This is a genomic window from Mesorhizobium sp. M1C.F.Ca.ET.210.01.1.1, from assembly GCF_004791585.1.
Lineage (GTDB): Bacteria > Pseudomonadota > Alphaproteobacteria > Rhizobiales > Rhizobiaceae > Mesorhizobium.
In genome coordinates, this window is the sequence record NZ_SRUU01000015.1 from 1 (window position 1) to 56,810 (window position 56,810).

Here is a 56,810-nt window from a genome sequence, read left to right on the forward strand (position 1 = left end):
GTTCAGGTTGATGGTTTTACCGGTGGGAAGGGACCGGGCCATGCCACGGCCTGTCCGAAAGGACGACCAGGATCCACTCGGTCTCCTTCCCACTTCAACCATACACCGGAACCAACACACAGGATCCTGGGTCTGCGCGCGTCGCTTCGCTCCATGCTCGGCCCTGGGATGACGACCGAGACGTCATTGCCGATTGACAGCGGCGGCCCGTCCTTCCATACAAGCCGCGTTAATGTTCTCAGGGCGGGGTGAAAGTCCCCACCGGCGGTAAGAGCACTATGGTGCCTCAAGCCCGCGAGCGCTTTCCGGCAACGGAAAGGTCAGCAGATCCGGTGCGATTCCGGAGCCGACGGTTAAAGTCCGGATGGAAGAGAACGTACGCAGGACGGTCCGCTCGCGCGGACCGGTTTTTGCGTCGTGCGTCCTGATTCTGGTTCGAAACGGAAGGAAGGACCCATGAATCAGCATTTCCCCAAAAGCAGCGAAGTCCGCCGTGTCGCCGTCATCCGGGCGCGCTGGCACGCCGATATCGTCGACCAGTGCGTCACGACCTTCGAGGCGGAGCTTGCCGCACTCGGCGGCTTTGCCGTCGACATCTTCGACGTACCCGGTGCCTATGAAATCCCGCTGCACGCCAAGACGCTCGCCGAGACCGGCCGTTACGCCGCGATCCTCGGCACCGCTTTTGTGGTCAATGGCGGCATCTACCGGCACGATTTCGTCGCCAGCGCCGTCATCGACGGCATGATGACGGTGCAGCTTGCGACCGGCGTGCCGGTGCTGTCGGCCGTGCTCACGCCGCACAATTTTCACGATAGCGCCGAGCACCACCGCTTCTTCCACGAGCATTTTCAGGTGAAAGGCAAGGAAGCGGCGAAAGCCTGCGTCGAGATTCTTGTCGCGCGGGCGCGGATCGCCGCCTGAGCCCGACCGATGCGCCAGAACTAAACCGATTTGGATTTCAGGACCGCAACGAGAGTGGTTGCGGTCCATCGGAAATCCGGCCAGAAGCAACTGGTTGGGCCTAGCCTGACCATTGGTAAATCGCGCCTGCAACCAAATACAGGAGACCATTGAGTGGCTCGCATCACACTGAGACAATTGCTCGACCATGCCGCTGAACACGGCTATGGCGTGCCGGCCTTCAACATGAACAACATGGAACAGGGGCTCGCCATCATGGAGGCGGCCGAGGAGACCAAGTCGCCGGTCATCCTGCAGGCCAGCCGCGGCGCGCGCGCCTATGCCAATGACGTGGTGCTGGCCAAGCTGATCGACGCGCTGGTCGAGATCCACCCCGACATCCCGGTCTGCATGCATCTCGACCATGGCAACAACGAAGCGACCTGCGTCACCGCGATCCAGTACGGCTTCACCTCGGTGATGATGGACGGCTCGCTGAAGGAGGACGGCAAGTCGCCGGCCGACTACGCCTACAATTCCGGCATCACGCGCCGCGTCGTCGACATGGCGCATTGGGGCGGCGTTTCGGTGGAAGGCGAGATCGGCGTGCTCGGCTCGCTGGAAAGCGGCGGCGGCGAGCAGGAAGACGGCCACGGCGTCGAAGGCGCGATCAGCCACGACCAGTTGCTCACCGACCCGGTGCAGGCCGAGCAGTTCGTGCGCGACACGCATGTCGACGCGCTGGCGGTCGCCATGGGCACCAGCCACGGCGCGTATAAATTCTCGCGCAAGCCGGACGGCGCGGTGCTGGCGATGAACGTGATCGAGGAGATCCACCGCCGCCTGCCCAACATGCATCTGGTCATGCACGGCTCGTCCTCGGTGCCGGAGGAATTGCAGGAGATCATCAACAAATATGGCGGCCAGATGAAGCCGACCTGGGGCGTGCCGGTTGAGGAAATCCAGCGCGGTATCAAGCACGGCGTGCGCAAGATCAATATCGACACCGACAACCGCATGGCGCTGACCGGCGCGATCCGCAAGGTGCTGACCGAGAACCCTAGCGAGTTCGACCCGCGCAAATATCTGACGCCGGCCATGGCCGCGATGAAGAAGCTTTGCAAGGAGCGCTTCGAGCAGTTCGGCACCGCCGGCAACGCGCCGAAGATCAAGCCGATCCCGTTGTCGGACATGGCCAAGCGCTACAAGTCAGGCAGCCTCGATCCGAAATTCGGCTAGTTTTTCGACTCAATTCCGGACGGAAAGCCGCTTTCAGACTTTTCCTGGAATTGCTCTGAGCCATCATCTCCCGCGACCGGCTGAATGCCGGTCGCGGGTGTCTACTCGCCCGCCGCGCCGCCAGAACGCATTCGGCGGAACTTCATGCCAGCGGATCGGTTCCTGTTCCGACACCTCCCAGGCCCACCCTCAGGGAAGGGGCAGACCATGAGCAAGGATCGCGACAGGGAAGGCCGGGTCTTTTCCGGACGGGACGCGCGACAGGGCGAAATCATCCTGCGCACGCGTGCGCGCCGCATCATCTTCATTGCCGGGCTGGTCGGCATCGTCTTGCTGGCTTTGGTGCTGAGCATCGCGCTCCCGTGAAGGGACGGGCGGGCCACGGAACCATCGGTGGCCAAGCCTAGTTGAACGTTCCAGACGCAACGGAGGGCGCGCCTGGGCCGCCCTGATGGACGATGTTTGAGCCGCTTTGCTGCGACATGCCGCTTCATCCGACCTGGCCGGACCTCGTCGCGCGGCTGTTGCTGACGCTGCTAGCAGGCTTCCTCATCGGCTTGAACCGCGAGGCGCGCGGCCATTCCGCCGGGCTGCGCACGACCATTTTGGTCGGCCTTGCGGCTTGCGTTGCCATGGTCCAGGCCAACATGCTGCTCGACGTGACCGGCAAGGGCCCGGACTCCTTCGCGCGCATGGATGTGATGCGCTTCGCGCTCGGCGTGCTCACCGGCGTCGGCTTCATCGGCGGCGGCGCCATCCTGCGGCGCGGCGATCTCGTCACCGGCGTCACGACCGCAGCGACGATGTGGATCATGACGATGATCGGGCTGGCCTTCGGCGGCGGCCAGTTCGGCCTCGGCGCGATCGCAACGGTGCTCACCCTGGTGACACTGCAGGCCCTCAAATGGGTCGACCTCAAGATCCCGCGCGACCACAAGGCGGTCCTTTCGGTCTCATGGCCGAACAGCTCGCCGCCTGACCTCCAGGAAATGGTGCGGCCGCTCGGCTATAGCGCGCGCTTCGCCGGCATGGAGCACGACACCGACCGCAACCGCTTCGTTTTTTCCTTCAATATCCAGTGGACGCAGCCCGACGCGGTCGAGCCCTCGACGGACGTGCTGGCGCTCGTCGGCGAACACTGCTCGGTCGAACGCTTCGAGGTGATTGGCGAGAAGCCGTTCTGAGTGTCGATCGGCAGGCCTACTCGGCCGCGTTTGGCGTTTCGGCATCGGCGCGGATGAGCTTGATATCCGCTCCCGCCGCCCAGGCGCCGATGTCTTCGCGGCGCAGCGCCGCCGCCATCATGTCGGGGAAATGGTCCGGCGTGCAGGCAAAGACAGGGATACCCATTGCCGCGACCGAACCGGCCATGGAAGGGTCGTAGCCGGGCCGCCCCTGGTCGGTGAGGGCCAGAAGCACGATGACATTGACGCCCGAGCGGACAAGTGCTGCCAGCCTTTGCAGAAGCTCCCTGCCGTTGCCGCCTTCGTAGAGATCGGTGATCAGCACGAAATGCGCCTTGGTCGGCCGCTCGATGCGCTCGGCGCAATAGGCGACCGCCTGGTTGATGTCGGTGCCGCCGCCGAGCTGGACGCCGAACAGCACCTCCACCGGGTCGCTGAGTTCTTCCGTCAGGTCGACGATCGCCGTGTCGAAGCAGACGAGCTTGGTGCGCACGACCGGCAGCGATGCCATCACGGCGGCGAAGATCGAGGCGTAGATCACCGAGCTTGCCATCGACCCGGACTGGTCGACGCACAGCGTCACCTCGTCGAGGTCGACCAGCCGTCTCTGGCGGCGCACGAAACCGACCAGCTTTTCCGGCACGACGGTCTTGTGGTCCGGCTGATAGTGGCGAAGGTTCGCGGCGATGGTGCGTGGCCAATCGATGTCGCGCTGCCGCGGCCGGTTGGTGCGCCGCGACTTATCGAGCGCGCCGCGGATCGCCTCGGCAGTCTTCTGCTCAAGACGCTGCATCAGCTTGGCGACGATGTCGGAAATGATCGAACGAGCGATGTCCTTGGTCTTTTCCGGCATCGCCGAGCGCAGAGACACCAGATCGGCGACCAGATTGACGTCGGCCTCGATCGCCTTGAGGAATTCCGGCTCCATCAGCATCTGCTTCAGGTTCAGCCGCTCGAAGGCGTCCTTCTGCACGACCTGAACGACCTGCTCCGGAAAGAACGAGCGGATATCGCCCATCCATTGCGCGACGCGAGGCGCCGAGCGGCCGAGCCCGCCACGGCGCTTGCGCGGATCGCCGCCGGCCTCGCCACTGCCATCGCCGTAGAGTGCGTCGAGCGCCGCCGAAAGGCGCCGGTCCTCCGCCGACAGCGCAGGAGAAGACTGATCGTCGGCACCGATCGCCAGGCGCCAGCGGCGCTCACGCGTCCCCTCCGGCGGATCGAGATCCGGCCCGATCGTTCCATCATCCATGGCTGGGCTCTCCTGCAAGTAGCTTGCCGATGAGACCAAAATGCCTGCGCCAGGCCTCGCCGCCATCGGGTGCCGGCGTCAGTCCGGCAGGCAGACTCGCCCGGCGGCCAAGCACGGCCTCGATCAGTCGCCGGCGCTCCATGCTGTCGAGGTTGGAAAAGACCCGGCGCAGCAATGGCAGATGCGCGACGAAGGCTTCCTCGTCGAGCGAGGCCAGCCACGCATCGACGGCGGCGCGCAGGCCCTCGTCATAGATCAGCCTCTGGCCGGCGCCGCTGAAGAAACCTTCAAAGAAGGCGGCGGCATCGAGAACAGTCGTTCCTGGCGACAGGCGCTTCGCCAGCAGATCGGCCGTGGCTTCGGCGGAGAGCCGCCCTGCCTCGTAGAGCAGATGCGCCGCGCAGCCGGCCACGAGCGCCGTCGAGCGCGATGAATCGAGCACGGCCGCCAGCCCACCACGCCATGCCTCCAGAACATGCTCGTCGGCTTCTACCAGCTTTATCGCCGCGTCGGCCTTGCGCAGGGCGTCCGTCAGCGCCGCGGCAGCCTGCGCGTCGAGGTCGCGCGCCGCGTAGGGCAGCGCGATGGAACCTTCAATGATCAGGCGTTCCAGAAGGTCGGCGAGCCGCTCCGTCTCGGTCTTGCGCGCTTCGCCGTAGCGGATGATGTCGGCAAGCGGCGGCACCGAGGCCAGCAGCTCCAGGCATTCGCTGCTGTGCGCCGCCTTTTCCTCAAGCGCAGCGAGACCGGCCGCGGATGCCTCGCTCAGGGCGGCGGTGATGGCGCTCTGGACCAGCGTGGCCAAAGCATCGAGCGTCGTCGCGACGCCGATCATCTGGACCAGGCGGCCGTTGGCGGCCTTCTCGATGGTCGGTCCGTAGATCAGGTTCTCCACCAGGCGGACGGCATATTCGGGCTGCCAGGCCAGCATCCAGCGCTCGCGAAACGTGCCGCGGCTGCGACCGACGTCCGTCAACCTGCCCCAGTTCACGCTGAGCACGTTCAGCCGGTGAAGCAGCGTCGAGCGGAAGAGCCCGCTCTCGCTGCGCAGGTCGATGGAAAGTTCCCGCTCGAGCGCTTCCGGCTTCAGCCGGGCTGCTTTCTGGTTGCGCTGCAGGTCGTCGATCAGCGGCGCGAGCGGCGTGTCGGGCGGGATCTCGCCGACATCGGCGCCAAGCAGCAACTCCGCCTCGACCATCTTCCACAGCAGGGCCTCGCCGTTGAAGAGCGCCGCAATCGAGGCATCGCGCAGTTCCTCGAAGCCCGGCTTCGGCCGCTCGCGGATGGCGGCGAGCGCCCGCGCCAGACGCTCGGCCTCGATCAGCGAGGCGGTCGAGATCATGTGGCCTTTCGTTCTGAGAACCGAAGCGATCCGCGCGAGCCACAGGATGGAGGAGTCACCCTGCCCGCGCGTCTGCCACAGGTGCTTGCACCAGCCGGGCGCGACGACGCCGGCGCCATAGCCATAGCCCAGCGCCAGCCGCGGCCCCGTCCATGGCGCGAAGGTCATCATGGTCTTGCGCCGGGCCATTCCCTTGAGCAGCGCCTGGTCGCTCTTTTGCGTATGCGCTGCTTGTAGGGCCGGCACGTGCCAGGCGCCGCAGACGACGGCCAGCGGCCCGTCGAACTCCTTTCGCGCCGCGGCGATCTCGAGACGCATATGCGCCTCGCGCATCGCCTCGAACCTGCCGATCGAAGTCTCATCCTCCCGCAACGTTGTCATCGCGTCGGCGATCGCCGCGAAGATCGGGCCGGGCTCGGGATTCTGTTCGATGATGTCCGACCACCAGCTTTCGCCGTCCTCATAGCCGGCGGCGTGCGCCAAGGTGCCAATCGGATCATGGATCCGCGATGCCTCTTCGCCCTGCCCGTCCGTGGCCGCTGCTTCGACGGCATCGATGTCGGTCGAATTTTCGGACGCCTTCTCGGCCAGCCGTGCGGCCGACGGCAGGTCCATGAAGCGCAGCGCCGCCTTGTTGGCGACAGCCCAAAGCGCCGCCTGATACTCCGGCGAAAATTCGGCGAAGGGCCAGAAGCTCGTCGCGGCGGGATCGTCTTCCGGATAGCAAAGCAGCGCCACCGGCGGCTTCATCTCAGGGCTGGCGAGCAGCGGCAGCAGCGGCGAAGCATCCGCCGGCCCCTCGATCAGCACGGCGACCGGCTGCAATTCCCGCAACGCCTCGACCAGGCTCTCGGCGGAGCCCGACCCGTGATGGCGTATGCCGAAATAGCTGATGCCGCGCTCAGTCATGGCTCAGATGGCCGCATTGAGCGCCGCGTAATAGCCGGCATAGTCCGGCCGCTTCTTCAGCACCGTCTCCAGATATTCCTGCAGCACGACCTTGTCCTGGACCGGGTCCTTGACGATGGCGCCGACAAGGCTTGGCGCAAGCCCTTCGGCGTGGAGCTTGCCACCGTCGAACCACGCGGCCTGGCTGAGGCCGCTGATCATCGTGGCGATCGCCTCGGCGGTGGACAGCGAGCCCGACGGCGTCTTCAGCGTCACCTTGCCGTCGGCGGTCGCGCCGGAACGCAGCTCGCGGAAGATGGTGAGCACACGGGCGATCTCCTCGCTGACATTTTTCGGCACAGGCAGGTCCAACCCGCCGGCCATCTCGCCGACGCGCCGGGAGACGATGGAGACCTCTTCCGCCATATCCTCCGGCAGCGGCAGCACCACAACATTGAAACGCCGCTTCAGCGCCGAGGAGAGCTCGTTGACGCCCTTGTCGCGATTGTTGGCAGTGGCGATGATGTTGAAGCCGCGCTGGGCGTAGATCGAGGTGTTCAGCTCGGGCACCGGCATCATCTTTTCCGACAGCACGGTGATCAGCGTGTCCTGCACGTCCGAGCCCATGCGCGTCAGCTCTTCCAAGCGGCAGAGCTTGCCGTCCTGCATGGCGCGGTAGAGCGGCGTCGGCACCAGCGCCTCCTGGCTCGGGCCCTTGGCCAGCAGTTGGGCATAGTTCCAGCCGTAGCGGATCTGGTTCTCGTCGGTGCCGGCGGTGCATTGCACGATGAGCGTCGAGTTTCCCATGATGGCGCCGGCGAGATGTTCCGAGACCCAGGATTTCGCCGTTCCCGGAACGCCGAGCAGCAGCAGCGCCCGGTCGGTCGCAAGTGTTGCGACCGCGGTTTCCATCAGTTGCCGGCGGCCGACATATTTCGGCGTGATCAGCGTGCCGTCGTTGGCCTTGCCGCCCATCAGATAGGTGAGCACTGCTTTTGGCGACAGGCTCCAGCCGGCGGGCTTTTGCCGGTCGTCGCCCTGCGCGAGCGCCTGCAGTTCAGCGGCATAGACCTGCTCGGCCGGGAGGCGGATGGCTGCGTTCATGCGATCTTCTCCGGATTGATCAGCTGTTATCTCAGGGTGGATTTCCGGCCAGCGCCGCGTTGAGCCGCAGCAGGCCGAGCGATGGCGATGCGGGCGGCAGGCCGGCGGCGACGACCTCGCCAATCAATTTTTCCGCCGTCAAAGGATTGGCCAGAAAACCCATGGTTTCGAGATGTTGCTCGGCGCTTCGTTTCATGACGTCCTTGTCACCCGAGAAGGCGGACCGCAGCGCTGAAAGCGCCTTGCCTTTGGCGAGGTCGCCCCATTCCAGCCAGCCTGCTTCCGCACCTTCGACCAGGTTGAGCGCGGCCAGATTTTGCGCGTCATTCAGGATCTGCCTGATCAGGACACGCTTCCTGCCGCTGTCCAAACGCAACATGAGCTGGAGGACGAGAAGCGCCAGCTTGCCGCCAGCGGCGACAAGCAAATCTGCCAAACAGGCCACCGCAGCATCGCCGCCAGACACCGAGACCATTCGAACTAGAAACAGATCGGCATTGTCATCGACGCCGAACTGCCATGCGCCAATGAAATCGGCCTCTGTCTTGCCGAAGCGGGCGACGAGATCGCCGAAATAACAGGATGCGAACAGGTCGGCGCGACGTGCTTGCTGCGCAGGCGACTTGAGTTTTACCGGTGCGTAGGTGGTGCGGCGGCGTATGAAGCCGGCCTTGCCTTCCTCGATGAAAGCGGCGAGCTCAGCTGTCGGATCTTCCGACCCGCCATCAGCCGGATTGCCGTGCTCCCCCAACCTTGCCAGGAGCCGGCCAGCCATTTCGCGCACCTTGCCCGAACGATCGGCGGAGAGGCTTTTCAGGAACGGAACGTCAGCGGCCCCCAGGCCGAAGCGCAAGGGTTCGATGAGCGCAAGCCTGACCTCCGCAGACTCGCTTGCCCCTTTCGTCTCGATAAGGGTCCGCGCCAGGGCGGGCATGGTGCGCCGCAAGTCGACCAAAGCAGCACGGCGCGCGGCGGGATAGAAATCATCCCAGGTTTCTGCTGTCAGATGCTCGCGCCGGGACTGTTTTTCGCCCTCCGCGCCGGCCTGCCAGTCGATCCAGGGAGCGTAGACCTCCGGACTTTCCTGATATGACGCTGCAGGCATCCAATCCATCGGATGCAGCACGAAGCCGCGGCTGGCGACGAGCGTGGCCACACGGGTCTTGAGCCTCGCATCGGTTGCATATTTCAACGCGGCACGCAGCAACGGCCGCAGCCGTTCGGGGAGCATTGGCAAGGCCAGCACCGGCAGCGGCGGGCGCCGTTTCAAGGTTTTCGGCGCCGCCGGGCGGAGCGCGACATCGAGCGCCTGCGCGGCGATGGCCAGGAGCCGCCGCTCCTGCTCGTCGGGACTGGCAGCAGCGGCAACATCTTTCCATTCGGCGGGGGCCAGCTCGAATGCGGCGCCGCCCGAAACCCAGCCGTCGCGCAATCGTGCCAGCCCTGCCTGCTCCAGCTCGTTCATGACAGATCGAGCCTCCCGATGCTGCTTTGCGAGGCCAGAAGCTCGAGCCTGGCGCCGTTCCAGAGCGCCGCTGTCGCCGCAAGGTCGAGGCCGAGCAAAGTCTGGCTGACCGAGCCCGCGACAGGCAGGGCGATGCCATGCGGATCGCCGGCCGCCTGCCACCAAGCACCTTCCTTCTCGTCCAGCGCGATCGCGCCGGCCGGCAGGATGATGGGGCAATCGGACAGCCACGGCGCGCCGTCCTGGAAGGCGGTATAGGCGGCAAGCGGATCGCCGGCGGTGCCCTCGGGGAAGGCTGGCCACGCGCCAGGCGCCGCATCGCCCAGCCGCTCCGCGATCAGTGCCCGCAGCGGATTGCGCGACGGATAGAACACCAGCCTCGCCCTGAAGCGGTCTCCCGGCGCGAAGGCGCCGGATCGCCGCCCTGCCGAGGCTGGGAAGAAATCGAGCAGGACAGCAAAGCGCGGAGCGGAGCTTTTCAGATCGAGCAGCCATGTGGCGTGACTGACCAGACTATCGCGGCGCGTCTCGATCTTCTCTCCGAGCACCTCCCAATCGCTCTCGACCTGGACGGCATCAGGACTGGCGAGGATCTGGTCGCGAGTCTCCGATGTCGAGACGAGGCGCTTCAGCTCCGCATCGTCGGGCGCGGCCCGCCAGGCCTTGGCAAGCAGCACCAGCTTGCCGAGCTCGCGGATCGCGGCATCCGGCCGCTCTTCGCTGCGCAGCGCCATCAGCCGCGCCGGCAGCTCGTCGATACGCCCGGCAAGCGCGGTCGCCTTGAGGTCGACGAGCCGTGCCGCGATGCGGCGGCAGCGCTCGCTGCAGGCATCGACAAATCCGGCAAGGCCAAGCCGCAGTTGGTCGGCGATCCACTGGTCGAGCTCGTCGAGCGCGGCCGACACCGCGCTTCGCGTGTCCTCAGCCCGCCTGCGCTGCGCCGTCTCGCGGCGCTCGGCGGCCGCGGCGTCCTCGACCGGGGCGTTCTGCTCGGGCCGCGAGGCCTCGTCGATGCTTTTGCCTTCCGCGCGTGCTGGTGCTTGCGCCGGCGGCTGCCCCGGCTTGCGGCGCCGGCCAAGCCAGTCGTTCACCCAGTCCGGCGTCTGGTCGACAAGCGCGAAGCTGGCCGGCGCCGTGGCGCCGATCCACATCAGCGCCAGTATGTGCTTGCAGGGGAATTTTCGCGACGGACAGGTGCATTTGTAGCCATGGTCGCCGGTGTCGAACATGACCCGGTAGGGATTCGACCCGGAACCCTGGCATTCGCCCCAGATCAGCCCCAGTTGCTCATTCGTCTCGAGACGCGGCCAGTTCGAGCGCTTGGTCAGCTTGGCGGCGGCGCCAAGCGAGGCCTGGTCGGGGGCTAAAGCCTCGATTGTTTTCAAATCCAGCTGCAAGCCGCCCCCTCATGTCTCCCGAAGCATGATGTCGCGACGATTGATAGCCGTTTGCGGCGCGCTGGTGTAGCTCCCGCCGCCGCAAAGTTTACCGGCTCGATAAACGCGCGCTTACATTCCGCGCAAAAATTCGATGACCATCGCCGCCGTCCAGGTGAAGCGGCCGCCGCCGAGCGGTTCACCAGTGAGCGGGTCGTAATATTCGGCGAAGCCGCTTTCGGTGATCAGATCGATGCTGGAGCGGGTGATGCGGTTGGCGACCTCGGTGTGACCGGCAGCGAGAAGGCCGTCGGCGATCATATAGTTGACGACCAGCCAGACCGGGCCGCGCCAGTAGCGCTTGGCGTCGAAGCGCGGGTCGCCAGGATCGTGCGAGGGCACGATGTGGCGCGCCTTGCCGGCGAGGCGCTCGACGCTTGCCGCGATCGCGGCGGCGCGCGCCTCCGGCACGGCGGCGAAGGCCGGCAGGATGCCGCCGACGGAGGCACTGTCGACGAGCTTGCCGGTGATGCGGTCGAGGCCGAGATATTGGCCCTGCGCCTCGCTCCACAGGCGCTCCATCGCGGCAATGCCCTTTTCGGCGCGGGCGCGGTTGGCGGCGGCGATCCCGGTCTCGCCCAGTGCCTCGGCAAGATCGGCAAGATCGGCTGCGGCACGGATCAGGATGGCGTTGAAGCCAGGGTCGACAATCTGGAACGGCGAGGCGTCGTGCAGCTTGGCATTGTCCCAGCCGAGCCCGCGGAAATGCTGCACCAGCCAGAGATAGCGGTCGTATTGCGCCTGGGTCGGTCGATGCGCCGGATCGGCGTGCAGGATATCGCGTCGCGTGTAGGGCTCGACACCTTCGGTCGGCACGCGCTCGAAGGCATCGTCCCAGTCGATGGAGTTGTCGCGGCCGGACTCCCAGGGATGGATGATCGCAACCAGCCCCTCCCTCTTGGGGTCGCGGTTCTCGTAGAACCAGCGGTGCCAGGCGTCGATCTTCGGCAGCAGCCTGCGAGCCCGCTCTGCCGCCAGCTTGCTGTCGCTCGCGCGGTCGAACAGGCGGCGCACGGCAAAGCCGGCGACGGCGGGTTGGGTGATGCCGGAGGTCGCGGTCCGGCGGCCGGTGCGCCAGACCTCCGGTCCAGGAAAGTAGCCATCGTTCCAGACATGGAAGACGATGTGCGGCACCATGCCGTCGGGCCATTGATGCGCGAACAGCGTCTCGATCTCGGTCCAGGCGCGCGCCTCGTCATAGTGAGCGAGACCGAGCGCGGTCAGGCAGGAATCCCAATTCCACTGGAACGGGTAGAGCCCCTTCGTCGGGATGGTGTAGTCGCCGTGGTCGTTTTCCTTCAGCACCTCGACGGCGCGGGCGATGATGTCTTGGGCGGCAGAGGCGGTCATGGCGGATCGAGGTCTTTCAGAGGGCATTGGTGGTTTCGGGATCGAACCAGCGGATGCGGTCAGGCTTGGGGGCGAGCCGCAGGCGGTCGCCGACGGCAACGGCGGCACCGGAGTCCAGCACGGCGCGGAACAGGCCGCCTTCGACATCGCAAGTGACCAGCGTGTGCGGCCCGAGCGGCTCGATGACGCGAACTGTGGCCTGCAGTCCTTTGTCGCCCGCCTCGACGTCCTCGGGGCGGATGGCGAATTCGATCTTCTGTCGATCCGATTTCGGGCCGGGCAGCGTCAGCCCGGCCACGCTCCAGCTGCCGTTCGCGGCTTTGGACGCGGGCAGGAAGTTCATCGGCGGGTTGCCGATGAAGGAGCCGACGAAACGAGCGGCCGGATTGCGGTAGACCTCGACAGGTGAGGCCGCCTGGACGATGCGGCCCTGATGCATGACGGCGATGCGGTCGGCAAGGCTCATCGCCTCGACCTGGTCATGGGTGACGTAGATTGTCGTGGTCTTCGATGCGGCAAGCACGCCCTTGAGTTCGGCGCGCATCTCCAATCGAAGAAGAGCGTCGAGGTTCGATAGCGGCTCGTCCATCAGGATGACGTCCGGCTCCATGGCGAGTGCGCGAGCAACCGCGACGCGCTGGCGCTGGCCGCCGGACAGCTGGCCGGAATAGCGCTTCAGAAGCTGCTCGATATGCATCAGCTCGGCGGTGCGGTTGACGCGCCGCTCGACCTCTTGCTGCGGCAGCTTCTTCATGCGCAGGCCGAAGGCGATGTTCTCGAACACGGTCAGATGCGGGAAGACGGCATAGTTCTGGAACACCATGGCGATGCCGCGGTCGCGCGGCGGCAGATGGTCGACGCGGCGACCGCCGATCCAGACTTCGCCCTGGCTGGGCGTCTCCAGCCCGGCAACGATCCTGAGCAGCGTGGTCTTGCCGCAGCCGGAGGCGCCGAGCAGCACCATGAATTCCTGGTCGGCGATGCTGAGGTCGACCTGATGCAGCGCGGTGAAGCCGCCGAAGCGCTTGGCCACTCCCTTGATGGCGATTTCAGCCATGAGCGTTCTCCGTCTCGCGCGTCATCGGTTGGCGATCCCCCACATGGCGAACAGATATTTCCGGACGGCGAAGATGAAGATCAGCGCCGGCACGACCAGGGCCGCGCCGCCAGCGAATTTGAGGTAGAGCGGCGACTCGCCGAGGCTCTGCAGCAGGAAGGCGGTCAGCGTGCGGTTCTCGATGGTGAGCACGGCGGCGGCGAACACCTCGTTCCAGGAAATGGTGAAGGCGAACACCGCCGAGGCGGCGATACCGGGCAAGGCCAACGGCAGGATGACCTTGCGAAAGGCCTGCCAGCGGGTGCAGCCGAGCGTCCAGGCCGCCTCTTCCAACTCGACCGGGATGCCCGAGAACAGCGAGAAGGTGATCAGCACGGCAAAGGGCAGCGCCAGCGTGGTATGCACCAGCGCCAGGCCGAGCGCGGTATCGTCGAGGCCGGTGCGGATGAACATCACCGCCAGCGGCAGCGCCAAGAGCGGCAGCGGGAAGGCGCGCGTCATCAGCACCAGGAAGCGGAAGGTTCCCTTGCCCGGGAAATCGAAGCGCGACAGCGCGTAGCCGGCCGGCGCGCCGAAGCCGATGGACAGGATCATCGTCAGTGTGGCGACGAGCACCGAGTTCCACAGCGCACTGGCAACGCCGGCGAAGTTGATGAAGAAGGACAGGCTGCCGATATCGAAGGACGGGAAGAAGCGCTTGGGAAAGGCAGTGACCTCTTCCGGCGACGACAGCGCGTTGACGATCAGGAGATAGATCGGCAGCAGCACCCAGACGCAGAGCAGGATAGCGGCGGCGACGAGCAGCCAGTCTCCGGCCTTGCGGGTGTCAGCGGTGGCGGCGACCGGCGCCTCGGCGACGGCGCTCATAGGCGCGCCTCCTTCATATCCGTGCCTCCTTGGGCACGCGCAGTACTCTCAAGAAGAACAGCGTGAACCCGATCGAGATGGCGAGGATGAGCAGCGCCGAGGCGGCGGCGACGTTGCGATCCTGCAGCGTGAATTGCCAGTTGTAGGTCTCGCCCATCAGCACCGGCAGATTGGTTCCGCCAAGGGCCGCGACGACGGCGAAGACCTCGAAGGCGAGAATGACGCGCAGGATGATCGCCGTCTGCAGCGAGGGGCGGAGCAGCGGCAGGGTGATGCGCAAGAACCGCTTCCACGGGCCGGCCCCGAAGACCTCCGCGGCCTCGTAATATTCCCTGGGGATCAGCCCCATGCCGGCGACGAGAATGACCATCATGATCGCCGTAGCGCGCCAGATCTCGGCCAAAGCGACGGCAATGAAGATGGTGAGCTTGCTCTGGTAGCCAAGGAACATGACCGGCCGGTCGACGATGCCAAGGCTGGAGAGCAGCGTGTTGAGGAAACCGGACTGGTCGAAGATGGCGAGCCAGATAAGGCCGGCGGCAAGGTCGGAAATGCCGAGCGGAATGGCAAAGATATAAAGTGCGCCGCTGCGCCCGGTCTCCAGCCGCGACACGATGCTTGCCATCAAGAGCGCCATGGCGAGCTGGATCGGCACGACGATGGCGGCAAGCAGCAACGTGTTGCGTACGGTGGCCGGAAACTTCCAGCTACCAGCCATGGTGCGGAAATTGTCGAGCGTGAAGGCGCCGTCGCGGGTCACCGCTTCGAAAGCGACGAGCACGAACGGATAGAGGAAGAAGACGCCTAGGAACAAAGTTGCCGGCATCAGCAGCAGATAGGGCAGAGCCTTGCCGTTCATCGTAGCGTCCTTGTTTGCTGGTCTGGGCGCCCGGAGCGCAACAAACTCCGGGCGCCCCCTCGGGAGGATCCTATTCGACCGGGCAGGCGCCCTCTGACGGCTTGTCCGGCGCCCAGCACGGCGCCTTGGCCTGGTCGATGATCGCCTTGAGCACCGCTGCCTGCTCTTCCAGCACGCCATGCACGTCCTCGCCGCCGAGCACGATGCGCTCGAAGCTGTCGCTGTAAACCTGGTTGAACTTGCCGCCGAGATCGCCGAGCCCCATCGGCGGCAGCGCCGGCAGCGCATCGGGCGCGCCCGTCATGGCGGCGATCACCGGCGCGAAGGCCTTCACCGAGGCCGGCACGTCGTCGGGCAGCTTGACGTCGACGACGGGAAAGAAATTGGTCGCCTTCAGCGTCGCGATCTGCGTTTCCGGCTTCAGCATATAGGCGACCAGCGCCTTGGCCTTGCCGACATCGGGCGAGGTCTTGGGGATGGCGACGCCGGCCACCACCGGCATGAAGCCACGGCCGGCGGGACCGGCCGGCGCCGGGAAGGCGACGAAATCGTCGGGCTTCTGGTTGAAGGCGCCGGCGAGGCGCGCGACGTGGTCGAAGGCGACCCAGACCTCACCCGACAGCAGCGGCTCCTGCATGAAGGCGTAGTTGGTCGAGTTCGGATTGGTGTACTGCCACAGCTCCTTGAACTTGTTCCAGGCGGTCTCGGCCTCCGGTGAACGGAACTTGGTCACCATCGAGCCGGTGTAGGACGGATAGAGAAAACCTTCGAAGAAGCGGTGCTTCAGCCCCTTCGGACCGGCCGGCAAGCCGAATTTCGGCGAGCCGGTCTTTTCGGCGATCGTCTTCGACCATTCGATGAGCTGGTCGTAGGTGATGGTGTTGAGATCGACACCCGGCGGCAGATATTGCAGCGCCTGCTTGTTGGCGGCCATCAGGAAGGTCGCCTGCATCCAAGGCATGTATTTCTGTTCGCCGGTGCCGAGCATGCCGAGCTTCTTGTAGGCCTCGTTGACCTTGACCCCTCCGACGTCGACGGCGGAGAGATCGACAAGGCTGGCGCCGACGGTGGAGAAGTCGCCATGCAGGCCGCCGAGCAGGCCGATGGCGCCGGAGCCGGCCTGCAATTCGGCCTGCAGGCGGGTGAGCCAGGGGCCGTCCTCGGCGACCTGATAGTCGACCGGGCCGTCGAACCCCTTCAGCACCTGGTCGCGCATCTTCTGCGTCTCCTCGACCGGCCGCGCCTGCGTCGACCAGAACAGCACCTGCTGGGCGTGGGCGCCCCCAGCGGCCAGCGCCAGCGCCAGCGCCGCGCCCGCCAGTTTCCTCAATGCGTTGATCATGCTCTTCCTCCCTGGATATGCGCCGTCACGCCGGCGTCAGTTTCTTGCCCGCGGCGCGGGTCCATGGCTCGCCCTCGGCACCAGCGTCGGCCGGATCAGCCGGGTCAGCGGCTCCGCCGGCCTGTCGGCGATGACGGTGAGCAGCATGTCGGCGATCTCGCGCGCGCACTGGCGGATCGAGGCGTCGAAGGTGGTGAGGCCGGGCGGCGCATAGGCCGAGGCGACGACATTGTCGAAGCCGATGATGGAGAGGTCACGCGGCACGCTGAGACCGGCGCGTGACGCCTCCTCCATCACCGTCAGCGCCAGTTCGTCGAACAGGGCGATAACCGCAGTCGGCCGATTGGGCGCCTGCAGCATGCGGTTGACGGCCTGGATGCGGGCGCCGCGATCGAAGCGCGGGGCGGTCGCCACGTCGAGCCGCACCGAAGGGTCGCCGCGACGGGCGATCGCCGCGGCGAGACCGTCCTGCCGCAAATGCCGGAACGTCATCGGCTCGGAAATCGTCACCAGGCCGAAATGGCGGTGGCCGAGATCGTAGAGCATGTCGAAGGCCTCGCCGAAGGCATGGGCGCCGTCGGTGTCGAGCCAGTTGTAAGCAAAGTCGCTGTCGAGCAGCCGGCCGTGGGCAACGAAGGGAAAGCCGCGCCGGCGCAGATAGGCGAGGCGTTCGTCGACCTCGGCGATACGGGTGATGACGACGCCGTCGGCCCGGCCGGATTCGACGACATGGCGCAATACCGCCAGCTCGGCCTGGTCCTGCGCTGCCGTGGCGAGGATGAGGTCGGCGCCATGCGCCACCAGCCCCTCGCCGAGCCCGGTGATGAACTCGCCGAGGAAGGAATCGACCAGATTGGGGCCGCGGATCGGCAGCACCAGGCCAACGAAACCACTGCGGCCGGAAACCAGCGTGCGCGCCGCAGTGTTGGGCACATAGCCAGCCTGGCGCGCCGCCTGGGCGACGCGTTCGCGTGTCTTCAGCGCGATCTGCTGATGGCCGGCAAGCGCCCGTGACACTGTCGTGATCGACAGGCCGAGGCTGGAGGCAAGCTCCTTCAGCGTGGTTACACGGGCCGACAATCGTTCCTCCCCGAACGCGATGTTGAAACGTTTGTAATCGCCTTTTGCAGAATTGCAAACGTTTTAAATTTTTGCGGATGATCCGTTGCCCGCGGCGTGCAGAGCGGCCGAGCTACCACTTCCGAAGGAACAAGCGATGCCGGAGCAGCTCTCGGAATGAGTTGCCGCTCTCAAGATAGCGAGCGCGGCATAGCGATGCGCGAAGGCGTGGATGTCGCTCCTAGATCGATCGTGATGCAGCCGTGGCAACCGCCAACTGAGCATCGAAAGCGCGTTTGAAGGCGGGGCGCGCTTCGCCGCGGGCGACATAGGCTGCGAGGTTCGGAAACTCGTCCAGCAGGCCCGACCTGTTCAACCTGCGCAGCACCGTCACCATCATAACGTCCCCGGCGCTGAAGTCGTGGTCGAGCCAATCGTTATCGCCAAGACGAGCCGAGAGTTGGCGCAGCCTGTCGCGGATGCGATCATGGACCATGGGCAGACGCTGCTCGTGCCAGCTCTCATTGCCCTCCTGAAAGAGCGCCACTTGCAGGTCGATAATCGGCGGCTCCACCGTATTGACCGCGCAGAACATCCAGCTGATCGCCCGCGCCCGGGCGTTCGCATCGTCCGGCAGCAAACCGGCGTAGTGTTCTGCGATATGCAAGACGATGGCGCCAGACTCGAATAGAGCGAGCCCGCCCTCCTCAAAGGTGGGGATCTGCCCGAATGGATGAACCGCGAGATGGGCGGGTTGCTTCATCTCTTCAAACGAAACGAGGCGGACTTCGTAAGGCTGGCCAGCTTCCTCAAGTGCCCAGCGCACACGCATGTCGCGTGCCTGTCCCCTGCCGCCGTCGGGCGAGCGTTCAAAGGCGGTGATGGTGAGGGTCATCGGCGGGCTCCGGGTGCATGGTTGGCGAGTGTGACACGCATGATTGCGACGACCTTCCGGCCATCCAGTTTCTGCGCTTTCCACCCAAATGACGAACGAGCGGCGCGGCTCCCGACAACGCGCCTCGTCTTTCTTTTGGGGCCTCATGCCGTCAAGATGAACTTGCCGGGCTGATCGCCGGATTCTGTTGGGCGGTAAGGTTGGCGATTGCACATTAGCCAGGAACGATGCAGCCTAGCCCTGAGGCGCGAAAGCAACTTCCCGGGGCGGGACCATGCTGGAAGGACAAGCGGCACAGCAACTGGTGCAGAAGTCATGACACGCGCTCAGTTGGCCGGCGTCATCCTGGGCTTGTCGCTGGTAGCGGCGCTTACCATTGTCCGGGCGCGCGACCCGCAGCCGTTGAAACTGGCCCGCGAAGCGACGTTCGACCAATATCAGAGGCTGGCACCGCGCCGCTTCGAGTCGATGCCCGTGCGCGTGATCGACATCGACGAGGCCTCACTACAGCAGTTCGGGCAGTGGCCGTGGCCCAGGGACCGCATGGCGACTCTGGTCGAGAAACTGACGGAGCTTGGTGCGGCAGCCATCGCATTCGACATCCTTTTCTCCGAGCCCGATCGTCTGTCGCCCCGCACTGTTGTCCGCGACGTGCCAGGCATCGATCCTGCCCTGCTCGACCGCCTGCCCGACAACGACGATATCTTCGCCCGGTCGATCGACGGCAAGCCAGTTGTCCTGGGTTACGGCATCTCCAACGAAGGGAACTATCGGCCGCGAATGAAGGCTGGCATCGCCTTTACGGGCGAGAGCCCGGTCGATGCTCCTCCCCATATCAGGGTAGCCACACCGCTGCGGCCGCAGCTTGAGGCCAATGCCGCCGGCATCGGACATATCAGCCTCAATCCGGGCAGATCGACCGCGGTGGTGAGGACAGCTCCACTCTTTCTGACTGATGGCCAGCAGCTTTATCCGGGTCTTGCCCTCGAAGCCATGAGGGTGGCGCAGGGTGCCTCCACCTACGTCATTGCCGGCGCGCCGGACCGGCAGGGCATAATGACCTCCGTCAAGATCGGCGACTTCGTTATCCCGGTGACCTCGGCCGGCGAACTCTGGCTCTATGTCAGTCCCGACAGGGCGGAACGGTATGTTTCGGTTAAGGACGTGCTCGCACCCGGCGGCGTCTCGCCCGAAACAAGGGCCGCGATCGAGGGCAGCATCGTGTTTGTCGGTACTTCCGCCCCTGGGCTGCAGGACATTCGTGTCACGGCGCTCGGTGAGAACGTGCCGGGCGTCTCGCTCCACGCGCAGATGGTGGAACAGGTACTGTCCGGCCACTACCTGTCGCGGCCCGACTGGGCAAACGGGCTGGAAATCGCGTCGATCGCGATGCTCGGCATCCTTCTGGTGATCCTCACGATTTTCGTAAGCCCCGCGATTGCGCTCGCCTGCGGCCTGGCGATCACGGGCCTGGCGCTCGTCGCATCATGGCTTGCCTTTTCGCTTGCGGGACTGCTGTTCGACCCGTTTGCGCCGATCGTCATGGGCACGATCACGCATTTTGCGACAACCTCTTTCCGCTTCCTGGTGACTGACCGGGAGCGGCGGGCGATCCGGCGGGCCTTCGGCCAATATTTGTCGCCGTCGCTTCTCTACCGCATCGAGCACACGCGCAACGCGCTGCGTCTTGGCGGAGACGACCGCGAGCTGACCGTGATGTTCGTCGATGTGCGAAACTTCACCGAGATCAGCGAAAGACTGCCGCCCACCGCCGTCGTGCGGTTTCTGAACACGCTTCTCGACGCGCTCAGCCGTCACGTCACCGCCAACGAAGGCACACTCGACAAGTTCATCGGCGATTCGATCATGGCCTTTTGGAATGCCCCGGTCGATGTCACCGACCATCCCGCCAAGGCCGTTCGCGCGGCATTGGCCATGCGCGAGACAATTGCTCGCCTTAACGAAAGCGATGCATTCGGATTCGGGACCGGACAGACGGTTCGCATCGGTATCGGAATCCATACCGGCGTCGCCTGCGTCGGAAACATGGGTGCGGAGTCGCGATTCAACTATTCGGCCGTTGGCGATGCGGTGAACATCGCTGCGCGTATCGAGACAGCGTGCAAGACGGTGAGTTTCGACATCCTAGCGTCCGACGACACAGTACGATCGCTGCCAGGCTGGGCCTTGCTCGACGCGGGATCGCTGGAGCTCAAGGGAAAGAGCGCGAGGACGAGAATCAATGCCGTCGTCGGCGATGAAAATGTAGCGTCGTCGCCGGATTTTGCGGCATTGCGGCTTCTCCACGGCAAGCTCGTCGAGGCGTTGCATTCGCGCTCGCCACGCAGCCGAAAGATCGTCGCGGCGGCCAAAGCCAAGGCCGCGAGCCTGCCGGTAGGCTTGCAGGACTTCTATGGCCGGATATCGCGCAGAGCGGATGATTTTGTCGCCAAACGGGCGGGAGCAGCGGTGGAAGCGAATGCCGGCTATGCGGAGCAACAATTCGGCTCCGGTTCCTGACCTGCATTCATACAAGGCGGTCGACCGCCGGACTCGCTGCTGTTCAAGGGGCGACGATTTCGTCCACCCCGACGTAGAAGCGCGTTAGCCCGACCGATTACCAGACACGCCGAGAAAAGAACGGCTATCCGTTGCTCTTGCCGTTGCCGCCGCCCTTGCCCTATCCCTTCCTGCCAGGACCGTAGGATTTTCCGGGATTGCTGGGATCGTGCTTGCCCGGATCATTTCCATGCCCGTTGTTGCCGTCATCAACGTCGCCCTTCGGCGGCGGGCTCGGCGGATTGGGCGTGCCCGGACTGGGCGGTGCCGGTGAGTTGCGTTGCTGCGGCCGCGCCGTGTGCTCCTGCTGAATGGCGGCCGCCATCCCGCAATTTCCGCCGCTTGTGGCGAAGCCTCCCGAAAGCTGCTGATTGCCGGTCAGAAACGGCAATGCCCGCGAGGTGCCGAGTGTGGTGAGCACGGATCGATTGACCTTGATGACGTCGGTCATTGCGCCCGATGGTGACGCGACCACGCAATCGCAGCGCCGCTTCAGTTCCCTGCATCCGCCGCCGCTGCAGAATCGGGCCTGCCCCTTCAGGAGCACGACGGCGGTTTTGCCGTTGGGCGCGATGTGGATATCGAATGCTGTTCCCCGCACGCCTATCGTGCCTGCAGGCGTCACGATCTGGTAGGCGGACGAAGGCGAGCTTCCGCTTATCCAGCGAAACGTTCCCTTGGCGGCGCGGATGGTAAGCTTCTTCACGGAATTATCATCGTTGAAGATGTACTTGTCGATGACGACGGAAGAACCCCAACCCACCGCCAGCTTGGTACCATCCAGGAACACGAATTGGCCAAGCCCGGAATTGGATGTGCTGATACGTTCGTCCCGATGAACGGGCGACTTGACTTCCAGCGGTCCGGTTGCGCCGGTAACGGCAGTCTTGATCACGACTGCCTGGCCCACCGCTTCGGCAGCCATTGTCGGTGTCGCATTGTTGAGTGTCGCGGCCAGGGCGACAATAGCAGCCCACCTCAAGGACGGCATGGCATCCTCCCACCAATGCCTCTATTAGCATATGCTTGAAAGGCTGTCCTTACGGGAGGGCATACATCAAATTGAGTAGGACGTAGCTCGTTCGCTCACGCGACGCTCGAAGGCAAGACTACAAACTCGACCGTCTCGCGAGCCATCCTCACCGCAAGCTCCGCGAAGGACGAAGGACCGGCGCCGCTCCCGATAACGCGCCCTCGCCTTCGTTCGGGCTTCAAACCGTCACGACGATCTTGCCGAACTGCTCGCCGGATTCGAGGAAGCGGTGCGCCTCGACAATTTTGTCGAACGGAAAGGTCCTGGCGATCGCGGGCTGCAGCGCGCCTGATGCGAGGCCGTCGAGGATGAAGCGCTTGGCAGCTTCCAGCCGGATCGGATCGCCGGTGATTTCGTGGACGAGATAGCCGCGCAGCGTCAGCGTCTTGGCCAGCACATCGAACAGCGGAAACGGCGTCGGCTCGGGGCTCAGGCCGCCATATTCGAGAAGAATGCCGCCGCGTGACATCGCGGCTGTCAACGGCGTGAAGATCGGACCGCCGACGGCGTCCAGGACGACGCGCACACCCGGCGGGGCGATCTCCCTCAGCCGCGTTTCGAGATCCTCTTCGTGCAAGGCGACGACATCGGCGGCGCCGGCATCACGCAGAGCTTCCTTCTTGGCAGATGTGCGGGTGACGGCAATCGGCACGGCGCCAATTCTGTTGGCGATCTGAATAGCGGCCAGCCCGACGCTGCTCGACGCGGCGGTGATGACGACAGGCTCGCCACGGCCGAGACGGGCAATGTCGACCAGCGCGCCATAGGCGGTGAGGTATTGCATCCAGGTCGCGGCGGCGGCTTCGAAGCCGAGCGACGGCGGATGCTTGACGACGAGCTCGGCCGGAAAGGTGGCGAGCGTGCGATAGGCCGGCCAGCGCGCCATCGAGCGTGGCGGGATGATGCTGACCGCATCGCCCGGCGCGAAGCCTTCGACGCCGTCGCCCACCGCCTCGACCGTGCCCGCCGCCTCGAGGCCGAGGCCTGACGGCAGCACCGGCGTCTCGATATAGCTGCCCCTGCGCATCGAGGCTTCAGCGCGGTTCAAGCCCAGCGCCTTGACGCTGATCCGCACCTCGCCGGGGCCCGGCGGCGGAACCTCGACATCTTCGATGCGCAACACTTCGGGACCGCCGTGACTGTGAAAGCGAACAGCCCTTGCCATTATGCAACTCCAAATCCAGTTGATGGAATGGACTATGCAGAGGCATCCGGAAGGGATAAATCGCGCATCAGGCAGAACAGTCGAAACAGATGGTTTTGAATATGGATCGCCTCGAAAGCATGGAGGTGTTCGTCAGGGCAGTCGACCTCGGCTCGTTCGCGGCCGCCGCGACAGCACTCGACCTGTCGGGCCCGATGGTCGGCAAGCATGTCCGCTTCCTGGAGGAACATCTGGGCGTGCGCCTGCTCAACCGCACGACGCGCCGGCAGAGCCTGACCGATTTCGGGCGCGCCTATTACGAGCGCTGCCGGATCGTGCTGGCGGAAGCGCAAGCCGCCGATGCGCTCGCGGCCGAGCAATTGTCCGAGCCACGCGGCAAGCTGCGCGTGACCATGCCGGCGCATTTCGGCCGCCACTGCGTCACGCCGATCCTGCTCGCGCTTGCCCGTCGCTATCCCACGCTGGAACTCGACCTGTCGCTCAGCGACCGCTTCGCCGATCTCGTCGAGGACGGTTTTGACCTCGCGATCCGCACGGGCGCCCTGGATGACAGGGCCGGCATCATCGTGCGCCGCGTCGCGCGCCAGCGCATGATCGTCTGCGCTTCGCCGTCCTACCTCGAGAGGATCGGCCGGCCGCTTCGGCTCGACGATATCGCCGGTCATCAGGCGATCATCTACCGACGGCTCGGCCAGGCGCTGCAGCCATGGCTGTTCCCGCGCGATGGCGGTTCGATGACGCAGATCGCGCCGGCCGGCCGGCTGCGGCTCGACGACCTCGACGCCATCGCCGATGCGGCGACCGACGGCATGGGTCTGGCCTGGCTGCCATACTGGCTGGTGCGTGAGCGTGTCGAAGCGGGCGCGCTCGTCCGGCTGCTGCCGGACCAGCCGGACTATCTCTACGACTGCCACGCGCTCTGGCTGCAGACGCCGCATCTGCCGCTGAAAGTGCGCTTGGCCGTCGATGCGCTGGCGGCAGGGCTACCGAGAATGATGAGCTAGTTTTGCGCCGACTTCAGGTGCTGCACCACGCAACCCGAGTCGGCTCCTCCGGCAAAAACAAATACCGAGTCCAGGCGACACGGAAGATGTAAAAGGTGTGGAGGCCGCCGGCGATGAAAACCGGGGCCGCTTAGGCGAAGGCACGACGGCCAGTGATCTTCTCGATGTTGATGCGGAAGAAGAGGTGAGGCGGAATGGCCACCTTATCCTCTGAGTAAGGCGTCTCGCTGCCAGGTTCCCACCAGTCGGGGCGCGCTTGCTGCAACAGCGACCATGCATGGTCGCGCTCATTCTGCCGGGGGCCCGTTTCGGAAAGTTCTTCGTAGCGGCCGAAGGCAATGACACTCCACCAACTGCGAGGGCTGTGGATCTCGTCGACCTCGAGGCAGACCTGGGGATGTCCTCGCATTGCCCGCACCTTGCGACCAATCAGGGAGAAGCTGTAGATGTGGCTGTTCTCGTATACGAAGCTGATCGGCACGACGTACGGCATTCCGCTTCTTACGCAGGCGAGATGCCCGACCCTGCTCGTGGCCAGGTGCATCCTGCATTCTTGGGTATTCATCTCACTGACGATCACGGGACTCCCCTGGTCAAAGAGCGAGCTTCATTCCGTGCATCTCTAGAGCGGCTCAGCGTCTCACGGAATCGCCGAACCGCTCTAAGTATTTGTTTTTACGCAATTCCGGACGGAAAACCGTTACACACTTTTCCTGGAATTGCTCGCCGCGGAAGCGGCTGCTTGCATCGGATTCGCGATCGCTCGCGGGGGCTGCCGGCAAGGACGGCAGAGGATTGGGCCGATGCAAGCTGCGCGGACTCAGGCACCTCCTTGTTCAGCCGGCCGTCTCGAGAAATCGATCCGTGAAGTGAGCGAGTGCGTTCCAGTCAGTGAATTCGTGATCGCGCTCGGGGCTTGGAACGTTGCTCTTCATGACGACGAACTTGACGAACTGCTCCTGAAAATAATCGTACTTGGTGAAGCGCAAAGCACCCCCGAGGAGGAGGGTCATGCGCGGTTGCCACCCCGTCACGGAAATGAAGCGATCCACGTATTTTTGAGCCTCCGTCCTTTGGTCTTCCAGCGCGGCCGACAAGCTGACGGATATGAGGGCTGATGGCTTGGCGTTCAGTGGTTCGTGATGCGCAAATACGAAGTTCGTGACGGCTTCCTGGTGATGCTCCTGGTGGACCGACGCGGCAATGACGAACGCGTCGAAGTGTCCAAGCTTCAAATCGGACGAGAGCGCTGCGCTATCAAGCAGTTCGACTTGATGCCCGCTCTCGCGAATATGTGTTGCCGTCTGCGCGGCAATCTTCCTCGTCTGCCCTTCGGTCGTTCCATAGACAATCAAGACGTTCATGATGTCCCTCCAACGGCGGAAGAGACATTCACAGGGACGATCGATACGAGCCAGCCCTGCATGCCGTGCCTCAATGCTTCGCAACAGCGAATGGGCGCATTATAGCCCATGGAACGGACTCCACGAACCGCTTTTCGCTGCGGCCTGGGTTAGAGCGCGAAGAACCCGATCGTGGCCAGCGCCATGATCAGGACCGCGAGCCATCCCACCGCGACCATCCACTTCGGGGCGGTGAGCCTTCCCATGACGCGCGGGCTACTGGCCATCATCATCATGACCGCCATCAGCGGGACCGCAAGAATGCCATTAATGACCGCTGTCCAGTAGAGCGCGCGGATTGGATCGAGAGCGGTGAAACTGACTACGACACTGCCGAGGGTCGCTGCGGTAATCGTTGCATAGAAGGCTTTGGCCTCACGGGGCCGCCGATCCAGCCCCTCCGGCCAGCGGAACATTTCCGCGACGGCATAGGCGGCCGAGCCGGCAAGAACAGGGACGGCCAGCATGCCGGTGCCGATGATGCCGGCGGCGAAAACCGCGAAGGTAACTTCGCCGGCAATCGGCCGGAGCGCCTCTGCCGCCTGGGCTGAAGTCTCGATCTGCGTTGTGCCGTTGGCGTTGAGCGTGGCTGCAGTGGCTATGATGATGAACAGAGCGATGAGATGGGAGAATGTCATGCCGAAAAGCGTATCTGTTCGGATGCGTGCAAGCTCGGCACCTGCCGTGCGTGGATGAGTGCTGAGCCGTGCAAGGTGGCGACGATGGAGTTCCTCCACCTCCTCACCGGCTTGCCAGAAGAAGAGGTAGGGGCTGATCGTCGTGCCGAGAACAGCCACCAGGGCCATGGCATGGTCGCGATCCAAGGCGAATTGCGGAATGAGTGTGCCGCGCAGCGCCACTGCCCACGGCACGTTCACGGCCAACACCACCGCGACATACGCAAACAGCGAAAGGGTCAGCCACTTCAGGATGGTCACGTAGCGCCTGTAGGTCACGAATATCTCGAGGCCCGCGCAAAGCAGTCCGAAGGCGGCGGCGTGGAGGAACTGGGAACCACCGACGAGAAGCCGCAACGCTGCTCCCATCGCCGCCAGATCGGCACCGATGTTGATGAAGTTGGCGACGAGCAGCAGGAGAACGGCAAAACTCATCACCCAAGGCGGGTAGTGTCGCCGCAGGTTCTGCGCGATACCCTGACCGGTCACGGCGCCGATGCCTGCGCTGATCCCCTGGATCACGACCAGGAGGGGGTAGCTGAGCGGTATTGTCCAGCAGAGGGTGTAGCCGAATTGCGCGCCAACCTGGCTGTAGGTGGCGATTCCACTGGGATCGTCGTCCGCCGCGCCGGTGATGAGGCCGGGTCCCAACGTGCGCAGGAAGCTGGTGCGTCGACGCGGCGGGTCACCGGGTAACTTTGATGATTGATGCTCCATCTCAGTTCGCTTATCTCGCCGCAACGCGTCCCGCTCAGGTGCCGTTTCAGGGCGCATCTGGTTTGACCTGACCGGGCCATTGATTGCGTCCAAACAATGAAAACGCCTGGCCATGTACTGATACATTGGAAGCTGGTTCTTATGTACTCCTCATGTCGCCCGCGCCAAAAGCTCCGCATCAGCCCTTCGCAGGTCTCGCGCCAACCTCGACCCCGGCTTGAGCACGGCGAGAGCGCCAGGAAAGAAAAAGGCCGGGCGCGAAAGCGGCCCGGCCAAAAATGAAGGTCATAACCTTCAGAGGGGAACATCGTCCGGCGCAATGGGAGGAAAACACCGGACGACAGCCGTTATGTGGGCTTTGGCTGATCCGTTTGCGACGAACAGAATTCCAAAAACTGATTGAAACGCGAAAAAATCTCGCTCGGGCAGGCGCAATTTCAGCCGACGGCCGCTGCCTTTTCCGGGAGATCGGCGTAGTGCCGCCGCGCCACGTCCGGATGCGATCTCAGCCGGCTCTTCAGCACATTGGTTCCGACATCGCGGAACAGCGGGTTGTCGGGATCGCTGGCCGGGCCGCGCGCTTCGGCCGCCAGCTCCTCCGGCAGGTCGAGCAGCGGGATCGTCGCGTCGAGGCGGGCGCTGAAGAAGAACGGCACCGAAATCCGTTCGACGCCGGCGGGCGGCGTGACGACGCGGTGCACAGTGGCCCTCAGATAACCATTCGAAGCCAGCTCGAGCAGCTCGCCGATATTGACCACGAGCGTTCGTGGAATCGGGTCCACATCCACCCAGCCGCCATCATACTCGACCTGCAGCCCCTTGTTCTCATCCTGAAGCAAAAGGGTGAGGAAGCCGCCGTCCTTGTGCGCACCGACGCCCTGGTCATCGCCGGTGGCATCGCGGCCGGGATAGCGCACGATCTTCATGCGGTGGTTGGGCTCGGCGCGATAGATCGGATCGAAGGCGTCTTCCGCCTGATCGAGCGACAGCGCGAAGGCCTTGAGCAGGCGGATCGCCACCTCGGTCGCCTTGGCCTGCCAGGCCAGCAGCGCCTGCTTCAGCCCGGGGAGTGCGGCCGGCCACTGGTTCGGGCCCTGCAGCCGCGTCCAGGCCGGCACGCCCGGGCCTTGCGGGATCGCCGCGCGCTCGACGCCGATGTCAAGCTGCTCGCGCCAGTCGGCCTTGCCCCTGGTCAGCTCACCGCCGGCGCGCGTGTAGCCGCGGAACTGCGGCGACTTCACCATTTCGATGCCAAGCTTGTCGGCTTCCGGCAGGGCGAAGAAGCGGCGCGCGGCATCGAGCACAGCATCGATATCGGGCTGTGTTATGCCGTGACCCGAGAGATAGAAGAAGCCGACATCGCGGGCGGCCGTGCGCAGATCAAACAGAAAAGTCCGTAGTTCCGACTCGCCCCGTTCGAGGCGGTCGAGATCGAGCACCGGGATTATTCTGGCCATGGGCAGGCTCCTCTTGCGGCAACTCTTTGTTTTTCGCAATTCCGGACGGCAAACCGCTGCGCACTTTTCCTAGAATTGCTCTTGCGACCCCGCCGCACGATGACATGCGGTTCCTTGCGGACCAAGCAATGCCCGATCCAATCTCGCTGTAAACGGAGGAAGCCGGCGCTCAATTCACGCGCTTTGCTGCAAATAATGTCCGGGGAAGCGTCGAGGCAGCGCGGCTGTCGGCTATAACGCCCGCTGCGTCGCGGGCCAGGGCAATCGGTCATGTCCCGGCATTCGCAACGCGGTCGGCAGGCCACGCGCTTCCTGAACGCCGAAGCCCAATCGTGTCAGGCAGGCTCGCGCCAGGGCCGCATTGCTGTCGATGACGATCAATCCGTTCGCGTCGTTGAGGCTGGCTGCCACCACCGACAGTTCGGTGCAGCCGAGAACGGCGGCATCAGCGCCGGCAAATTGCGCGAGATGAAGCGCGCGCTCGGTCTCGGTCGCGGCATCCGCGATCGAGCCGCCCTTGACGAGGGCAATCGCGCTGTCGACGCGCTCCTGGAACTCGGCGTTCGCAGGAAGGCAGAGGTCGAACCCCGCCGCCGCTATCCTGTCCTGATAGAAGCCGGAGACCAGCGTGCCACGGGTTGCGAGGTTCGCGATCCGGCCGCCGCTCAGGCTGCGTCGAAATTCCGTCACAACGGCGTCGCCGATATGGATGATCTCGGCCCGCGAGTCCGCCGCCAGTTGGCCGTACCAATGATGGGCGGTGTTGCACGGCATCGCGATGCAGGCGACGCCGAGCGCATTGAGCGTCGAGACCGCAGCTTGCAGGGGCGCCAGCGGCCCGTCATGATTGCCAAGGATCGCCTCGGTCCTGTCGGGCAATTGCGGCACGCTGAGGATGACGGCCGGCACATGTTCGCTGTCGCGGAGCGCCTCGGTCATCCTGGTCAGCTTGAAGTAGAAGTCGGCCGATGCAAGCGGCCCGAGACCGCCGATGATGCCGAGCTGGGGACGGATGCCTGGATCGATCATCGGACCGGCTCGGCTTCGGGCACCTCGGAGACGATTTCAGCGATCTGCGTCGCCTCCCTGTGGCTGGGCGCGATCATCGCCGTGCTCGCCGCGATCGTGGAGACGCTGGACAGCGTCATCAGCGTATCCACGGCCGCATCGACCGCGACGAACAGGGCGAACGCCGCCTCGAAGGGAAGCTTCAGGTAGCCGCAGACGATGGACATCTGCGACAGGATGAGCAGGCTGCCCATGCCGCCGGTGGTGAGCGCCAGAAGCGCCGAAACGACGCCGACGAGCAGAAGGTCGGGCACGCCAAGCGGATGGCCGTAGAGCTGGGCGATGAATAGGGTGCCCGAAGTGTAGAGCAGAGCCGGGCCGGTCCGCAGCAAGGCCGCCTGCAACGGCACGAGCAGCTCTACGACCACCAGGCTGAACCTCAGCCGCTCGCTCAACAGGTTGATGACCCAGGGCAGCGAGGCGACCGTGGAGCGCGTCGTGATCGCCACCATGAGTAGCGGCTGAAGGGTCTTGATCGTGGTCCAGTAGCTGCGTCGCGACCGGATGGCGATAATGGCAAATGCGACGGCGAGGAATGTGAGGCAGGAAAGGCCCATCACAAGCAGGTAACCGCCCATCAAGGTGAGCGGCCTGGTTCCGGTCGAGGCGGTCTGGTCGGCGATCAGGATGAAGGTTGCGAAGGGCAATCCCCAAGCGAACCAGTTGGTGAGCACCGTGCAGGCCCGGTAGACCGCGTTGAGCGCCTGCGACAGGCTCATCGACGAGGGCTGGGGGATCTTGCCCATCGCCAGCCCGAACAGCAGGCAGAACAGCAGCACCTGGATTGTCTGGCCCGAGGCCAGCGCGTTGAAGACGTTGTTCGGCACCAGGTCGAGCAGGATCGAATGCTCGCCGTTTGCATCGCCATTGGCGGGCGGCGGCTGGAACGGGAATGCGAGATCGGTGGATACGCTGCCTTGCGAATTGATGAACTCGCCAAGCTCGATGCGCGACTGCGGGTTGTCGATCTGGCCAGGCTGCAGGATCATCGAAAACGTGCCGCTCACCATTACGGCGAGGAACGACACGACCAGCACGGCTATGCCGACCTTGCCCAGGTAGCGGACTGATTTAGGGTCCTGCACCATCGCCGTGATGGAGAAGATGACCGACGACACCAGGTAAGGCAGGACGACCATTTTGAGGAAATTCAGGTAGACCTGCGCGACAGGGCTGATGGCATGGGCAAAGCGTGGATAATAGAGACCGCACAGGATCCCGGCCGCGATCATCACGATCGTCGTCACGGGTGAGCGCAATATGCGCCTTGCCGACAGGCGCCAATCGAAAGGCAGAGGTCCCGCTACTTCCGCGACGGCCATGGTCAGGCGTTACTCCCCAGGCGATAGCGCGCGATGATCTCGTCGGTGTTGAGGACCTGCTGGCCTTTTGCCAGATCGAGATAGAGGTCAACGAAGGCCGCGAGATGCGGATTGTCCGAGCGAACGCCGACCGCGATCGTGTCGAGCTTGTCCGTCAGCGTGATCGAGCGCGCCACGACCGTCATCGACGGATCGTCGACCAACAGCTTCTTGATCTCGAAATCGTCGCGATAGGCCAGGTCGATCGTGCCGTTCCGGATCGCATCGACAACCGTATTCCAGCCGGCGAAGCGGTGAATTTGCGCGTGCGGGAAGGTAGCGGCCGCATAGGTGGCGAATGAAGAGCCTTCGATCACACCGAGATCGCCGGAGAAATCGCGGATGATCTGCTCCGGCGGCTTGCCTTGGGCGATACGCGCCAGGTTGAGGCGGTTGGCGAGCAGCCCCTGGTGCAGGATGGCATAAGGCCTGGAATAGAGGATCGAGCGGCCGCGCTGAAGGGTGCGGCTGAGCTTGCCGATCGCAATGTCGGCCTGACCGGACATCAACAGTTTCACCATACCGTCAAACGTCACGGCGGACCGGTCGAACACCGGCTCGACGCCAAGCTCGGCGGCTATGCCGCGGGCCAGCTCCATGTCGATGCCCTTGTCCCCGGCCCCATCGGCCGGGAAGAACGGATCGGAAGCGAAGGCCGGCATGGCGATGCGCAGCCTATTGTCGCTGGTGGGGCTTGGAGCGTTTTGCGCCTGCTGGGTCGCCGCCTGCGCTTGCGCGATCACCAACCCGACGCTTCCGGCAGTAAGCAGCGTGCGACGTGTTAGCGACATGCGCATTCTCAATTCGTGCAGGAAGCCGGACAAGCAGATCTGACCAACTCGCAGTATGCACGGCGAGGTTAAACAAACGTGTCTTCTAAACCTTTAAATATTTCTAGTACATAGAGGAACGCAGCATGATTAACATGCGATCAAGCTAATATATCGAGCAGCGCAAGGGATGGTTAACTATTCCCCACGGAGTGAGTGCGGATCGTCAGAACGTCTCGACCCATGGCCTGAGCTCGACTTCGAAGCTCCAGGCGCTGCGATGCTGGCGATGGACCGCGAGATAGGTCTCGGCAATCGCATCCGGAGAGAGGCGGCGGTCAGGACGGTCGGGATCGGCCGCCTGTCCGGGCGGCTCGATCTGCCCGTCGATGATGAAATGCGCGACATGGATGTTCTTCGGGCCGAGCTCGCGCGCCATCGATTGCGCCAGCCCGCGCAAGGCAAATTTCGGCATGGCGAAGCCGGCCGAGCCTGAGAACCCTTTGAGGCTTGCGGTGGCGCCGGTGAACAGGATCGAGCCGGAGCCACGTGCAACCAGCCGGCGCGCCGCCTGCTGCCCGACCAGGAAGCCGCCATAGGCACCGACCAGCAGCGCCTGCCTGACCGCGTCGGGATCGAGGTCGGCGATCGGGCCGCGCGTGCGGCCGCTCGCGTTGAAGACGGCAATTTCGAGGGAGCCGGCCTTGTCGGCCGCCTCGAACAGCCGTGCGACGGAGGCAGCGTCCGACACATCGGTTTCAACCGCCTGCGCGCCGGTCTCCTGAACCAGCGCGGCGAGCTTGTCGACATTGCGGGCGGCAAGGACGACGCGAAAACCTTCCCTGTTCAGAAGCCGCGCCAGCGAAGCGCTTAAGCCAGCGCCAGCACCTGCGATCACTGCGACATTGGCTGCCATGTTGTCATCCTCCCTGCGGTCAGTGCCCTTCGATGTTTGGCCGGCGCTGGTAGCCGCACAGCCTCGCGCCTTCGGCCGCGAGAGGCAAGAACGGCATTGCTCCATTTTCGCTGTTCGACGCAAAAGTCATGAGCATATGTGGTGTCCTAGGTGCCCGCTATAGACTTGCCTGCCGGACCGATCCGTCCGACACGTGGTTCAACGGCGATTCGAGGAGCAACCATGGAACCAATCTGGGCCGTTGGCCTGATGACCGGCACGGTGCTTGACGGCAATATCGACGTGGCGCTGATCAAGACCGACGGCGAGCGCATCGCCGACTTCGGCACCTATACTCTAGCCCCTTACCCGCAATCGATCCGTACGCTTCTTGAAGAGACGCTGCGCCAGGCGCGCGCCTGGAATTTTGAGGGGCCGGAACCGGCGATCTTCCGTGAGGCCGAGGAAGCGCTGACGCGCGCGCAGTCGGCCGCGGTCAGGGATCTTGTGGAGAGCCAGGGCAGGATCATGGCCGATATCGGCGTCGTCGGCTTCCATGGCCAGACGGTGCTGCATCGCGCGCCGCAGCCGGGCAAGATCGGGAGGACGCGTCAGCTTGGTGACGGCGAGTTGATGGCCGCCCTGCTCGGCACCAAGGTCGCCTACGACTTCCGCTCGGCGGATGTCGCCGCCGGCGGACAAGGCGCGCCTTTGGCCGCCGCCTATCATGCTGCGCTGCTCAAAGAGGCGGACGCCACCGGCGACACCGCCGTGCTCAATCTCGGCGGCGTCGGAAATATCACCTGGTGGGACGGCAAGGACGCAATCGTCGCTTTCGACACGGGTCCCGCCAATGCGCCGGTCAACGATTTCATCAAGGCGAAGGGACTTGGCGAGATGGACCGCGACGGCAGGCTCGCGGCCGCCGGCACGGTTGACGAGGCAAGGCTCGAGCGGCTGCTGGAACATCCCTATCTGACGAAACCCTATCCGAAGTCGCTCGACCGCTTCGACTTCACTTCATCGATGGCCGACGGGCTCGGCGTGGAGGATGGGGCTGCGACGCTGACGGCCTTCACCGTGTCGGCCGTCGGCAAGGCGCTCGACCTGTTGCCGCGCCGGCCGAAACGATTGGCGGTCAGCGGGGGCGGCCGCCGCAACCCGACGATGATGGCGATGCTTGCGAGCCGCGCCGGCGTCGAGGTCGTGCAGGCCGAGACGCTCGGCTGGAAGGGCGACGCGGTTGAAGCGGAGTGCTTCGCCTTCCTTGCCGTGCGCGTGCTGCGCGGCCTGCCGATCAGCTTTCCGAGCACCACCGGCGTGCCGCAGCCGATGCGCGGCGGGAAGCTCGCGGGCTAGGACAACTTCTTCTGCAGGAAGATGCGGTTGCGGCCGACCGGGAAGTCGGCAAGCGTGCCGAACGGCTGGTAGCCCTGGCGCTGATAGACCTTGGCGGCGGTTGGATTGAAGGTGTCGATCCAGGCGGCCTGGCAGCCGCGCGCCAGCGCCTCCCGTTCGGCGGCCTCCAGCATGCCGGCGGCGATGCGCCGGCCGCGCAGCTTTTCGTCGACCCAGAGCCATTGCACGTAGAGCCAGCCCCAGGCGGTGTAGCCCGATATGCCGGCGACGATCGCGCCGGCGTCGTCGCGAACGAAGACGGCCAGCGTCTTGCGGCCCGATACGCCGACATCGCCGTCATTGAAAGCGGTAAGGCTCTCGCCGACGAAGGCAAGGTCCCGCGGCAAGGGCTCGGCGGTGATTTCAAGGGTCGTCTTCATCGCGCTTCCGATCCGGCCGATTCACCCCCAAGGCATATCGAAGGATCCAAGGCATCGGCAAGCCAAGCTCGGTTTCAGAAAAAAATTCTCACGCCACGTATCCCGGAGCGCATCTCGAACGTCCTAGCAGCACTGGCCCTTCTGCAGGAGAATTGTGACGAGGACATTGATTGTCGGCAGCCTCGTCTCTCGTTCAACGGCGTGATCAGGCGCCGATGAACTGGGCATCGCCCTTCTTTGTCGGAGACGGCCTGGAGCATTCTTATGCCACGGCCGGCGAAGCGGAGTACTTCCTGCTCGGTCGCGTCACCTAATCGGATCAGCGACTATTTTGCATGCCCCTGGCTGCCAAAGGCGGCGCGCACGGTCGTCGTTGCGGGCCCGAACTGACTGCGCGGACCGTCAGCCCGCCGACCGCCATGCCGCCGCGAAGGCCGCCACCAGCATCAGCAGGGCGGCGATCAACGCGCAATTGGCAAAGCCGAGGCTTGAGTAGAGCGGGCCGAAGCCGGCGGTGCCGACAGTGACGGCGAGATAGGTGACCGCGCTGTTCAGGCCCATGATGGTGCCGCGGCGCGAAGGATCAAGCGCGGTCAGGCGCATGACCAGCACGTTCAGCCCGAAATGGTTGGCCAAGCCCCAGACGGCGATCGTCGCCACCAGCGGACCGAAGCCGCCGCTCAGCATGGCCATCGCGACGTAGACCGCCGCGACCAGCAGGTAGGCGAAGGGCATGACGCGGCGGGCGCCGAGGCGATCGATGACGCCGTCGAGCAGCGCGGCCGCGCCGAAGCCGAGGCCATAGGCGACCGCCGCAAGGCCGTTGGCGCTGACCGGCTCGCCGAGACCTTCATGGAGGTGGTCGCCGAGATAGCCGTAGACGCCATAAAAGGCAGTCATGAAGGCGCCGCAGGCAATGAGCAGCGGGACGATTCCGGGCACGGCCAGGGCGCCGAGCGGCGAAGGCGCGGGACCGGTTTTCCTGGCGTCGCGCAGCGAGCTCATCGTGAGGCCGGCGACGGCGGTGCCGGCGAGAAGCGCCACGGCGGCGAAGACGGCGCGCCAATGGATGAGATCGGCAAGCACGGCCGACAGCGAGACGCCGGCGACCATGGAGAGCGTCCAGCCGGTCAGCACGACGCCGATCGTGCCGCTTTCGCGGCCGGGCGGCGCGATCGCCGCCGAACTGGCATAGATCGCCGGCATGGCGACGCCGGCAGCGATGCCGGCAAAGAGCTGGGCCGCCACCAGCGCCGATACCGTCGGCGCGAGCGCGCTGGCCGCCAGCGCCAGCGCCAGCAAAAGCAAGGCGCCCTGCAGCATGCGGCGCGCGCCGATCCTGTCGATGTAGCGGGCGAGGAAGAGCGCGCTGGCCGAGGTGCCGAGGCCGAAAGCGGCTGCGGCTGTCATCACCGCCGGCACGCTCGCCCCGAACGATGCCGCGACAGCCGGCGCTATCGGTCCGAGGACCAGTGAGTTCGAGCCGATGACGGCGATGCAGCCGGTGAGCAGATAGGCCGCCGCCGGGATCGGCGTGCGAGGCGCCGCAGCCAGAATTACTGATTGATCACTGTTCGACATTTCTCCATAATGGCCGAACTTAATTCAGCAGCAATGGGGAATTTCCATATGGACGCAGAAACAGATGACGTTCAGCGGAACAGGCAACCTACCCGCGACGTCGACCCGATCGACCGAAAAATATTAGGCATTCTCGTCGACGACGCGACCATCAGCTATGCCGAGCTCGGCGATCGGGTCGGCCTGTCGCCGCCAGCGGTGCATGAGCGGGTCAAGCGGCTCAGGCGCAGCGGTGCCATCCGCTCCACTTCGGCGATCATCGATCCGAAGGCGGTGAAGAAGCCGCTGCTCGCCTTCGTGCATATCGACACGAGAGGCTGGGGCAAGACGCCGGAACTGATGGCGATTTCCGAATGCCCCGAGGTCGAGGAGATCCATTCGGTCGCCGGCGACACCTGCATGCTGCTGAAGGTGCGCACCGAGGACACGCGGGCGCTCGAAGGCCTGCTGTCGCGCATCTACGAGACGCCTGGCGTGGTCTCGACGCGCAGCTATGTGGTGTTGTCGACCTATCTCGAACGTCCGGTGCAGCCCGGCATCACGGCGGAATGGCCGACGCCCCGGCACATGGCAACGCCGGTGTATTAGACCACATCAGGCGACCAGACGCATCGAGGCCAATGGCGCCTCCGCGGTCGATCTGTTCAGGCTGGCCGTGGCGGTTCGGTTCAGACTTCCTTGTGGTCGAAAAGGAACATTTGAACGCCCGAGTGATCAGGTGCGTAAATTCGGCGATCCGCCCCGGCCGCCCGTCCCTGCGGGCCTGCGAACGCCTTTTCGATGGCTGCAAGGTCGTCGAAATACAGCGTTCCGATCCGATGGATGCTGGCGGTCCCGACCGGCATTGCGATGGGACCGTGGCTGACCTCGTATTTCCTGAGACCTGGAATCTTCTTGGCGAGAGGCACGTGGATTTCGAAGTAATGTCGGTCAAATGCCTCGACGTCCTTCGGTGTCGGGTAGATAACGACCATCCGGGCCATTGTGGTGCTCCTTCTGCTTCGGACACAGCAAGGACGACCCGAAGAATCGAAACGGAACGCCACGCAGAAGATTTTTTGAAGATCCTGAAGGCGTGTGCTTTGCCGACCGCTGCAGCGCAGCCAGTCCGATCGACCCGTCTTACGAGTTGGTGGCGCTGCGGTAGATGTCGAGGACGCGCGTGACGCTGCCGATCAGAAGCTCATGCGCGGTCGGCTTGATCCGGCCGGCGCCGACCTCGGCATCGAGATGCCCAAGATACTGGCTGATCAATGGGCGGGGAATTTCCGTTTCGCCAAGCGCCGCCAGCAGCGCTTCTGTCGCGCGCCGCGCCTCGGGCGACGGCCAGTAGTAGCGGATGCGGTCGCTGAACGAAAAATGCCGCTGCAGGCGCTGCTCGCCGGGCGTGCCGGGATAGTATTTCTGCCAGTTGCCGGGCGAGGCCAGCATGACGCGCTCCATGGCCGCCGGCAGGCTTTCGCGCGATGGATCGGGTGCCAGCTGGTCGGCGATGGAACCCAAGCCGTAGAGCGCCTCGCGCAAGGCGAAGGTGAGCCAGGGGCCGACCTTCAGGATGGCAAAGCCGTCGCGCACCAGCGCGGCCAACGCTTCGGCCGGCTGATAGTCGGTCGAATGCGCCTCGAAGACGAATTGCGGCATGCTTCCCAGCGACGCCACCAGCCTGGTCGCCTTTTCCGGCGCGTAGGCGATAATGTCGGCATTGCCGAATTCGACACCGGGCTGGACGACGACGCCGACAGCCCGGGCGAAGGCGGCATCGAGGCCGAGGCGAAAGAAGGCCTGGCGGTGGACTTCGACGGTGCGCAGCGCATCGGCGGGCTCGGTCACATGCACATGATCGAGCGCTTCCAGCGCGCCTCCGGGAACCGGCACTTCGGTGCCGATGATATAGACGGGCTTTTTGCCGACCGTGCGCGCGACCGCCGCCTCGGCGATCGCCGCAAGCTCGGCCGCGCGCGCGGCGATTGTTTCGTCGGGCAGCGCCACCGGATCGCCGGCGCAGGCCATGCTGGTGTCGAGATGCAGCTTGGTGAAGCCGGCGCAGGCATAGGCATCGATCATCGCCGCCGCCCTTTGCATCGCCTCGGCGGCGGGAAGATGCTTCCATGGATTCGGGCCGAGATGGTCGCCGCCAAGGATCAGCCGGTCCAGCGGAAAGCCGGCCTTGCCGGCGTGCCTCTCGACAAAGCTTCGGAAATCGGCCGGCGTCATGCCGGTATAGCCGCCCTCATGGTTGACCTGGTTGCAGGTCGCCTCGATCAGCACATCCGCACCCTGCGCCACGCCGTGGCGAAGCGTCGCTTCGATCACCAGCGGATGCGCCGAACAGATCGAGGCGATGCCGCCCTTGCCGTCCGCCGCGCGCCGTGTGGCGATGCCGGCAAATCTTGCCGTGGCGTCGGTCATGCGAGCGTCCTCGCCTTGGCGATAAACGCCTCGACATCGGCGAGTGGGTGAATGCCTTCCATCGGCCCCTTGCGGGTGACGGCGAGCGCGCCGCAGGCGTTGGCGATGCGCAGCGCGTCGATGGGTGCGGCGCCGCGGAGCCAGAAGGAGACGAAGGCGGCACCGAAGCAGTCGCCGGCGCCGGTCGGGTCGACTTCCTCGACGGCAAAACCCGGCATGGCGACCGAGCCCTGCCGGTCGTGATAGACGGCGCCTTCCGCGCCCTTCTTCAAGACGATGCAGGAGATGCCTCTTGCAAGGAGCTCGCCGACCGCGCCCTGTTCGTCGCCCGCCGAGGAGAACAGGAACAGCTCGTTGCCGCTCGGCAGGAAGACATCGGTCTGCGTGAGCACCCGGTCGAGCGCCTGGCGCATTCCGGAAGCCTGCATGATCTCGCGACGGATGTTGGGGTCGAAGGACACGGTTCCGCCCTTGGCCTTCACGGCCGCGATCGCGCCAAGAGCGACCTCGGTGGCGCGGTCGGAAAACAGCGACGAGCCCATGACATGAACGTGGTCGGCACCGGCCAAGAGCCGCTTGGCCGCATCATTCATCTCCAATAGGCCGGCGGCGCTGTTGCGGATGTTGAAGACGAAATGCCTGGACGCATCTGGCCGATAGGTGACGAAGGCGGTGCCGGTGGCATGGCCCTCATGGACCGCGATTGCTGAAACGTCGGCGCCGAGCGCGCGCAACCGGTCGATGTTCAGCTGACCGAAATCGTCCTTGCCGACGGCGCCGATAAGACCCGCCGGCTGGCCGAGCGCCGCGGCCTGGCCAATGAAGATCGCCGGGGCGCCGGATGGAAAGGGTCCGACCAACGGTCCGGGTTCGAGAAAGCTCTGACCGATCCGTTCGGCCATGATCTCGACGAGGATCTCGCCGGCTGAGACCAGCTTCTTCATCACGCCCTCCCGGCATTCGTCTGTGGAGTCGGCCCTGCGGCAGGCACCATAGATAGCGAAAAATTGAATACGGCGCCGGCTTTTCCGCGTCAATTAATAAATTGACGCGTGGAATAATTTTGCAGATCGCGTTGAAACTTGCAAAGTTGTCTGTAAAGTTTCAACTTGCAGTCGCGCGCCGGCGCACCGTATTTAAAGCACCGGGGCGGCGCATGGGAGCAAGGGTTCCATGCCGCGAGGGTTTGAATGCCGATGACACACAAGACGATGGAGGATTTCGCCCGTTCCTGTGGCGTCTCCAGGCCAACGCTGTCGAAATATTTTGACGATCCGACCAGTGTCAAACCGGCGACCCGAAAGCGCATCGAAGATGCGCTGCGCTCGTCCGACTATCAGCCGAATCTGTTCGCCCGCAATCTCAACCGCAAGCGCACACGCAGCATCGGCATCGTCGTGCCGACCGTGACCGATCCGTTCTATTCGGAGATGGTGAGCCGCATCGAGCTGCGGCTGCGCGACGAAGGCTACTGGCCGATCGTCATCTCCTCGCACGGCTCAACCGAGCTCGAGGCCGAGGCGACGCGCACCATCCTGTCCTTGAAGGTTTCCGGCGCGCTGATCGCGCCGCTCGGCCAGCGCTCGGACCACCGGGCGCTGGAGAAGCTGACGCAGGCCATACCGATCGTCTATTTCGACACCTATCTCGAGGGCGGCACGCCTTTCGTCGGCAACAACAATAGCCAGAGCATCTCGACGATCGTCGACTATCTCTGCAGGTCCGGCGAACCCCCGGTCTATTTCGATATCCCGCATGTCAACCACAACTCTCCGGAGCGGCTGGACAGCTATGTCGGCTCGATGAAGCAGCTTGGACTTGAGCCGCTCGTCATCGGCAACACCGAAAGCTACACCTGGGACTTCGAGCGTATCGGCTACGAGCAGATGGAGAAGATGCTGGGCAATGGCGGCCTGCCGGGCAAGACGATCCTGTGCAACAACGACCGCCTCGCCTTCGGCGTGATGGCGGCAGCCTACTCGCACGGCCTCAAGGTGGGCCGCAAGGCGGATTGCGACCTGCGCGTCGCCGCGCATGATGACCACCCGCTCAGCCGCTACACCTGCCCGGCGCTCACCACCATGGCGCAGGATTTCGCAGTGATGGCCGGATGCAGCGTCGAGACGCTGCTGGCGCTCCTCGACGAGGACGCCACAGCCGTCGCGCCGAAGGTCAAGCTCGACGCGACGCTGGTGATGCGTCAGTCGGCCTGAGACCTGTCGAACTCCCGCCACGCGGCCACCGCCGCCTCGACCGCCTGCCGCGATGCAGGGCCGTGGCGCCCCATCGAGACGAAACCGTGGATCTGCCCCGGCCAGCGTTTCACCACGACCGGCACGCCGTCCGCCTTGAGCTGCCTCGCATAGGCTTCGCCCTCGTCGGCCAGGATGTCGTGGCCGGCGATGGCGACGAAGGCGGGCGGCGCCCCGGCAAGGCTTGCGGCCTTGAGCGGCGAGACGCGCCAGTCGTCGATGTCGGCGGCGTCGACGATATAGTGGTCGCGAAACCAGGCCATGGTCGACGCGGTCAGACCAAAACCCTCGCCGAAGCGGCGATAGCTGTCGGCCGTCTGCGTGGCGTCCGTGTTCGGGTAAAGCAGGAGCTGTGCCGTCAACGGGCTTTTGTCCCCTCGCGACAGCAGGCTGAGCACAGTGGCTAGGTTGCCGCCGGCGCTGTCGCCGCCAACCGCGATTCGCCTGGCGTCGATGCCGAGATCATGAGCAGTCTCGCGCATGAAAGAGAGCACGGCGCGGCAATCCTCGATCGCCGCCGGAAACTTGTGCTCCGGCGCCAGCCGGTAGTCGGGCGAGACGACGATGCAGGAGGCGATGTTGGCGAACCAGCGGCAGATCTCGTCATGCGAGTCGAGATTGCCGATCACCCAGCCGCCGCCATGCAGGTAAAGCAGCGCCGGAGAGTCGGCCGCAGGCGCGCCCTGCCCGCGATAGAGGCGGAGCATCAGCGGTCCGCCAGGTCCGGCGATGGTCCGTTCGCCGACCGCGGCGACCGGCTCGCGCTCGCCCTGCAGATGGGGAAAGCTCTGTTCATAGGCTCGCCGGGCCTCGTCCGGCGGGCCGGTCTCAAACGGCGGTTCGCCGGCCTGCCGGCCAAGATCGAGAACCTTTCGGGCCTGTGGGTCGAGCGATGATGTCAGCGCCATGGGTCCGCCTCAGGCAAGCAGGCTTGCCGCCTCGTCCTCGCCGAGCAGCGACGGCTGGTCGACGGTGCCGACGACCGCGACGGAGTTGCGGCTCTCGCCCGAAGCGAGGATCGCCTCCATGATCTCCAGCACATGCAACGCCAGTTCGCCCGACGCGCGCGGTCTCCTGCCCTCCGACAGCGAACGCGCCAGGTCGGCAACGCCGAGCATGCGGTAGTTGGCGCGATCCGGCGCCGCATAGGGCCAGTTGCGCGCGCCATAGAGCTCATTCTCGCTGGCAAAATCCTTCCAGTCGGCGCCGCGCTCGGAGAGCGAGACGGTGCCGCCGAAGGTGTCGGGGTCGGGCAGCCTGAGCGAGCCTTCCGTGCCGTGCAGTTCGATCGGATGGTTGGAGTGCTTGAACACATCCCACGAGGCGCCGAAGGTGACGGTGGCGCCGGAGCGGAATTCCAAGAGCGAGAGGATGTTGGTCGGCGTGCCGACCCTGAAGGTGGTGTTCTTGTGGGGACCGTCGGCGGTGATCAGGCGCTCCTCCTGGCCGCGCGTCGCCATAGCCATGACGCGGGCGACCGGACCGAGCAGGTTGACGAGCATGGTCAGATAATAAGGCCCCATGTCGAAGACAGGACCGCCGCCCGGCTGGTAGTAGAATTGCGGGTTCGGGTGCCAGTGCTCCATGCCGCGCCCCATCATGAAGGCGGTGCCGGTCACGGCGCGGCCGATCGCGCCCTCGTCCATCAGCCGGCGCGCCCGGCGCCCTGCGGCGCCGAGGAAGGTGTCGGGCGCCGAGCCGAGCAGCAGCCCGCGCCTGGCCGCCTCGGCGGCCAGCCTGCGGCCGTCGCTGGCCGAAGTCGCCAGAGGCTTTTCGGTGAAGACATGTTTTCCGGCCGAGAGCGCCGAAAACGAGATGTCGAAATGCGCCGAAGGAATTGTGAGGTTGAGGACGAGATCGACCTCCGGGTCGGCCAGCAGCGCGTCGACGCCGAGCGCGCGGATGCCGTATTCCTTGGCGCGCAAGGCCGCCATGTCGGCGGAGATGTCGGCGCAGGCGCGCAATTCAACGCCTGTGAAAAGCGCTGTGTTGCGCAGGTAGGTCATCGAGATGTTGCCGCATCCGATGACGCCTATGCCGAGCGTTTCCCCTGATTTTGCTTGCATATTCGATTCAGCCTCCCAATGCGGCAGCATGCCGGGCGCTCGCCGCGAGGGCGACGAGCGATTTTCGTGACTCGCTATACAGCATTTTAAATCTTGACGCGCGTAAAATTTTTATAGAGCATGTGAAAACGGGCCTCGAAAACAAACGATTGGGAATTTTGCACTCATGAGCTTGGGAACCACGGTGCGCCTTGCGCGCCTCTTCTCGCATCCATCGGGGAATCTTTTTGGCGGCGCGGTCGACCACTTTGTCGGCTATGGCGACGTGCGCAAAGGCGGCCTTGCCGATCTGCCCGGCGCGCTTGCGCGTGTCATGGCAGGCAAGCCCGACTACGTCAGCATCCAGCCCGGCACTGCGCGCCATCTGTGGCCGCAATACGCGGGCAAAGCTTCCCTTGTGATCCAGGCGGGCTGCTTCACCCCGGACGATCGCATCAGCGAGCTAATTGCAACCCCAGAGGATGCGGTGCGCGCGGGGGCCGATGCGTTGGCCGTGGCCATTCCGGTGCGCGGCGCGACCGAGGGTAAGTACATACGCTGGCTGACCGATTCGGTGAATGCGGCGGCCCGCTACGGCATGCCGGTGGTGGCGCACATCTACCCTCGCGATTTCACCGACGGACCAAAGATCGTCTTCACCCCTGACGAGATCGCCTATGCGGCGCGCATCGGCTACGAGTCCGGCGTCGACGTGATCAAGATAGGCTATACGGGCGATTTCGAGTCGTTCCGAGAGACCGTCCGGACTTGTCCGGTGCCGGTCGTGATCGCGGGTGGTCCGAAGACCGACACGCTGCTCGGCGCCCTTCAGCAGACGGCGGACGCCATCCGCGCCGGCGCGCGCGGCGCCGTGGTGGGCCGCAATCTCTGGGGGCATGGCGATCCGGAAAAGGCAGCGCTTGCCTTTCGGGGCGTTATCCATGACGGCCAGTCGGCGCAAGACGCCCTGGCGAAGGCGGGTGCCTGAACGATGCCCGCCGTCCCTTCAATCCTCGGCTTCGGCGCTATTGCGATCGACGACATCGTCTATGTCGATCAGCCGTTGTCGGCGGGCAAGGGGAAGGTTCTGCAAAGTGCCCAAGCTTTCGGAGGCAATGTCGCGACGGCCCTTGCCGCCGTCGCGCGGCTCGGCGGAAGCGCCGGGTTCATCGGATGGCTGAGCAGTGCCGCGGACGACGCCGTGCTGTGCGATCTCATTGCAAGCGGCGTTGAAACCGCATTCGCACCGCGCCACCCTGACGCATGTCCGGTGCGTTCGCGGATCACCGTCGGCTCGGATGGGGAGCGGTTCATCGCGTATGACGACGAAGTGATGCTGGGCACCGCGCCGGACTTTCCGGACGAGGTCCTCAGCCGCGCGAGAGTCCTGATCGTCGATAGTTATGCGATCCGGTCGATGGACGTCGTGGCCCGAGCTCGCGATCTCGGCCTCGCAATCCTCGGCGATATCGAATGGAGCGGCGGCCCTGCCACCGAGAGGCTGATCGCGCTCTGCGACCACCTCATTCTTCCCCTAGGCTTTGCGCGAACTGCCACGGGCCTTCGATTGCCCGCCGAAATACTCGATGCCTTGTGGCTGCCGTCGCGGTCAGCCGTGGTTCTGACAGACGGCGGCAGGGGCGTCTATTATCGCGGACGCGACGAGGCAGGGCTCTGGCACCTGCCTCCGCACCGGGTTGCCGTCGTCGACTCGACCGGCGCCGGCGACTGCTTTCATGGCGCCTATGCCCATGCATTGACGCGCGGAGCCGACACCGCAGGCCGGGTCGCATTCGCGGCCGCGGCCGCGGCCCTGTCCATCACGGGGCGTGGCGGGCGCGAAGCTCTTCCGACCGACGACAAGGTCACGGAACTGCTGGCATCGGCCAACGCAGCGTCGGCAGTCGAACTGAAATATGCGCAACTCGATACCGGAACATAGCTGAAACCAACCGAGGAAATGCCTCGCAGGAAAAAGTAAGCCGATCCTAACTACAAGAACCATTGGCTTATACTTGCGGAGGGAGGAAGATGGCAGAAGTCATTCTAGAGAATATCTGCAAGACCTACGGGAACAATTTTCACGCGATCGACCAATTGAACCTGGCGGTCGAGGACGGTGAGTTTCTGATCCTCGTCGGGCCGTCCGGTTGCGGCAAATCCACCGCATTGCGAATGATCGCGGGGTTGGAGGACATCACAAGCGGCCGCCTTCGGATCGGCGGCGTAGACGTCGGCGACATGCCGCCCAAGGACCGCGACATCGCGATGGTCTTCCAGAGTTACGCGCTCTACCCGCATATGACGGTGTTCGAAAACATCGCCTTTTCGATGCGGCTGGCAGGCAAGCCGAAGGCCGAGCGCAAGAAGCGCGTGGATGAGATCGCCAAAACCCTCCAGTTGACATCGCTGCTCGACAGCAAACCAGCGAACCTTTCAGGCGGACAGCGTCAGCGGGTTGCCATGGGCCGCGCCATGGTGCGCGAGCCGGCCGCCTTTCTGATGGACGAACCCCTTTCCAATCTGGATGCGAAACTGCGTGTTCAAATGCGCGCCGAAATCACCAGTCTGCAAAAGCAGCTCGGCGTGACGACCATCTACGTGACCCACGACCAAACCGAAGCGATGACGATGGGGGACAGGGTCGCGGTGCTGAAGGGCGGCGTGCTGCAGCAGGTCGACACCCCCAAGAGGCTCTATGAATCGCCAGTGAACGCGTTCGTTGCCGGCTTCATCGGTTCTCCTTCGATGAACCTTTTCGAGGCGACCCTCACGGGTGAGGAACTGATGTGCGGCACCTTCACCGTCCGGCTACAGGACGCAGCCTTCGTGCGCAGGCCGGGCTTGAGGCCGTATGCGGGCCGCAAGGTCGTGTTCGGGATCCGGCCGGAGGATCTCTACGACAGCAGCCTCGAATCCGGCCGCAAGTACCAGACGATACCGGCGAAGGTGACCTCGATCGAAGAGCTCGGGTCCGAACATATCGTCCATCTCAACATCGACGCGGTCCGTGTGGACTCCGGTGACCCGGACGCGGCGCAAGATTTCGGCATGACGTCGAACGCGGTGGCGAAATTCGAACCGGTCAGCACAGTCCGCTCCGGTTCGGAAATCCGCTTGGCCCTCGACGATACCAAGCTCCATTTCTTCGATCCCGAGACGCATCTGGCGATCTGAAGATGTGCGGCAGAGCCCGCGGGCGAGAGCGAGGCGCCTGCGAAAGATACTCGCGAGAAGGCTTCTGAATAGACCAGACGATCGCCCGCATTGTGCGGCCGATCTTAAAGAAGGAGGAGAGAATGACGTTTCGGATAAAACCCGCGATGCTGAAAATGGCCGCAGCCGCATGGTTGCTTGGCGCAACCAGTGCCATGGCGGACACGACGCTGGAATTCACCCAATGGTGGGAGCCTGAGCTGCCCGCAGGCTCCTTGCGGAAAATCATGGATGATTTCGAGGCCGCGAACCCCGGTATCAAGGTGACGCTGGTCAGCGGCCCCTATGCGACCACGCGAGACCAGATCTCGGTTGGTGCTGCAACCGGAACGCTCAGCGACGTCGTCGGTCTCGACGGCGCCTGGGTGAACAATCTGAACGCGCAGGGTGCGCTCGCCGACATGAACCCGATGATGGATGCGAGCGGCTTCGACAAAGCCCAAGTCGCCGACATCATCAAGGTCGACGGCAAGGCCGTGATGTTTCCCGTGGCTTCGTTCGTCTATCCGGTCTTCGTGAATTTGGACCTCGCCGCCCAGGCGGGCGTCACCAAGCTGCCGTCGACCCGCGCGGAGTTCCTCGAAGCTGCCAAGAAGATGACCCATGCCGACAAGAACCAGTATGGCTGGGTGCTGCCGCTGTCGCTGCAAACGCCGTCCGGCGTCCAGAACGACATGATGTCGTGGGTCTGGGCATCGGGCCAGTCGATGATGGCGGACGGCAAGCCCGCTCTCGAGGGCAAACCGGTGGTGGATATGCTCACCTTCGTCAAATCGCTCAACGACGCAGGCACCATCTCGCCCGGCATCGCCACCAAGACCGAACAGGAAAAGGTCGAAGAATTCGTCAACGACCGGGTTGGGATGATGATCGACTCGCTCGCGCATGTGAACCTCATCCGCAAGCGCAATCCCAAGCTGAACTTCGACCTCATCCCGGTCCCGGTCGTGGAAAACTATAGCGGCAAGCGCGGCCTCCCCTATGCCTCCTGGGGCATCGGCATCTCCGCGGGCTCGAAACATCAGGAGGAGGCCTGGAAACTCGTCCAGTACCTGATGAGTGAAAAGGTGAACGCCAAGCTCGTGTCGCTTGCCAACGCCTTCCCGGGCAACGTCAACGCCAAGCCCGATTTCGTGACCTCGGACAAGGCTTTCGGCAAGGCTTTCGAAATCTTCAAGACCGGTTACCTAGCCAACGAGTTCACGGGTCTGCCGGTGGCCGAAGACCTGATGACCCAGTTCGATGTCCAAGCCCAGAAGATGCTCGCCGGCGAGCAGTCTCCGGAACAGGCCGCGGGCAACGCTCAAAAAGGATGGATGGCGAAATTCTGATCGGCCTGTTTTACGATCTTCGACCGGGGGGCCCGACTTCGGGCAGGCCTCCCGGCAACAACGTAGCGGCAACGCGAGACGAACCTGTTTGCGAAGCTCACCTTCTCTTGAAGGCGTATCCCAAGGTTGGCACATGACCCGGCAGAAGCGCTCCCGTCACAGACTGAAACGAGCAGTCGCACCCTATCTCTATCTGTCGCCCTCGCTGGTGATCATCGGCCTGCTGATGCTGCTGCCGATGGTGACGGTGATCGGCTATTCGTTTCAGAACAGCGCGGTGCTGCGTCGCGACCCGTCCTTTGCCGGACTGAAGCATTACCAGGCGATCTTTGCCGACCCCGTGTTCTGGGCCTCGCTTTGGCACACGCTCTACTTCACCTGCATGAGTGTCGTTTTCCACATGACCATCGGCATGGTCTTCGCGCTCATGCTGAACAGCGACCGCATCAATCCGACGCTGCGCAATATCCTGCGCGTGCTCTACATACTGCCTTGGCTGTTCACCGCGGTGATCATCGCCGTGATCTGGCGCCTGCTGCTCGAGCCGAACGGTGTCGTGAACAGCGTTCTCATGCAGATGGGCATCATCGGTTACAAGGTCGAGTGGTTTTCCTCACCCGAGACCGCGCTGCACGCCGTCACCTTCGCCAATATCTGGGCGGGCTACCCGCTTTTCATGGTCAGCCTGCTCGCGGGCTTGCAGGGCATTCCCAAGGATTTCTACGAGGCCGCCGATATCGACGGCGCGAAAGCCTACCAGAAGCTGATCTTCATCACCATACCGCAGCTGATGCCGATCATCATCAGCATCTCGCTGCTCGATTTCATCTGGACCATGCAGGTCTTCCCGCTGATCTGGATAACGACGGGCGGCGGCCCGATCTACTCGACCGAGGTGCTGAGCACCTACACCTACAAGCTGGCGTTTTCGAGCTACAACCTGTCACAGGCGGCGGCAAGCGCCGTGATCATCCTGCTGATCTCTCTCGGCCTGACGCTGTTCTACATCCGTTATCAAAAAGCCCGGTAGTCACCATGAGGAAAAGGCACACGCCGAAAGACAAGCTGATCACCGTAGCGCTGCATGTCGCGCTTGCCGCGGGGCTGTTTTTCGCGACCTTCCCGATCTACTGGATGCTCACCAGCTCGTTCAAGTCGAACACCGAGATCTTTGCCCTGCCGCCAACCATCCTGCCGAAGGCCTTCACGCTGGAAGCCTATGCAGCCATCCTTGGCGATCCGGTGAAGCTGCGCTTCTTCTTCAACAGCTACTTCGTAGCCTTCGCGGTGACCGTGCTGACGGTGCTGATCGCGTTGCTGGCAGCCTATGGGTTCAGCCGCTTCAACTTCCGCGGCAAGGGCAGCCTGAACACGCTGATCATCAGCACGCAGACGATCCCGCCGATCACGCTTCTGATCCCTTTCTTCGGGCTTGTCGTCTCCTATGGCATCTTCGATACCTATATCGCTCTGATCCTGACTTACCTGGTGTTCACGCTGCCCTACGCGATCCTGCTGATGACGGGATATCTGAACACCCTGCCCCGCGATCTCGATGAAGCGGTCGCTGTCGACGGCGGCACCAGTTGGACCGCTCTCTGGCGGGTGATCGTACCGATCTCGCTGCCCGGCATCGTGGCGACATCGGTCTACACCTTCCTGCTGTGCTGGAACGAATTCCTCTTCGCGCTGACGCTGACGAAGTCGACGTCGATGCGCACCGTCCCGATCGGAATCCAGCTGTTGATGGGGCAGCACGCCTTCGAATGGAACCAGATGATGGCGATGAGCGTGCTCGGCTCGCTGCCGCTCCTGCTCATCTACCTCATTGCCCAGAGGTTCTTCCTCGCCGGCATGACCGCGGGCTCGGTCAAGTAGATGTCCATCCCATGGAGACGCAGAGTGACACCAAGGAATGGGCGGCATCAAGGAATGAAAGGATGATCGTGAAAGACCTCAAAGTCGGCTGCCAGACCTTCACCTGGGAAATGCTGGGAGGCCGCTTCAAAGGCGGCCCCGACGATCTGTTGAAGGCGATCACCGATGGCGGCTATGCCGGCATCGAGATCACCGACACGATGATCGGCCGCTATGCCCGCAAGCCGTCAGAGTTCGCTGCGGCGTTGAAAGCATCCGGACTGACGCTGGTCTCCTTTGCCTTCGGTTCGAAGAGCGGTTTTACGCTGAAGGACCAGATCGACGCCGATCTCGAAACCGCCAGGCGCTGGATCGACTTTGCCGCCGCCTTTCCGGGGGCGCTGGTGTCGATGGGCTCGGCGACCGTCGTCTCCGACGGGCCGCGCGACGACAAGTTCGCCATCGCGGCAGAAGTCTACAATAAGGCCGGCGAGATCGGCCGCGAGGCCGGCGTCCAGGTCGCGGTGCATCCGAGTTCGCATCACAACACGCTGCTCTTCGACCGCGCCGACTACGACCGGATCTTCTCCCTGCTCGACGCCTCGCTCGTCGGCTGGGTGCCGGACACCGGGCATATATTGCGCGGCCGCCAGGACATGGCCGACACGCTCACCACCTATCGCGACCGCATCCGCTACGTGCATCTGAAGGATGTCGACGCGAGCGGCACGTGGGCGATGCTCGGCAAGGGCATCTGCGACACTGCGAAGGTGATCGAGATCGCCAGCGCCGCGCGCAACTTCAACGGCTGGCTCGTGCTGGAGGAGGAATCGGAAACCGCCGCCGCCGATCCGGCGGGCGCGGTCAAGACCAACCGCCTGATAATGCGCGGCTACGGGGCGTAAAACGATGATCGGCAAGAAAGACCGTCGCCTTCGTGTCGGTGTGCTCGGCTGCGGGCCGATCGCGCAGTTCGCGCATCTGGAATCCTGTGTGAAGGCGAGCAACGCAGACCTCTACGCGATCTGCGACGCCGCGCCCGATCTGCTCGCGCGCATGGGCGCGACCTATGAGCCGCAGAAAATTTATGGCGACTATGACGAGATGCTCGCCGACCCCGAGTTGGAGGCGGTGATCGTCGCCACCTCGGACGCGTATCACGTGCCGATGTCGATCAAGGCGCTCGAAGCCGGCAAGCATGTGCTGTGCGAAAAGCCGATCGGCGTCTCGGTCGAGGAAGGCGAAAAGCTGGCCGAAGCGGTCAGGCGCTCGGGCATGGTGCTGCAGGTCGGGCATATGAAGCGCTTCGATCCGGCGCTTGAGGCGGCGCGCGATTTCGTGCGCGACGAGATGGGCGATATCCTGGCGCTGAAGGCCTGGTATTGCGATTCCACGCATCGCTACACCAACACCGACGCGGTGCAGCCGCTGCCCGTCACCAGCAAGCTGGCGCGGAAGCCGGCCGGCAACCCAAAGGCGGATCTCAGGCAATATTTCATGCTGGCGCATGGCTCGCATCTGGTCGACACGGCGCGTTTCCTGTGCGGTGAAATCTCCGCCGTGCGCGCCCGGCTTAACGAGCGCTTCGGCGCCTATTGCTGGTTCGTCGAGACCGAGTTCGCCAATGGCGCGCTCGGCCATCTCGACCTGACCGTCGCCGTGCGCATGGACTGGCACGAGGGCTTCCAGCTCTATGGCGAGAACGGCTCGGTGATCGCGAAGACCTTCAATCCCTGGTACTTCCGCGCCAGCGAGGTCGACATCTTCCACGAGAAGGATGCGACGTCGCGCAAGCCGCTCGGCGCCGACGGCCACTTCTTCCGCCGCCAGCTCGAGGGCCTGGCCGACACCGTGCTCGACGGCAAGCCGCAGCGTGGCGCCACCGTCGAGGATGGGCTTGCCTCGATCCGCGCCATGGTGGCGATCGCCCGCTCGGCCGAAAGCGGCGAACGCGTCGAGCTCGCCGGCGTGGCGGGAGCGGTCTGATGCAGGTCGGGGTGTTCGCCAAGACCTTTCCCGGCAACGAGCCGGCCGGCGTGCTTGCCGCCGTGCGCGATGCCGGCTTCGCGGTCACCCAGTTCAACATTGCCTGCGCAGGCCTGCCGTCGATGCCGGACTCTGTTCCCGACGAGGCGATCCGATCTATCGATGCCGCCGCCAAGGCTTCAGGCGTCAGGCTTGTCGCGCTGTCGGGCACCTACAACATGGCGCATCCAGATCGGCGAGTGCGTGACGAAGGGCTGTGCCAGCTTGCAGTTGTCATCGAGACGGCGGCCAAGCTTTCGATCCCCCTCGTCACGCTCTGCACCGGAACGCGCAACGCCGAGGACCAGTGGGCGCACCACCCCGACAACGCCTATCCCTCGGCCTGGGCCGACATGGCAAGCGAAATGGAAAAGGCGCTTCGGCTGGCCGAACGCCATGGTGTCGATCTCGGCATCGAGCCGGAGCAGGCCAACATCGTCACTTCGGCCGGCGACGCGGTGCGGCTCATTGGCGAGATGGGCTCGACGCGGCTGCGGATCGTGCTCGATCCCGCCAATCTGTTCGAACGGGCCAGCGCGGGTGAAGCGCGCGCCATCGTTGCCGAGGCGGTCGAGCGCACGGCCGGCCACATCGCGCTGGCGCACGCCAAGGATCGCTTCGCCGATGGTCGCTTTGCCACAGCCGGACAGGGCATTGTCGACTTCGCCGACTTCATCGCTCGCCTGAAAGCTGCCGGCTTCGACGGGCCGCTGGTGACGCATGGGCTTTCCGCCGGGGACGCGCCCGGAGTCGCACGTTTCCTCAAGGAGCTGGTGTGATGGACACGTTGCTCCGCGACGGCGTCACGCTTCGTGTGACCGACACGAGCGAAGGCCAGGCGGTCGTTTTCCAGCATGGGCTGGGCGGCGGCGAGGCGCAAGTCGCGCAGACTTTCCCTGCCGGCTTCCGCCGCATCACGCTCGAATGCCGCGGCCATGGCGGCTCCGGGTTCGGCGAACGGCGGCCATTCTCGTTCGAAATGTTCGCCGATGACGTTCTTGCCGCCGCTGACCAGGCAGGCCTCGACCGCTTTGTCGCCGGCGGCGTCTCGATGGGCGCTGCGATTGCGCTGCATCTCTCCTGCCGCCATCCGCGGCGCGTCGCCGGCCTCATCCTGGTGCGACCGGCGTGGACGTTTTCCGCAACACCGGCGAACATGCAGCCGATCGCCGAGGTCGCCGCGCTTATCCTCGAACACGGAACCGAAAAGGGGCGCACGATCTTCGCGCAGTCCGAGACCGCCACGCGTCTCTATCGCGAGGCGCCCGACAATCTCTCTTCGCTGCTCGGCTATTTCGACCGGCCCGACGCCAGGCTATTCGCGCAGGTGCTTGCCGACATCGCCGCCGACGGCCCCGGCGTATCCGAGCATGACGCCGCCGGGCTCGGCATTCCAGCGCTTGTCGTCGGCAACGCAATGGACGCCGTGCACCCGCTGTCGTCCGCCTATGCACTTGCCGCGACGATACCCGACGCGGTCTTCGCCGAGATCACACCCAAGGCGCGGGACAGCGCTAAGCATTTCAGCGAGTTGCACACGCAGATCGCAACCTTCCTCCAGTCCCACTCGAATGCCCGGAGCCTCATTCCGTCATGACCAGCAAATCCCTCTCCGGCCCCGCCGCCATCGCGGCGCTTCCCCGAAACCGGCTGATCGGCGAATTCTCGCTGTGGTCGGCGGATCTCGCCAATATGGAGCGCGACCTGAAGCGCATCGAAGCACATGCCGATCTGCATCACATCGACGTGGCGGACGCCCGCTTCACCCCCGGCTTCCTGTTCTTCCCCGACCTGGTGGCGCGCATCGCCAGGCTGACGGCGAAGCCCATCCATGTGCATCTGATGGTCGAGGCGGAAATCGTCGAAGCGCAGACACGCCAGTTCATCGAGGCCGGCGCCGACCTCGTCACCATCCACGCCGAAAACGGCGAGGCCGGCCTGCGCGCGGTAAAGCTGGCGCATGATCTTGGCGCCGAGGCCGGCGTCGTGCTGCGGCTGGAAACGCCGGTCTCGGCCATCGTTCCCTTCCTGCCGGATGTCGCCTTCGTGACGCTGCTCGGCACCTCGATCGGCGTCAAGGGCCAGAGCCTGTCCGAAAAAGCCTGCCCGCGGCTGATCGAGGCGCGGTCGCTGATGCGGAAGGCCGGCCGCGAAGCCGACATCATCCTTGCCGCCGACGGCGGCATCCGCCACGAGACGGTGCCGCTGCTGCGCGCCGCCGGCGCCGATACGGTGGTGCTGGGCTCGCTCGCCTTCGGCGATCCCGACCTCGCGCAGCGCATGGCCTGGCTGCACGGACTGAAGGCCGCCGCGTGATGAGCACGCTTGCGCTAGCCTTCGATCTCGGCGGCACGGAACTGCGCGGCGCGCTGGTCGAGCGCAGCGGCGGGGTGGTCGCGCGCGTTTCGGCGCCGACGCTTGCCGGCGCTGGGTCGGAGGCGGTGATCGGCCAGATCATCACGCTGGCGGACAAGCTGCTCAAAGAGCACCCGCAGGCAAAGGTGATCGGCATCGGCATGTGCGCGCCGGGACCGCTCGACCCCAAGGCGGGAATCGTCATCGGGCCGCCGACGCTGGCCGGCTGGCACAATGTGCCGCTGATCGACATCCTGAGCCGCCAGTTCGGCCTGCCGGTGCGGCTGGAGAACGACGCCAATGCGGCTGCACTCGGCGAATGGCGCTTCGGCGCCGGCCGCGGCGCCGGCTCGCTGGTCTTCGTCACGGTGTCGACCGGCATCGGCGGCGGCGTGGTCGCCGACGGCCACATCTACCACGGCAGGCGCGGGCTCGCGGCCGAGATCGGCCACATGACGATCACCGGCGAAGGCGACCGCTGCTTCTGCGGCAATGTCGGCTGCTTCGAGGCGGTCGCCTCCGGCACGGCGCTCGGGCGCCGGGCGACGCGGCTCACCAAGTCCGGCGACGGCTCGCTGCTCAGGCGCCTTTCAAATGACGGCGATGTCTCGGCCCGGCATGTGGTCGAAGCCGCGCGGGCCGGCGACGCCAGCGCGCGCGCGCTCGTCGAGGCGGAAGCGCGATGGCTCGGTATCGGCTTCACCAATCTCCTGCATCTCTATTCGCCGGACCTGATCGTCATGGGCGGCGGCCTCGCCAATGGGTTCGACCTTCTGGTGCCCGGCATCAGGGCGACTGTGGAGGAACGCGCCATGCAAGCCTATCGCGACGTGCCGATTGTGCCGGCCGAGCTCGGCGACCGCGCCGGGCTGGTCGGCGCGGCGAGCCTGATCCTTTGGGAGGGCGAGCCCGGTACGGCGCTGGCGATGGTGCAAAATGAGGAGACGACGGCCGGCGGAAAAGCCGGCGCCAGAGCCGGATGATTTCAGGTCGAATCGACCTGAAATCCCCGGATCTGCGCCGCGTGGCTTCGCTCCTTGCTACGCCCGGGATTGACGAAAAAACTATGGTGCGTTCCTCCCCCCTTCCGCACCGCAGCACATCAAAATGCACGGCACACCATTTTAATTCTTGACGCATGTCAATTTTTTATAAAACATGCGGAAACGCTGATGGGGCATAGGTCAGCGCTCTGGGAGGAGAAATGCCTGGCATGGGAAAGGTCCTGATCGGACCCGGAATCCGCAAGCCGCATGGCGCTCGCCAAGCGGGCGGCCGCGTGCCGCCGCTGAATGCCGGCCTGGCTCCCGCAGCACCAGCCACGGGTCTCCGTGGGCAAAGGCTTGCCAATCGAGACGCAACCGACAATCAAGAACCGGAGGAACAGCAATGCGCATCTTCAACGGCCTGACGCTTGGCGCGAGCCTGCTTGCCACCATCATCTCGGCGCCGGCCTATGCCGGAGACGCGAAGGTCGCGGCGATCGTCAAAGGCCTCGACAATCCCTTCTTCCAGTACATGCAGAAGGGCATCGAGGAACAGGCCACGGCAGACGGCGTCGCCGTCACCGTTCAGGCCGCGGCCAACATGGGCGACGCGACCGGCCAGGCGGACAAGCTGACCGCGATGGCGATGCAGGACTATGACTGCTACCTGACCAACCCGATCAGCGTCTCCAATCTGGTGCAGGCCCTGGTGCCGGTCGCCCAGAAGAAGAAGCCGATCGTCAACATCGACAGCACCATCGACGCCGAGCAGGCCAAGGCCGCCGGCTTTGCCGTCTCCACCTATATCGGAACCGACAATGTCGCCGCCGGCGCGCTGGCTGGCGAAGAGATGCTGAAGCTGGTGCCGAAGGGCTCCAAGGTCGCGCTGGTTGCCGGCATCGTCGGCGACGTCGGCTCGAATGCCCGCATCAAGGGCTTCAAGCAGGCCGTCGAAGGCAAGCTCGAAGTGGTGGTGATGGTGAGCGCGGACTGGGATCGCGAGAAAGCGCTGACCGCGGCCACCGACATCCTGCAGGCGCATCCCGACCTCGCCGGCTTCTTCGCCGCCAACGACATCATGGCGCTCGGCGTCGAGCGCGCCGTGCAGACCTCCAGCAAGGACGTCAAGGTGATCGGACTCGACGGCATCGTCGACGCGCTGAAGTCGGTCGCAGCGGGCGAGCTTTCCGCCACCGTCGCGCAATATCCCTATGTGGTCGGCGCGATGGGCGTCGAGGCCTGCAAGGCGGCCGCCATGGGCAAGGAACTGCCAGCCAACGTGCCGGCGCCGGTGCTGCTTATCAACAAGGACAATGCCGAAGCCTCGCTGAAGAACTTCCCGCGGCCCGGCGGCGATTATCCCGATCCCTTCCGCGAGATGCTGAAGTGAGCCTTCCGACTGACAACGCGCCCGCTGTCCCACGGGCGGGCGCCACGGAGGAGAGCCGTCCCTCCCTTGCGGCTCTCCTCCTCGATCCTTCCTTCTGGGCCGACTGGGCGTCCGTCGTTGGCCTGGTAGGCCTGGTCATCCTGTTCGGCATCACCCAGCCGGTCTTCCTCAGCGTCGCCAATCTGCAGGCGCTGCTGCTCGCGGCGGCGATCCTGGTCGTGCTGTCGATCGGCCAAACCTTCGTCGTCGCGACCTCCGGCATCGACCTGTCGCTCGCCGCCGCCGTCATGCTGGGCGCCGTCATCCTCGGTCTGGTCAACGCCGCCGGCTGGGGCGTCTTGGCAGCCTGCTTGCTTGCCGTGCTCGCAACAAGCGCAATCGGCCTGCTCAACGGCGTGCTGATCACCGCCGGGCGCATTCCCGATTTCGTCGTTACGCTGGGAACGCTCTCCGGCATCACCGGCCTTGGCCTGATCATCTCCGGCGGCGAACCGACCATGGTCGGCTCGACCTTCCTGCTCAAGCTCGCTTCCGGTTCGTTCGGGCCGTTCGGCTATCCCGTATGGGTGGCGATCGCGGCGGTCGTCGTCGCCCATATCGCGCTCTATCACACACGCTTCGGCGTGCATCTGCTCGCGACCGGCGGCCAGGCCGAAAGCGCTGCCGCGCTCGGCATCCGCACCAACCGGGTCAAGATCGCCGCCTACACAATCTCCGGCTTCTGCGCCGGCATCGCCGCGATCCTTCTGGTGGCGCGCATCGGCTCGGCCGAGCCGCAGATCAACACCAGCCTGCTGTTGAATTCGGTGGCAGCCGTGGTGCTCGGCGGCGTCAGCCTGTTCGGCGGCCGCGCCAGCATCCTGGGACCCGCCATCGGCGCGCTGATGCTGACGGCGCTTGTCAACGGGCTGACGCTGCTCAGCGTTTCGGCCTTCTATCAACCGCTTGCCGTGGGCGCCATTGTGGTGCTGGCAGCCCTGATCATGCGGTACCAGAAATGAGCGCCGTCCATCGCACCGCGCCTGCCGACGCGATCCTCGCCTGCGAAGGGCTGAGCAAGCATTTCGGCGGCATCCGTGCCTTCACCGATGTCGGCTTCCAGGCCCGTCGCGGCGAGGTGACCGCGGTGATCGGCGACAATGGCGCCGGGAAGTCGACGCTGATCCGCTGCCTGGTCGGCGTGCATCAACCCGACGGCGGCACGATCCATTTCGACGGACGCCCGCACCCGTTC

53 protein-coding genes and 1 riboswitch (1 of these 54 running past the window's edge) are annotated in these 56,810 nt (G+C 64.6%); of the genes, 24 read left to right on the forward strand and 29 right to left on the reverse strand.

Annotated elements, in window-relative coordinates:
- The first annotated feature begins 230 nt into the window (after nt 1-230).
- A riboswitch (FMN riboswitch) is annotated at nt 231-380 on the forward strand.
- A gap of 76 nt (nt 381-456) precedes the next feature.
- The 4 genes from EN853_RS17905 (at nt 457) to EN853_RS17920 (ending at nt 3,326) form a co-directional block, all read left to right on the forward strand.
- Nucleotides 457-924 carry a 6,7-dimethyl-8-ribityllumazine synthase gene (locus EN853_RS17905; RefSeq protein ID WP_127861058.1) on the forward strand — a complete coding sequence of 156 codons (468 nt, stop codon included), beginning with the start codon at nt 457-459 and terminating at the stop codon, nt 922-924.
- A gap of 153 nt (nt 925-1,077) precedes the next feature.
- Complete coding sequence (fba, locus tag EN853_RS17910; protein ID WP_059185845.1) at nt 1,078-2,142, forward strand: class II fructose-bisphosphate aldolase; 1,065 nt, start codon at nt 1,078-1,080, stop codon at nt 2,140-2,142.
- Nucleotides 2,143-2,349: 207 nt separating this feature from the next.
- Nucleotides 2,350-2,508, forward strand: a complete 159-nt coding sequence (locus EN853_RS17915) for a peptide ABC transporter permease (protein WP_127861057.1) — start codon at nt 2,350-2,352, stop codon at nt 2,506-2,508.
- 92 nt (nt 2,509-2,600) lie between these two features.
- On the forward strand, nt 2,601-3,326 hold the full coding sequence (locus tag EN853_RS17920; protein ID WP_127861056.1) for an MgtC/SapB family protein: 726 nt from the start codon (nt 2,601-2,603) through the stop codon (nt 3,324-3,326).
- Between the two features lie 16 nt (nt 3,327-3,342).
- Here EN853_RS17920 and EN853_RS17925 read toward each other — a convergent pair whose 3' ends face one another.
- The 12 genes from EN853_RS17925 to EN853_RS17980 form a co-directional block, all read right to left on the reverse strand.
- The gene (locus EN853_RS17925; RefSeq protein ID WP_127861055.1) at nt 3,343-4,578 is read right to left on the reverse strand and encodes a VWA domain-containing protein; all 1,236 of its coding nucleotides are present in this window, start codon (nt 4,576-4,578) and stop codon (nt 3,343-3,345) included.
- On the reverse strand, nt 4,571-6,829 hold the full coding sequence (locus EN853_RS17930) for a DUF5682 family protein (RefSeq protein WP_127861054.1): 2,259 nt from the start codon (nt 6,827-6,829) through the stop codon (nt 4,571-4,573). The genes EN853_RS17925 and EN853_RS17930 overlap by 8 nt, the downstream gene beginning before the upstream one ends.
- Nucleotides 6,830-6,832: 3 nt before the next feature.
- Entirely contained in the window at nt 6,833-7,912 is a 1,080-nt protein-coding gene (locus EN853_RS17935) for an AAA family ATPase (protein WP_127861053.1), read from the reverse strand.
- A gap of 31 nt (nt 7,913-7,943) precedes the next feature.
- Nucleotides 7,944-9,377, reverse strand: a complete 1,434-nt coding sequence (locus tag EN853_RS17940; protein ID WP_127861052.1) for a DUF5691 domain-containing protein — start codon at nt 9,375-9,377, stop codon at nt 7,944-7,946.
- The gene (locus EN853_RS17945; protein ID WP_245517094.1) at nt 9,374-10,762 is read right to left on the reverse strand and encodes an SWIM zinc finger family protein; all 1,389 of its coding nucleotides are present in this window, start codon (nt 10,760-10,762) and stop codon (nt 9,374-9,376) included. Before EN853_RS17945 ends, EN853_RS17940 begins: the two co-directional genes overlap by 4 nt.
- A gap of 123 nt (nt 10,763-10,885) precedes the next feature.
- Nucleotides 10,886-12,163 (reverse strand): trehalase family glycosidase, encoded by a 1,278-nt coding sequence (locus EN853_RS17950; RefSeq protein ID WP_127861050.1) that lies wholly within the window; start codon nt 12,161-12,163, stop codon nt 10,886-10,888.
- A 16-nt stretch (nt 12,164-12,179) separates the two neighbouring features.
- On the reverse strand, nt 12,180-13,220 hold the full coding sequence (locus EN853_RS17955) for an ABC transporter ATP-binding protein (protein WP_127861049.1): 1,041 nt from the start codon (nt 13,218-13,220) through the stop codon (nt 12,180-12,182).
- A 21-nt stretch (nt 13,221-13,241) separates the two neighbouring features.
- On the reverse strand, nt 13,242-14,087 hold the full coding sequence (locus EN853_RS17960; protein ID WP_127861048.1) for a carbohydrate ABC transporter permease: 846 nt from the start codon (nt 14,085-14,087) through the stop codon (nt 13,242-13,244).
- 13 nt (nt 14,088-14,100) lie between these two features.
- The gene (locus tag EN853_RS17965; RefSeq protein ID WP_127861047.1) at nt 14,101-14,946 is read right to left on the reverse strand and encodes a sugar ABC transporter permease; all 846 of its coding nucleotides are present in this window, start codon (nt 14,944-14,946) and stop codon (nt 14,101-14,103) included.
- A 70-nt stretch (nt 14,947-15,016) separates the two neighbouring features.
- Nucleotides 15,017-16,288, reverse strand: a complete 1,272-nt coding sequence (locus tag EN853_RS17970; protein ID WP_127861046.1) for an ABC transporter substrate-binding protein — start codon at nt 16,286-16,288, stop codon at nt 15,017-15,019.
- A 36-nt stretch (nt 16,289-16,324) separates the two neighbouring features.
- Nucleotides 16,325-17,368 (reverse strand): substrate-binding domain-containing protein, encoded by a 1,044-nt coding sequence (locus EN853_RS17975; RefSeq protein ID WP_127861045.1) that lies wholly within the window; start codon nt 17,366-17,368, stop codon nt 16,325-16,327.
- 220 nt (nt 17,369-17,588) lie between these two features.
- The gene (locus EN853_RS17980) at nt 17,589-18,242 is read right to left on the reverse strand and encodes a glutathione S-transferase family protein (RefSeq protein ID WP_127861044.1); all 654 of its coding nucleotides are present in this window, start codon (nt 18,240-18,242) and stop codon (nt 17,589-17,591) included.
- A 315-nt stretch (nt 18,243-18,557) separates the two neighbouring features.
- Here EN853_RS17980 and EN853_RS17985 point away from each other — a divergent pair, with 315 nt between their 5' ends.
- Entirely contained in the window at nt 18,558-20,762 is a 2,205-nt protein-coding gene (locus tag EN853_RS17985) for an adenylate/guanylate cyclase domain-containing protein (RefSeq protein ID WP_127861074.1), read from the forward strand.
- Between the two features lie 160 nt (nt 20,763-20,922).
- Here EN853_RS17985 and EN853_RS17990 read toward each other — a convergent pair whose 3' ends face one another.
- Both EN853_RS17990 and EN853_RS17995 read right to left on the reverse strand, forming a co-directional pair.
- Entirely contained in the window at nt 20,923-21,792 is an 870-nt protein-coding gene (locus EN853_RS17990) for a FecR domain-containing protein (protein WP_127861043.1), read from the reverse strand.
- A gap of 220 nt (nt 21,793-22,012) precedes the next feature.
- Nucleotides 22,013-22,999 (reverse strand): zinc-dependent alcohol dehydrogenase family protein, encoded by a 987-nt coding sequence (locus EN853_RS17995; RefSeq protein WP_127861042.1) that lies wholly within the window; start codon nt 22,997-22,999, stop codon nt 22,013-22,015.
- A gap of 101 nt (nt 23,000-23,100) precedes the next feature.
- Here EN853_RS17995 and EN853_RS18000 point away from each other — a divergent pair, with 101 nt between their 5' ends.
- Nucleotides 23,101-24,003 carry a LysR family transcriptional regulator gene (locus EN853_RS18000; protein ID WP_127861041.1) on the forward strand — a complete coding sequence of 301 codons (903 nt, stop codon included), beginning with the start codon at nt 23,101-23,103 and terminating at the stop codon, nt 24,001-24,003.
- 130 nt (nt 24,004-24,133) lie between these two features.
- Here EN853_RS18000 and EN853_RS18005 read toward each other — a convergent pair whose 3' ends face one another.
- From EN853_RS18005 to EN853_RS18040, 8 genes are all read right to left on the reverse strand, one after another.
- Nucleotides 24,134-24,583 carry a pyridoxamine 5'-phosphate oxidase family protein gene (locus tag EN853_RS18005; RefSeq protein ID WP_127861040.1) on the reverse strand — a complete coding sequence of 150 codons (450 nt, stop codon included), beginning with the start codon at nt 24,581-24,583 and terminating at the stop codon, nt 24,134-24,136.
- A gap of 256 nt (nt 24,584-24,839) precedes the next feature.
- Nucleotides 24,840-25,367 carry a flavodoxin domain-containing protein gene (locus EN853_RS18010; protein WP_127861039.1) on the reverse strand — a complete coding sequence of 176 codons (528 nt, stop codon included), beginning with the start codon at nt 25,365-25,367 and terminating at the stop codon, nt 24,840-24,842.
- A gap of 149 nt (nt 25,368-25,516) precedes the next feature.
- Entirely contained in the window at nt 25,517-26,926 is a 1,410-nt protein-coding gene (locus EN853_RS18015) for an Nramp family divalent metal transporter (RefSeq protein ID WP_348631581.1), read from the reverse strand.
- Between the two features lie 311 nt (nt 26,927-27,237).
- Complete coding sequence (locus EN853_RS18020) at nt 27,238-28,257, reverse strand: isopenicillin N synthase family oxygenase (protein ID WP_127861038.1); 1,020 nt, start codon at nt 28,255-28,257, stop codon at nt 27,238-27,240.
- 231 nt (nt 28,258-28,488) lie between these two features.
- Nucleotides 28,489-29,286, reverse strand: coding sequence for an amino acid racemase (locus EN853_RS18025; RefSeq protein WP_127861037.1), 798 nt, complete (start codon nt 29,284-29,286; stop codon nt 28,489-28,491).
- A complete protein-coding gene (locus EN853_RS18030) occupies nt 29,283-30,647 on the reverse strand; it encodes a cation:dicarboxylase symporter family transporter (RefSeq protein ID WP_127861036.1) in 1,365 nt (454 codons plus the stop codon). Before EN853_RS18030 ends, EN853_RS18025 begins: the two co-directional genes overlap by 4 nt.
- Nucleotides 30,648-30,649: 2 nt before the next feature.
- Entirely contained in the window at nt 30,650-31,477 is an 828-nt protein-coding gene (locus EN853_RS18035) for a transporter substrate-binding domain-containing protein (protein WP_167524517.1), read from the reverse strand.
- A gap of 205 nt (nt 31,478-31,682) precedes the next feature.
- Entirely contained in the window at nt 31,683-32,372 is a 690-nt protein-coding gene (locus tag EN853_RS18040; RefSeq protein ID WP_127861035.1) for an SDR family NAD(P)-dependent oxidoreductase, read from the reverse strand.
- A 222-nt stretch (nt 32,373-32,594) separates the two neighbouring features.
- Between EN853_RS18040 and EN853_RS18045 the strand changes: the two genes are divergently transcribed.
- Nucleotides 32,595-33,710, forward strand: coding sequence for an anhydro-N-acetylmuramic acid kinase (locus tag EN853_RS18045; RefSeq protein WP_127861034.1), 1,116 nt, complete (start codon nt 32,595-32,597; stop codon nt 33,708-33,710).
- Here EN853_RS18045 and EN853_RS18050 read toward each other — a convergent pair.
- A complete protein-coding gene (locus EN853_RS18050) occupies nt 33,707-34,129 on the reverse strand; it encodes a GNAT family N-acetyltransferase (RefSeq protein ID WP_127861033.1) in 423 nt (140 codons plus the stop codon). The two genes, EN853_RS18045 and EN853_RS18050, sit on opposite strands and share 4 nt — an antisense overlap.
- A 402-nt stretch (nt 34,130-34,531) precedes the next feature.
- A complete protein-coding gene (locus tag EN853_RS18055) occupies nt 34,532-35,710 on the reverse strand; it encodes an MFS transporter (RefSeq protein ID WP_127861032.1) in 1,179 nt (392 codons plus the stop codon).
- 48 nt (nt 35,711-35,758) lie between these two features.
- Between EN853_RS18055 and EN853_RS18060 the strand changes: the two genes are divergently transcribed.
- Nucleotides 35,759-36,298, forward strand: coding sequence for an Lrp/AsnC family transcriptional regulator (locus tag EN853_RS18060; protein WP_127861031.1), 540 nt, complete (start codon nt 35,759-35,761; stop codon nt 36,296-36,298).
- Between the two features lie 80 nt (nt 36,299-36,378).
- Here the strand turns inward: EN853_RS18060 and EN853_RS18065 are convergent, their stop codons facing one another.
- From EN853_RS18065 to EN853_RS18075, 3 genes are all read right to left on the reverse strand, one after another.
- Nucleotides 36,379-36,693 (reverse strand): EthD family reductase, encoded by a 315-nt coding sequence (locus EN853_RS18065; protein ID WP_127861030.1) that lies wholly within the window; start codon nt 36,691-36,693, stop codon nt 36,379-36,381.
- Between the two features lie 139 nt (nt 36,694-36,832).
- Complete coding sequence (locus EN853_RS18070; protein ID WP_127861029.1) at nt 36,833-38,119, reverse strand: D-tagatose-bisphosphate aldolase, class II, non-catalytic subunit; 1,287 nt, start codon at nt 38,117-38,119, stop codon at nt 36,833-36,835.
- Nucleotides 38,116-39,063, reverse strand: a complete 948-nt coding sequence (locus tag EN853_RS18075) for a sugar kinase (RefSeq protein WP_127861028.1) — start codon at nt 39,061-39,063, stop codon at nt 38,116-38,118. Before EN853_RS18075 ends, EN853_RS18070 begins: the two co-directional genes overlap by 4 nt.
- Before the next feature lie 246 nt (nt 39,064-39,309).
- Between EN853_RS18075 and EN853_RS18080 the strand changes: the two genes are divergently transcribed.
- Nucleotides 39,310-40,332, forward strand: coding sequence for a LacI family DNA-binding transcriptional regulator (locus EN853_RS18080; RefSeq protein ID WP_127861027.1), 1,023 nt, complete (start codon nt 39,310-39,312; stop codon nt 40,330-40,332).
- On the opposite strand, the gene EN853_RS18085 is transcribed toward EN853_RS18080, so the two are convergent.
- Entirely contained in the window at nt 40,320-41,279 is a 960-nt protein-coding gene (locus EN853_RS18085) for an alpha/beta hydrolase (RefSeq protein ID WP_127861026.1), read from the reverse strand. The two genes, EN853_RS18080 and EN853_RS18085, sit on opposite strands and share 13 nt — an antisense overlap.
- Before the next feature lie 9 nt (nt 41,280-41,288).
- Entirely contained in the window at nt 41,289-42,437 is a 1,149-nt protein-coding gene (locus tag EN853_RS18090) for a Gfo/Idh/MocA family oxidoreductase (RefSeq protein WP_127861025.1), read from the reverse strand.
- A 166-nt stretch (nt 42,438-42,603) separates the two neighbouring features.
- On the opposite strand from EN853_RS18090, the gene EN853_RS18095 reads away from it, so the two are divergent.
- From EN853_RS18095 to EN853_RS18165, 15 genes are all read left to right on the forward strand, one after another.
- A complete protein-coding gene (locus EN853_RS18095; protein ID WP_127861024.1) occupies nt 42,604-43,404 on the forward strand; it encodes a class I fructose-bisphosphate aldolase in 801 nt (266 codons plus the stop codon).
- A gap of 3 nt (nt 43,405-43,407) precedes the next feature.
- Nucleotides 43,408-44,358, forward strand: coding sequence for a PfkB family carbohydrate kinase (locus tag EN853_RS18100; RefSeq protein WP_127861023.1), 951 nt, complete (start codon nt 43,408-43,410; stop codon nt 44,356-44,358).
- Between the two features lie 89 nt (nt 44,359-44,447).
- Entirely contained in the window at nt 44,448-45,593 is a 1,146-nt protein-coding gene (locus EN853_RS18105) for an ABC transporter ATP-binding protein (RefSeq protein WP_127861022.1), read from the forward strand.
- A 122-nt stretch (nt 45,594-45,715) separates the two neighbouring features.
- Complete coding sequence (locus EN853_RS18110; RefSeq protein ID WP_127861021.1) at nt 45,716-46,963, forward strand: sugar ABC transporter substrate-binding protein; 1,248 nt, start codon at nt 45,716-45,718, stop codon at nt 46,961-46,963.
- Between the two features lie 133 nt (nt 46,964-47,096).
- A complete protein-coding gene (locus EN853_RS18115; RefSeq protein WP_127861020.1) occupies nt 47,097-47,993 on the forward strand; it encodes a sugar ABC transporter permease in 897 nt (298 codons plus the stop codon).
- Between the two features lie 5 nt (nt 47,994-47,998).
- Nucleotides 47,999-48,841: a carbohydrate ABC transporter permease gene (locus EN853_RS18120; protein WP_127861019.1), complete on the forward strand. Its 843-nt coding sequence runs from the start codon at nt 47,999-48,001 to the stop codon at nt 48,839-48,841.
- Nucleotides 48,842-48,903: 62 nt separating this feature from the next.
- A complete protein-coding gene (locus EN853_RS18125; protein ID WP_127861018.1) occupies nt 48,904-49,725 on the forward strand; it encodes a sugar phosphate isomerase/epimerase in 822 nt (273 codons plus the stop codon).
- 4 nt (nt 49,726-49,729) lie between these two features.
- Nucleotides 49,730-50,806, forward strand: a complete 1,077-nt coding sequence (locus EN853_RS18130; protein WP_127861017.1) for a Gfo/Idh/MocA family oxidoreductase — start codon at nt 49,730-49,732, stop codon at nt 50,804-50,806.
- Nucleotides 50,806-51,624 carry a sugar phosphate isomerase/epimerase gene (locus EN853_RS18135; RefSeq protein ID WP_127861016.1) on the forward strand — a complete coding sequence of 273 codons (819 nt, stop codon included), beginning with the start codon at nt 50,806-50,808 and terminating at the stop codon, nt 51,622-51,624. The genes EN853_RS18130 and EN853_RS18135 overlap by 1 nt, the downstream gene beginning before the upstream one ends.
- Entirely contained in the window at nt 51,624-52,442 is an 819-nt protein-coding gene (locus EN853_RS18140; RefSeq protein ID WP_127861015.1) for an alpha/beta fold hydrolase, read from the forward strand. The genes EN853_RS18135 and EN853_RS18140 overlap by 1 nt, the downstream gene beginning before the upstream one ends.
- Nucleotides 52,439-53,161 carry a ribulose-phosphate 3-epimerase gene (locus tag EN853_RS18145; protein WP_127861014.1) on the forward strand — a complete coding sequence of 241 codons (723 nt, stop codon included), beginning with the start codon at nt 52,439-52,441 and terminating at the stop codon, nt 53,159-53,161. The genes EN853_RS18140 and EN853_RS18145 overlap by 4 nt, the downstream gene beginning before the upstream one ends.
- A complete protein-coding gene (locus EN853_RS18150) occupies nt 53,161-54,183 on the forward strand; it encodes an ROK family protein (RefSeq protein ID WP_127861013.1) in 1,023 nt (340 codons plus the stop codon). The genes EN853_RS18145 and EN853_RS18150 overlap by 1 nt, the downstream gene beginning before the upstream one ends.
- Nucleotides 54,184-54,589: 406 nt before the next feature.
- The gene (locus EN853_RS18155) at nt 54,590-55,576 is read left to right on the forward strand and encodes a substrate-binding domain-containing protein (protein WP_127861012.1); all 987 of its coding nucleotides are present in this window, start codon (nt 54,590-54,592) and stop codon (nt 55,574-55,576) included.
- Nucleotides 55,573-56,577: an ABC transporter permease gene (locus EN853_RS18160; protein WP_127861011.1), complete on the forward strand. Its 1,005-nt coding sequence runs from the start codon at nt 55,573-55,575 to the stop codon at nt 56,575-56,577. Before EN853_RS18155 ends, EN853_RS18160 begins: the two co-directional genes overlap by 4 nt.
- Nucleotides 56,574-56,810 carry the 5' end (the start) of an ATP-binding cassette domain-containing protein gene (locus EN853_RS18165; RefSeq protein WP_127861010.1) on the forward strand. Its footprint extends 528 nt past the window's final position, so the window shows 237 of its 765 coding nt (coding positions 1-237); its start codon is at nt 56,574-56,576; its stop codon lies beyond the right edge, outside the window. Before EN853_RS18160 ends, EN853_RS18165 begins: the two co-directional genes overlap by 4 nt.

Bases quoted from the DNA above. Each gene is read 5' to 3' on its own strand.
- EN853_RS18140 (WP_127861015.1), top strand. From the start codon at position 51,624: ATGGACACGTTGCTCCGCGACGGCGTCACGCTTCGTGTGACCGACACG.
- EN853_RS18150 (WP_127861013.1), top strand. From the start codon at position 53,161: ATGAGCACGCTTGCGCTAGCCTTCGATCTCGGCGGCACGGAACTGCGC.
- EN853_RS18135 (WP_127861016.1), top strand. From the start codon at position 50,806: ATGCAGGTCGGGGTGTTCGCCAAGACCTTTCCCGGCAACGAGCCGGCC.
- EN853_RS17930 (WP_127861054.1), bottom strand. From the start codon at position 6,829: ATGACTGAGCGCGGCATCAGCTATTTCGGCATACGCCATCACGGGTCG.
- EN853_RS18040 (WP_127861035.1), bottom strand. From the start codon at position 32,372: ATGGCAGCCAATGTCGCAGTGATCGCAGGTGCTGGCGCTGGCTTAAGC.
- EN853_RS18110 (WP_127861021.1), top strand. From the start codon at position 45,716: ATGACGTTTCGGATAAAACCCGCGATGCTGAAAATGGCCGCAGCCGCA.
- EN853_RS18155 (WP_127861012.1), top strand. From the start codon at position 54,590: ATGCGCATCTTCAACGGCCTGACGCTTGGCGCGAGCCTGCTTGCCACC.
- EN853_RS18080 (WP_127861027.1), top strand. From the start codon at position 39,310: ATGCCGATGACACACAAGACGATGGAGGATTTCGCCCGTTCCTGTGGC.
- EN853_RS18090 (WP_127861025.1), bottom strand. From the start codon at position 42,437: ATGCAAGCAAAATCAGGGGAAACGCTCGGCATAGGCGTCATCGGATGC.
- EN853_RS18060 (WP_127861031.1), top strand. From the start codon at position 35,759: ATGGACGCAGAAACAGATGACGTTCAGCGGAACAGGCAACCTACCCGC.
- EN853_RS17935 (WP_127861053.1), bottom strand. From the start codon at position 7,912: ATGAACGCAGCCATCCGCCTCCCGGCCGAGCAGGTCTATGCCGCTGAA.
- EN853_RS18065 (WP_127861030.1), bottom strand. From the start codon at position 36,693: ATGGCCCGGATGGTCGTTATCTACCCGACACCGAAGGACGTCGAGGCA.
- EN853_RS17985 (WP_127861074.1), top strand. From the start codon at position 18,558: ATGACACGCGCTCAGTTGGCCGGCGTCATCCTGGGCTTGTCGCTGGTA.
- EN853_RS18075 (WP_127861028.1), bottom strand. From the start codon at position 39,063: ATGAAGAAGCTGGTCTCAGCCGGCGAGATCCTCGTCGAGATCATGGCC.
- EN853_RS18115 (WP_127861020.1), top strand. From the start codon at position 47,097: ATGACCCGGCAGAAGCGCTCCCGTCACAGACTGAAACGAGCAGTCGCA.
- EN853_RS18000 (WP_127861041.1), top strand. From the start codon at position 23,101: ATGGATCGCCTCGAAAGCATGGAGGTGTTCGTCAGGGCAGTCGACCTC.
- EN853_RS17990 (WP_127861043.1), bottom strand. From the start codon at position 21,792: ATGCCGTCCTTGAGGTGGGCTGCTATTGTCGCCCTGGCCGCGACACTC.
- EN853_RS18125 (WP_127861018.1), top strand. From the start codon at position 48,904: ATGATCGTGAAAGACCTCAAAGTCGGCTGCCAGACCTTCACCTGGGAA.
- EN853_RS18100 (WP_127861023.1), top strand. From the start codon at position 43,408: ATGCCCGCCGTCCCTTCAATCCTCGGCTTCGGCGCTATTGCGATCGAC.
- EN853_RS18050 (WP_127861033.1), bottom strand. From the start codon at position 34,129: ATGAAGACGACCCTTGAAATCACCGCCGAGCCCTTGCCGCGGGACCTT.
- EN853_RS18130 (WP_127861017.1), top strand. From the start codon at position 49,730: ATGATCGGCAAGAAAGACCGTCGCCTTCGTGTCGGTGTGCTCGGCTGC.
- EN853_RS17920 (WP_127861056.1), top strand. From the start codon at position 2,601: ATGTTTGAGCCGCTTTGCTGCGACATGCCGCTTCATCCGACCTGGCCG.
- EN853_RS18055 (WP_127861032.1), bottom strand. From the start codon at position 35,710: ATGTCGAACAGTGATCAATCAGTAATTCTGGCTGCGGCGCCTCGCACG.
- EN853_RS17995 (WP_127861042.1), bottom strand. From the start codon at position 22,999: ATGGCAAGGGCTGTTCGCTTTCACAGTCACGGCGGTCCCGAAGTGTTG.
- EN853_RS17925 (WP_127861055.1), bottom strand. From the start codon at position 4,578: ATGGATGATGGAACGATCGGGCCGGATCTCGATCCGCCGGAGGGGACG.
- EN853_RS18015 (WP_348631581.1), bottom strand. From the start codon at position 26,926: ATGTATCAGTACATGGCCAGGCGTTTTCATTGTTTGGACGCAATCAAT.
- EN853_RS18145 (WP_127861014.1), top strand. From the start codon at position 52,439: ATGACCAGCAAATCCCTCTCCGGCCCCGCCGCCATCGCGGCGCTTCCC.
- EN853_RS17905 (WP_127861058.1), top strand. From the start codon at position 457: ATGAATCAGCATTTCCCCAAAAGCAGCGAAGTCCGCCGTGTCGCCGTC.
- EN853_RS18020 (WP_127861038.1), bottom strand. From the start codon at position 28,257: ATGGCCAGAATAATCCCGGTGCTCGATCTCGACCGCCTCGAACGGGGC.
- EN853_RS17980 (WP_127861044.1), bottom strand. From the start codon at position 18,242: ATGACCCTCACCATCACCGCCTTTGAACGCTCGCCCGACGGCGGCAGG.
- EN853_RS17940 (WP_127861052.1), bottom strand. From the start codon at position 9,377: ATGAACGAGCTGGAGCAGGCAGGGCTGGCACGATTGCGCGACGGCTGG.
- EN853_RS18025 (WP_127861037.1), bottom strand. From the start codon at position 29,286: ATGATCGATCCAGGCATCCGTCCCCAGCTCGGCATCATCGGCGGTCTC.
- EN853_RS18070 (WP_127861029.1), bottom strand. From the start codon at position 38,119: ATGACCGACGCCACGGCAAGATTTGCCGGCATCGCCACACGGCGCGCG.
- EN853_RS18030 (WP_127861036.1), bottom strand. From the start codon at position 30,647: ATGGCCGTCGCGGAAGTAGCGGGACCTCTGCCTTTCGATTGGCGCCTG.
- EN853_RS17955 (WP_127861049.1), bottom strand. From the start codon at position 13,220: ATGGCTGAAATCGCCATCAAGGGAGTGGCCAAGCGCTTCGGCGGCTTC.
- EN853_RS17960 (WP_127861048.1), bottom strand. From the start codon at position 14,087: ATGAGCGCCGTCGCCGAGGCGCCGGTCGCCGCCACCGCTGACACCCGC.
- EN853_RS18045 (WP_127861034.1), top strand. From the start codon at position 32,595: ATGGAACCAATCTGGGCCGTTGGCCTGATGACCGGCACGGTGCTTGAC.
- EN853_RS18120 (WP_127861019.1), top strand. From the start codon at position 47,999: ATGAGGAAAAGGCACACGCCGAAAGACAAGCTGATCACCGTAGCGCTG.
- EN853_RS18095 (WP_127861024.1), top strand. From the start codon at position 42,604: ATGAGCTTGGGAACCACGGTGCGCCTTGCGCGCCTCTTCTCGCATCCA.
- EN853_RS18010 (WP_127861039.1), bottom strand. From the start codon at position 25,367: ATGAACGTCTTGATTGTCTATGGAACGACCGAAGGGCAGACGAGGAAG.
- EN853_RS18085 (WP_127861026.1), bottom strand. From the start codon at position 41,279: ATGGCGCTGACATCATCGCTCGACCCACAGGCCCGAAAGGTTCTCGAT.
- EN853_RS17915 (WP_127861057.1), top strand. From the start codon at position 2,350: ATGAGCAAGGATCGCGACAGGGAAGGCCGGGTCTTTTCCGGACGGGAC.
- EN853_RS18105 (WP_127861022.1), top strand. From the start codon at position 44,448: ATGGCAGAAGTCATTCTAGAGAATATCTGCAAGACCTACGGGAACAAT.
- EN853_RS17970 (WP_127861046.1), bottom strand. From the start codon at position 16,288: ATGATCAACGCATTGAGGAAACTGGCGGGCGCGGCGCTGGCGCTGGCG.
- EN853_RS17950 (WP_127861050.1), bottom strand. From the start codon at position 12,163: ATGACCGCCTCTGCCGCCCAAGACATCATCGCCCGCGCCGTCGAGGTG.
- EN853_RS17965 (WP_127861047.1), bottom strand. From the start codon at position 14,946: ATGAACGGCAAGGCTCTGCCCTATCTGCTGCTGATGCCGGCAACTTTG.
- EN853_RS18035 (WP_167524517.1), bottom strand. From the start codon at position 31,477: ATGTCGCTAACACGTCGCACGCTGCTTACTGCCGGAAGCGTCGGGTTG.